The sequence below is a fragment of the Chitinophaga sp. CF118 genome, from assembly GCF_900112615.1.
Classification (GTDB): Bacteria; Bacteroidota; Bacteroidia; order Chitinophagales; family Chitinophagaceae; genus Chitinophaga.
Window position 1 is genome coordinate 865,071 of sequence record NZ_FOMK01000001.1, and the last position, 57,671, is coordinate 922,741.

The 57,671-nt window shown below is 43.3% G+C and carries 49 protein-coding genes (2 of these 49 cut by a window edge); 21 read left to right on the top strand and 28 right to left on the bottom strand.

Annotation, left to right across the window (positions count from 1 at the left end):
• Positions 1 to 543: the 3' portion of a TIGR01777 family oxidoreductase gene (locus BM176_RS03350; RefSeq protein ID WP_090099524.1), read on the top strand. It extends 384 nt beyond the left edge of the window; 543 of the gene's 927 nt are visible here — the last part of the coding sequence; its start codon lies beyond the left edge, outside the window; its stop codon occupies positions 541 to 543.
• Here BM176_RS03350 and BM176_RS03355 read toward each other — a convergent pair whose 3' ends face one another.
• The 8 genes from BM176_RS03355 to BM176_RS03390 all read right to left on the bottom strand — a co-directional run bounded on the left by BM176_RS03355 (position 544) and on the right by BM176_RS03390 (position 11,923).
• Complete coding sequence (locus tag BM176_RS03355) at positions 544 to 1,743, bottom strand: anthranilate synthase component I family protein (protein WP_255373423.1); 1,200 nt, start codon at positions 1,741 to 1,743, stop codon at positions 544 to 546.
• A 111-nt stretch (positions 1,744 to 1,854) separates the two neighbouring features.
• Positions 1,855 to 2,307 (bottom strand): hypothetical protein, encoded by a 453-nt coding sequence (locus tag BM176_RS03360; protein ID WP_090099528.1) that lies wholly within the window; start codon positions 2,305 to 2,307, stop codon positions 1,855 to 1,857.
• Positions 2,308 to 2,413: 106 nt separating this feature from the next.
• Positions 2,414 to 3,703, bottom strand: a complete 1,290-nt coding sequence (locus tag BM176_RS03365; RefSeq protein WP_090099530.1) for an adenylosuccinate synthase — start codon at positions 3,701 to 3,703, stop codon at positions 2,414 to 2,416.
• A 164-nt stretch (positions 3,704 to 3,867) separates the two neighbouring features.
• The gene (locus tag BM176_RS03370; RefSeq protein WP_090099532.1) at positions 3,868 to 6,120 is read right to left on the bottom strand and encodes a RelA/SpoT family protein; all 2,253 of its coding nucleotides are present in this window, start codon (positions 6,118 to 6,120) and stop codon (positions 3,868 to 3,870) included.
• Positions 6,121 to 6,171: 51 nt separating this feature from the next.
• Positions 6,172 to 6,837 carry a 2'-5' RNA ligase family protein gene (locus tag BM176_RS03375; protein ID WP_090099534.1) on the bottom strand — a complete coding sequence of 222 codons (666 nt, stop codon included), beginning with the start codon at positions 6,835 to 6,837 and terminating at the stop codon, positions 6,172 to 6,174.
• Positions 6,838 to 6,887: 50 nt separating this feature from the next.
• On the bottom strand, positions 6,888 to 7,622 hold the full coding sequence (locus BM176_RS03380; protein WP_090101591.1) for a response regulator transcription factor: 735 nt from the start codon (positions 7,620 to 7,622) through the stop codon (positions 6,888 to 6,890).
• Positions 7,623 to 7,907: 285 nt separating this feature from the next.
• Entirely contained in the window at positions 7,908 to 9,359 is a 1,452-nt protein-coding gene (locus tag BM176_RS03385; RefSeq protein ID WP_090099536.1) for an alpha-L-fucosidase, read from the bottom strand.
• A gap of 2 nt (positions 9,360 to 9,361) precedes the next feature.
• Positions 9,362 to 11,923, bottom strand: coding sequence for a beta-mannosidase (locus tag BM176_RS03390; RefSeq protein ID WP_255373424.1), 2,562 nt, complete (start codon positions 11,921 to 11,923; stop codon positions 9,362 to 9,364).
• Between the two features lie 30 nt (positions 11,924 to 11,953).
• On the opposite strand from BM176_RS03390, the gene BM176_RS32355 reads away from it, so the two are divergent.
• Entirely contained in the window at positions 11,954 to 12,127 is a 174-nt protein-coding gene (locus BM176_RS32355; RefSeq protein WP_177230281.1) for a DUF6728 family protein, read from the top strand.
• Here BM176_RS32355 and lpxB read toward each other — a convergent pair.
• The 8 genes from lpxB to metG all read right to left on the bottom strand — a co-directional run bounded on the left by lpxB (position 12,111) and on the right by metG (position 21,606).
• Positions 12,111 to 13,220, bottom strand: a complete 1,110-nt coding sequence (gene lpxB / locus BM176_RS03395) for a lipid-A-disaccharide synthase (protein ID WP_090099540.1) — start codon at positions 13,218 to 13,220, stop codon at positions 12,111 to 12,113. The two genes, BM176_RS32355 and lpxB, sit on opposite strands and share 17 nt — an antisense overlap.
• A 67-nt stretch (positions 13,221 to 13,287) precedes the next feature.
• Positions 13,288 to 13,623 carry a hypothetical protein gene (locus BM176_RS03400; protein ID WP_090099542.1) on the bottom strand — a complete coding sequence of 112 codons (336 nt, stop codon included), beginning with the start codon at positions 13,621 to 13,623 and terminating at the stop codon, positions 13,288 to 13,290.
• The gene (gene surE / locus BM176_RS03405; protein ID WP_090099544.1) at positions 13,611 to 14,390 is read right to left on the bottom strand and encodes a 5'/3'-nucleotidase SurE; all 780 of its coding nucleotides are present in this window, start codon (positions 14,388 to 14,390) and stop codon (positions 13,611 to 13,613) included. The genes BM176_RS03400 and surE overlap by 13 nt, the downstream gene beginning before the upstream one ends.
• Positions 14,391 to 14,443: 53 nt before the next feature.
• On the bottom strand, positions 14,444 to 15,229 hold the full coding sequence (locus BM176_RS03410) for an ABC transporter permease (protein ID WP_090099546.1): 786 nt from the start codon (positions 15,227 to 15,229) through the stop codon (positions 14,444 to 14,446).
• A 9-nt stretch (positions 15,230 to 15,238) separates the two neighbouring features.
• Positions 15,239 to 16,129 (bottom strand): ABC transporter ATP-binding protein, encoded by an 891-nt coding sequence (locus BM176_RS03415; RefSeq protein WP_090099548.1) that lies wholly within the window; start codon positions 16,127 to 16,129, stop codon positions 15,239 to 15,241.
• Positions 16,130 to 16,145: 16 nt separating this feature from the next.
• Positions 16,146 to 18,545, bottom strand: coding sequence for a 3-hydroxyacyl-CoA dehydrogenase/enoyl-CoA hydratase family protein (locus BM176_RS03420; RefSeq protein ID WP_090099550.1), 2,400 nt, complete (start codon positions 18,543 to 18,545; stop codon positions 16,146 to 16,148).
• A 119-nt stretch (positions 18,546 to 18,664) separates the two neighbouring features.
• Positions 18,665 to 18,877: a helix-turn-helix transcriptional regulator gene (locus BM176_RS03425; protein WP_090099552.1), complete on the bottom strand. Its 213-nt coding sequence runs from the start codon at positions 18,875 to 18,877 to the stop codon at positions 18,665 to 18,667.
• 638 nt (positions 18,878 to 19,515) lie between these two features.
• Positions 19,516 to 21,606: a methionine--tRNA ligase gene (metG, locus tag BM176_RS03430; RefSeq protein WP_090099554.1), complete on the bottom strand. Its 2,091-nt coding sequence runs from the start codon at positions 21,604 to 21,606 to the stop codon at positions 19,516 to 19,518.
• A 123-nt stretch (positions 21,607 to 21,729) separates the two neighbouring features.
• Between metG and BM176_RS03435 the strand changes: the two genes are divergently transcribed.
• Positions 21,730 to 22,641 (top strand): S66 peptidase family protein, encoded by a 912-nt coding sequence (locus BM176_RS03435; protein WP_090099556.1) that lies wholly within the window; start codon positions 21,730 to 21,732, stop codon positions 22,639 to 22,641.
• A gap of 13 nt (positions 22,642 to 22,654) precedes the next feature.
• Here BM176_RS03435 and BM176_RS03440 read toward each other — a convergent pair whose 3' ends face one another.
• From BM176_RS03440 to BM176_RS03450, 3 genes are all read right to left on the bottom strand, one after another.
• Entirely contained in the window at positions 22,655 to 23,455 is an 801-nt protein-coding gene (locus tag BM176_RS03440; protein ID WP_143097687.1) for an alpha/beta hydrolase, read from the bottom strand.
• Positions 23,456 to 23,569: 114 nt separating this feature from the next.
• Positions 23,570 to 24,382: a HesA/MoeB/ThiF family protein gene (locus tag BM176_RS03445; protein ID WP_090099560.1), complete on the bottom strand. Its 813-nt coding sequence runs from the start codon at positions 24,380 to 24,382 to the stop codon at positions 23,570 to 23,572.
• A gap of 27 nt (positions 24,383 to 24,409) precedes the next feature.
• Positions 24,410 to 25,765: an ATP-binding protein gene (locus BM176_RS03450; RefSeq protein ID WP_090099562.1), complete on the bottom strand. Its 1,356-nt coding sequence runs from the start codon at positions 25,763 to 25,765 to the stop codon at positions 24,410 to 24,412.
• A 476-nt stretch (positions 25,766 to 26,241) separates the two neighbouring features.
• On the opposite strand from BM176_RS03450, the gene BM176_RS03455 reads away from it, so the two are divergent.
• Entirely contained in the window at positions 26,242 to 26,796 is a 555-nt protein-coding gene (locus BM176_RS03455) for a YqgE/AlgH family protein (RefSeq protein WP_090099564.1), read from the top strand.
• 631 nt (positions 26,797 to 27,427) lie between these two features.
• On the opposite strand, the gene atpC is transcribed toward BM176_RS03455, so the two are convergent.
• Both atpC and atpD read right to left on the bottom strand, forming a co-directional pair.
• Complete coding sequence (atpC, locus tag BM176_RS03460) at positions 27,428 to 27,679, bottom strand: ATP synthase F1 subunit epsilon (RefSeq protein ID WP_090099566.1); 252 nt, start codon at positions 27,677 to 27,679, stop codon at positions 27,428 to 27,430.
• Between the two features lie 63 nt (positions 27,680 to 27,742).
• Positions 27,743 to 29,245 carry a F0F1 ATP synthase subunit beta gene (gene atpD / locus BM176_RS03465; protein ID WP_090099568.1) on the bottom strand — a complete coding sequence of 501 codons (1,503 nt, stop codon included), beginning with the start codon at positions 29,243 to 29,245 and terminating at the stop codon, positions 27,743 to 27,745.
• A 354-nt stretch (positions 29,246 to 29,599) separates the two neighbouring features.
• Between atpD and BM176_RS03470 the strand changes: the two genes are divergently transcribed.
• Both BM176_RS03470 and BM176_RS03475 read left to right on the top strand, forming a co-directional pair.
• A complete protein-coding gene (locus BM176_RS03470; protein ID WP_090099570.1) occupies positions 29,600 to 30,508 on the top strand; it encodes an Abi family protein in 909 nt (302 codons plus the stop codon).
• 342 nt (positions 30,509 to 30,850) lie between these two features.
• Complete coding sequence (locus tag BM176_RS03475; RefSeq protein WP_090099571.1) at positions 30,851 to 32,320, top strand: DUF6600 domain-containing protein; 1,470 nt, start codon at positions 30,851 to 30,853, stop codon at positions 32,318 to 32,320.
• Here the strand turns inward: BM176_RS03475 and BM176_RS03480 are convergent, their stop codons facing one another.
• From BM176_RS03480 to BM176_RS03500, 5 genes are all read right to left on the bottom strand, one after another.
• The gene (locus tag BM176_RS03480; RefSeq protein WP_090099573.1) at positions 32,321 to 32,833 is read right to left on the bottom strand and encodes a GNAT family N-acetyltransferase; all 513 of its coding nucleotides are present in this window, start codon (positions 32,831 to 32,833) and stop codon (positions 32,321 to 32,323) included.
• Between the two features lie 131 nt (positions 32,834 to 32,964).
• Positions 32,965 to 33,582 (bottom strand): hypothetical protein, encoded by a 618-nt coding sequence (locus tag BM176_RS03485; protein WP_143097688.1) that lies wholly within the window; start codon positions 33,580 to 33,582, stop codon positions 32,965 to 32,967.
• Positions 33,583 to 33,613: 31 nt separating this feature from the next.
• The gene (locus BM176_RS03490; RefSeq protein WP_090099577.1) at positions 33,614 to 35,092 is read right to left on the bottom strand and encodes a TolC family protein; all 1,479 of its coding nucleotides are present in this window, start codon (positions 35,090 to 35,092) and stop codon (positions 33,614 to 33,616) included.
• A complete protein-coding gene (locus tag BM176_RS03495; RefSeq protein ID WP_090099579.1) occupies positions 35,085 to 36,431 on the bottom strand; it encodes an ABC transporter permease in 1,347 nt (448 codons plus the stop codon). The genes BM176_RS03490 and BM176_RS03495 overlap by 8 nt, the downstream gene beginning before the upstream one ends.
• 9 nt (positions 36,432 to 36,440) lie before the next feature.
• Complete coding sequence (locus BM176_RS03500; protein ID WP_090099581.1) at positions 36,441 to 37,691, bottom strand: efflux RND transporter periplasmic adaptor subunit; 1,251 nt, start codon at positions 37,689 to 37,691, stop codon at positions 36,441 to 36,443.
• Positions 37,692 to 37,815: 124 nt separating this feature from the next.
• On the opposite strand from BM176_RS03500, the gene BM176_RS03505 reads away from it, so the two are divergent.
• Positions 37,816 to 38,979 carry a hypothetical protein gene (locus tag BM176_RS03505; protein WP_090101594.1) on the top strand — a complete coding sequence of 388 codons (1,164 nt, stop codon included), beginning with the start codon at positions 37,816 to 37,818 and terminating at the stop codon, positions 38,977 to 38,979.
• Between the two features lie 53 nt (positions 38,980 to 39,032).
• Here BM176_RS03505 and BM176_RS03510 read toward each other — a convergent pair whose 3' ends face one another.
• On the bottom strand, positions 39,033 to 40,319 hold the full coding sequence (locus tag BM176_RS03510; RefSeq protein WP_177230282.1) for an ATP-binding response regulator: 1,287 nt from the start codon (positions 40,317 to 40,319) through the stop codon (positions 39,033 to 39,035).
• A gap of 341 nt (positions 40,320 to 40,660) precedes the next feature.
• Here BM176_RS03510 and BM176_RS03515 point away from each other — a divergent pair, with 341 nt between their 5' ends.
• From BM176_RS03515 to BM176_RS03550, 8 genes are all read left to right on the top strand, one after another.
• Positions 40,661 to 42,793 (top strand): M48 family metallopeptidase, encoded by a 2,133-nt coding sequence (locus BM176_RS03515; protein ID WP_090099585.1) that lies wholly within the window; start codon positions 40,661 to 40,663, stop codon positions 42,791 to 42,793.
• A 70-nt stretch (positions 42,794 to 42,863) separates the two neighbouring features.
• Positions 42,864 to 44,732, top strand: a complete 1,869-nt coding sequence (locus BM176_RS03520; RefSeq protein ID WP_090099587.1) for a DNA polymerase III subunit gamma/tau — start codon at positions 42,864 to 42,866, stop codon at positions 44,730 to 44,732.
• 86 nt (positions 44,733 to 44,818) lie between these two features.
• Entirely contained in the window at positions 44,819 to 46,471 is a 1,653-nt protein-coding gene (locus tag BM176_RS03525; protein WP_090099589.1) for a pyruvate dehydrogenase complex dihydrolipoamide acetyltransferase, read from the top strand.
• Between the two features lie 150 nt (positions 46,472 to 46,621).
• Positions 46,622 to 47,011: a VOC family protein gene (locus tag BM176_RS03530; protein ID WP_090099591.1), complete on the top strand. Its 390-nt coding sequence runs from the start codon at positions 46,622 to 46,624 to the stop codon at positions 47,009 to 47,011.
• Between the two features lie 265 nt (positions 47,012 to 47,276).
• Positions 47,277 to 47,783: a GbsR/MarR family transcriptional regulator gene (locus BM176_RS03535; RefSeq protein ID WP_090099593.1), complete on the top strand. Its 507-nt coding sequence runs from the start codon at positions 47,277 to 47,279 to the stop codon at positions 47,781 to 47,783.
• Between the two features lie 61 nt (positions 47,784 to 47,844).
• Positions 47,845 to 48,789: a TIGR01777 family oxidoreductase gene (locus BM176_RS03540; RefSeq protein ID WP_090099595.1), complete on the top strand. Its 945-nt coding sequence runs from the start codon at positions 47,845 to 47,847 to the stop codon at positions 48,787 to 48,789.
• Positions 48,790 to 48,875: 86 nt separating this feature from the next.
• Positions 48,876 to 49,244, top strand: a complete 369-nt coding sequence (locus BM176_RS03545; protein ID WP_090101596.1) for a CoA-binding protein — start codon at positions 48,876 to 48,878, stop codon at positions 49,242 to 49,244.
• A 115-nt stretch (positions 49,245 to 49,359) separates the two neighbouring features.
• On the top strand, positions 49,360 to 49,833 hold the full coding sequence (locus tag BM176_RS03550) for a ribonuclease H-like YkuK family protein (protein WP_090101598.1): 474 nt from the start codon (positions 49,360 to 49,362) through the stop codon (positions 49,831 to 49,833).
• Positions 49,834 to 49,951: 118 nt separating this feature from the next.
• Here the strand turns inward: BM176_RS03550 and yihA are convergent, their stop codons facing one another.
• A complete protein-coding gene (gene yihA, locus BM176_RS03555) occupies positions 49,952 to 50,560 on the bottom strand; it encodes a ribosome biogenesis GTP-binding protein YihA/YsxC (RefSeq protein ID WP_090099597.1) in 609 nt (202 codons plus the stop codon).
• Positions 50,561 to 50,669: 109 nt separating this feature from the next.
• Between yihA and ubiE the strand changes: the two genes are divergently transcribed.
• The 6 genes from ubiE to BM176_RS03585 form a co-directional block, all read left to right on the top strand.
• Positions 50,670 to 51,404, top strand: a complete 735-nt coding sequence (gene ubiE, locus BM176_RS03560; RefSeq protein WP_090099599.1) for a bifunctional demethylmenaquinone methyltransferase/2-methoxy-6-polyprenyl-1,4-benzoquinol methylase UbiE — start codon at positions 50,670 to 50,672, stop codon at positions 51,402 to 51,404.
• Positions 51,405 to 51,454: 50 nt separating this feature from the next.
• Positions 51,455 to 52,078: a type IX secretion/gliding motility protein PorT/SprT gene (locus BM176_RS03565; RefSeq protein WP_090099601.1), complete on the top strand. Its 624-nt coding sequence runs from the start codon at positions 51,455 to 51,457 to the stop codon at positions 52,076 to 52,078.
• Between the two features lie 25 nt (positions 52,079 to 52,103).
• Entirely contained in the window at positions 52,104 to 53,450 is a 1,347-nt protein-coding gene (locus BM176_RS03570; protein ID WP_090099602.1) for a dihydroorotase, read from the top strand.
• Positions 53,451 to 53,503: 53 nt separating this feature from the next.
• Positions 53,504 to 54,832 (top strand): MutS-related protein, encoded by a 1,329-nt coding sequence (locus tag BM176_RS03575; RefSeq protein WP_090099604.1) that lies wholly within the window; start codon positions 53,504 to 53,506, stop codon positions 54,830 to 54,832.
• A gap of 34 nt (positions 54,833 to 54,866) precedes the next feature.
• Complete coding sequence (locus BM176_RS03580; protein WP_090099606.1) at positions 54,867 to 56,408, top strand: YifB family Mg chelatase-like AAA ATPase; 1,542 nt, start codon at positions 54,867 to 54,869, stop codon at positions 56,406 to 56,408.
• A 183-nt stretch (positions 56,409 to 56,591) separates the two neighbouring features.
• Positions 56,592 to 57,671 carry the 5' portion of a glycoside hydrolase family 31 protein gene (locus tag BM176_RS03585; protein WP_090099608.1) on the top strand. It continues 1,083 nt past the right edge of the window, so 1,080 of the gene's 2,163 nt are visible here — the first part of the coding sequence; it begins with the start codon at positions 56,592 to 56,594; its stop codon lies beyond the right edge, outside the window.

The window sequence follows — 57,671 nt, forward strand, 5'->3', positions numbered from 1 at the left end:
GCTTTTATAGAAACCGATGCCCCGGCTACCGATTTCCTGGGCACTACCTGTGTAGCATGGGAAGAAAGTATACTGAAAATGAAGCAGCTGGGAAAGAAGATCGTGATCTTGCGCACAGGCATTGTACTGAGCCGGGAAGGAGGTGCCCTTAAAGAGTTCTACAAGCCACTGAAATTTGGTTTTGCCACTATCCTGGGTAACGGTGAGCAATATATCAGCTGGATCCACCTGCACGATCTTGTAAGGCTTTATCTGAGTGCTATTGTAAACCATGATCTTGAAGGAATTTATAATGCAGTAGCACCTAATCCTGTCCAGCATAAAAAGCTGGTTATGACGATGGCACAGGTGGCTAAAGGAAAGAGCTTCCTGCCGGTATATGTACCTTCCTTTGCATTAAAACTGGCACTTGGTGAAATGAGTATTGAAGTATTAAAAAGCTGTCAGGCATCTTCGTCCAAAATACAGGGAACAGGCTTTGTATTCTCCTATCCTGAAATAAAAGGGGCTATGGAAAAGATCTTTGGCGGAAATCCACAATAATTAGCTTTCAAGAATTTTTCTCATGGATGCAGCTTTCAGCAGGCATTCTTCCCATTCCTTTTCAGGATCTGCATAAGAAGTGATGGCAGAACCTGTTGGAAATGACAAGTATCTGCTTTCTTCATTGTACAGGATACTTCTGATAACTACATTAAAGTCAAAATCTCCTTCAGGGGTAATATAACCAAGTGCGCCTGAAAACAGGCCACGGCGGCTTTTCTCATATTGCTCTATCAGTTGTAATACCCTCAGTTTAGGGGCGCCTGTCATAGACCCCATCGGAAATGCCTGTTTTATAATTTCCGTAAACGGCAGTCCCGGTTCAGGGATAGCCGTTACCGTAGAAATCATGTGGTGTACATGCGCAAAGGAATAGATGCCAAACAGTTCTGTTACTTTTACGCTTCCGGGAGAAGCGGTATGGGACAGATCATTACGTACCAGGTCTACTACCATTACATTTTCTGCCCGTTCCTTGCTGTTTTGCCGGAGTGCCTGCCGGTTCAGTTCATCTGCTGCTTCATCCTCTTCCCTTCTTATAGTGCCTTTAATAGGCTGTGAAATCACCAGCGGGCCCTTTTTCTGCATGAAACGTTCGGGACTGGAACATACTACGTATTTACTACCAGTGCGATAATAAGCCGCAAAAGGGGCAGGTGAGAGTGTATTCAGGCGTTGAAATAATGTTAGAGAGTTTGCAACAACATCTTCCATATAGTTTTCCCGGCAAAAGTTCACCTCATAACAATCCCCGCGATGAATATGTTCCTGTAAGCCCTTTACTGCCTCCAGGTATTGTTTCCGGTTTAAATATGCTGATACTTTGCCCTTTGGGCGATGAAGGGTATTTTGTACTGGTATGGCTGCACACTGATCATAGAGTTTTTGTGCACCAGCAAGGTCCAGATTCCAGCCTCCAATTCTTACTTTCTGTTGTTCCAACAACATTAGGATTCTGGGCCTGAAAAAGAACAGGTCCGGGAAGTTGATCCCATCGGGATGTAGAGACTGGAGAGAGGGGAATGTTTCGTTTTTAAGGTCGTATCCGAGGTGGCCGAAGAGCCAGTCCTGGTGTTTATCATAGTATCCCTGCAATGCAGCAAAAGCGTTGCCGGCATTACAAGACAGTGTATCCAGTGCGTCTGCGGCAAGGATGGCTTCGTTTTGGTGATATATTGAAGCGTAATTGTTATTGTCCAAAAAACAACAAATGTTGAACGTGTTACCCAAGTTCAACATTTGTTGTTTAAATAGCGTTGGATCATTAACCGGAAAATCGTGAAATATCCTGATAATGCGTGCATTTAATGCTTAAAAATCGTCGTCGTCGTCGTCAAAACCGCCTCTGTCATTGAAAAGCCCCATATCCTTGAATTCGTCGTCGATACTCAGGTCATCATCATCGTCATCAGCACTTTTCTTACCTGGACGGCCACGTTTGTTCTTTGGCTTAGGCATATCAAACTCTTCGAAATCAGGATCGTAATCCTCATCTCCTTCTCCCTTTTCCCAATTATCATCGTCTTCGTCCCCTACTTCATCATCTTCATCATCCAGATCATCGTCATCCTTCCGTTTTGATTTTGAGGCCGGCTTATCTGATTTTTTTGAAGCAGCAGACTTACGGGGAGTTTCCTCCTCATCCTCATCATCATCGTCCTCCTCTTCCTTCTTGGGCTTACTTGCTGCTTTGGGCGCGGCTTTAGTAGTCTTTGGAGAACTCGTCTTTTTGGTCTCTTTTTCGTTATCAGATTTTGATTTCATAATAGGTCACTTAAGTCTTTAGCGTATTTCTTTAGCGTAAAGTTTTAACAGTTTTTTGTATTAGCCAAATTTTTTTTACTGATTTTTTTTTGTACTTTTTTGCAATTTACTGTTGCAGTATCTGATCGCGGCCCGGTCCGTTGGATACATATTTTACCGGCACTTCCAGATATTCCTCTACAGCCTTTACAAAAGCCTTCATTTCTGCAGGTAACTCACTGAATAACTTGCTCTTTGCTGCAGTTTCATCACTCCATCCCTTATACTTTTCCCAGATTGGTTTCACTGCAGCGTCATTTAACTGAAAAGGCATCGCTTTTGTTTGCTTTCCATCAATTTCATACGCAGTACATGCATATACCTCATCGAAGGCATCCAACACATCACTTTTGGTCATCACCAGCTGCGTTACGCCGCTCAGCATACAGGTATATTGGAGTGCAACGAGATCAATCCATCCACAACGACGTGGGCGGCCTGTAGTGGCTCCAAATTCGTTTCCTTCGGCACGCAGCTTTTCGCCGGTAGCGTCATGAAGTTCTGTAGGGAAAGGTCCACTTCCCACACGGGTACAATAAGCCTTTGTTACACCGATTACATCCTTTATCCACTGCGGGGCAATACCTAAACCGGTACATACACCTGCAGAAATGGTATTGGAAGATGTAACAAACGGATAAGTACCGAAGTCTACATCCAGCATACTCCCCTGTGCGCCTTCTGCCAATACTTTTTTACCGGCTTTCAGCTTCTCGTTCAGAAAGTATTCACCGTTTACGATGTTCATTTGCTTAAGGTAAGCTACTCCATCAAAGAATTCAGCTTCCCAGTCGGCTATATCCTTACTTATTTCGCTTCTTACTTCTGCTGAGAAGTCATATCCTGCCAGCAGATGCTCATGTTTATGCTTCAGATTTTCGTAACGCTCTTTGAAGTCCTTACGCAATAAATCTCCTACTCTCAATCCGTTACGACCGGTTTTATCCATGTAAGCAGGACCAATACCTTTCAGAGTAGAGCCTATTTTCTCGCTTCCCTTGGATAGTTCGGATGCTTTGTCCAACGCGCGGTGCGTTGGCACAATAATATGCGTTCTTTCAGCAATGTAGAGATTCTTTTTCAGATCGATGCCTAATGCAGTGATCTTGTCACATTCTTTTTTGAAAGTAACAGGGTCCAGCACTACACCATTGCCGATAAGATTGGTGGTGTTGCTGTGGAACACCCCGGATGGAATGGTATGTAATACTACCTTTTCACCATTCACATATAGGGTATGCCCTGCATTGGGTCCGCCCTGGAAACGAGCGATGACATCATATTTACCTGCAAAGTAATCCACAATCTTTCCTTTGCCTTCGTCGCCCCACTGCAGGCCCAGCAAAACATCTACCATAGTGTTGATATTGATTTTTAAAAAGAAGTGGCAAAATTACGGGTAAAAAGGAAGAAACCAAGATTTTTACGGATTATAGTTCAAGGCCGGCCAAAAAGAATCCCCCCTTCCATGTAAATGATGGAGATGAGGACCCAAATAAAAAGATATGGATGTTCTACATCTTATTCGTCTTCCAGACGGCTTACAGACTGAATGCCATCCAGTTTCTTCAGGCGTTCGAACAATTCATCAAGTTCTTCCTTATCATGCACAAAGATCTTAATAAGGCCTTCAAACAACCCTTCCTTTGATTCAATGGTCAAACCGGCAATATTCACCTTCAGCTCTCCCGAAATAATATTTGTGATCTTGTGAATTACACCTACATCGTCCATTCCCACTATCCGCAGGCCCGTAAGGAAGGATATTTCCCTGTTCTTTACCCATTTGGTCTTTACCACCCTATGCCCATAGTTGGCCAGCAACTGTGCAGCATTGGGGCAATTGGTACGGTGGATCTTCAATCCTTCACTGGCTGTAATAAACCCGAATACATCATCTCCGGGAATAGGACGGCAACAATTGGCCAGTTTGTAAGCAATCTTGTCCGAACTCTCTCCAAAGATGATCAGCTCTGCATCCTTTTTAGCAGGCAGCTGATGTTTGATATGATCTTCAGAAATGTGTTCAGGTGGCTTTACCACTATGGGACGGGGAGGTTCCAGCTTATCGCCCAATACATTGAACTGTTTCAGTTCTTTCAGATCAATGTTCTTGATGGCTATCTGGTAATACAGGTCCAGCGGGGAAGGCTGTTTATAAAATTGTACCAGTTCATTAATGTTATGCTGACTGGCAGATATTTTGAGATGATCCAGCTTACGCTCCAGCACATCCTTGCCATCCATAGCTATTGTACGCTTTTCTTCTTTCAGCGCATCTTTGATTTTGGATTTGGCTTTGGCAGTCAACACAGAGTTCAGCCAGTCTTCGGAAGGTTTCTGTTTATTGGAGGTAATAATCTCTACCTGGTCGCCGCTGCGTAGCTTATGACTAAGCGGAACCAGTTTATAGTTCACTTTGGCTCCTATACATTTATTCCCTACTGCGCTATGAATAGCATAGGCAAAGTCCAGCGCAGTAGAACCTACCGGCAGGATTTTAAGGTCTCCCTTGGGAGTATAGACATAGATCTCTTCCGTGAACAGATTGCTCTTGAAATCGGCCAGGAAGTCCAGGGTATTGGAATCCGGGTTGTTCAGGATTTCCCTGATCTGGGTGAACCACTGGTCAAATTTGGATTCTGTATTGGTATTTTGATTGCTACCTTCTTTATAGCGCCAGTGAGCAGCCAGCCCTTTCTCCGCATAATCGTTCATACGCTTGGTGCGGATCTGCACTTCCACCCATTTACCCTGCGGCCCCATCACTGTTACGTGTAATGCCTCATACCCGTTGGATTTTGGGTTACTGAGCCAGTCGCGGGTCCTTTCAGGACTGGGATGATAAAAGTCTGTGATGATGGAGTAAACCTTCCAGCAGTCAGATTTTTCTTTCTCTACCGGTGTATCCAGGATGATACGGATGGCGAAAAGATCGTATACCTCTTCAAAGGTGACTCCTTTCTTCTTTATTTTATTCCAGATAGAGTGTATGGATTTGGGACGACCAAATACCTCAGAGGTCAGTCCTTCTTCCTGCAATACTTCTTTTATTGGTTTGATAAACTCATTTATGTAGCGGGTACGCTCACGTTTTGTTTCTTTCAGGCGTTTTGCAATATCCCGGTAAGTTTGCTGCTCGGTATATTTCATAGCCAGGTCTTCCAGCTCAGACTTGATATTATACAAGCCCAGGCGGTGAGCCAGCGGGGCGTAAATAAAAACGGTTTCGGAAGCTATTTTCAGTTGTTTTTCCCGGTTCATGCTATCCAGGGTGCGCATGTTATGCAACCTGTCTGCCAGCTTGATAAGGATTACACGCGGGTCATCTGCCAGTGTAAGCAGGATCTTTTTGAAATTCTCTGCCTGTGCAGTACTGGTACTGGAGTCTATTACGGTAGAAATTTTGGTCAGCCCGTCAACTATATGGGCTATTTCAGCACCAAAGGCCCTTTCCACATCTTCGAGGGTAACTTCAGTATCCTCTACTGTATCGTGCAGGAGTGCACAAATAGCAGAACGTACCCCCAGACCTATTTCATCTACGCAGATCTGCGATACGGCAAGAGGATGTAAGATGTAAGGTTCACCTGATTTACGCCGCATTTCCTTATGCGCATCAGCTGCCATTTCAAAGGCAGTACGCACCAGTTCGCGGTCTCCTTTCTTTAAGCGGGGTTTAAGCGCCCGTAGTAAGGCACGGTAATGTCGAACGATCTCTTTTTTCTCCTGTTCCTCATCCAGGCTATATTTTTGAACGGCCACTGTTTCCATTGCCTTAAAGTTACGATTTTATTGCATAGGAAATATCGCCGGTATCCTCTCTTATCCCTGTTTGGGAGAACCCAGCCGGCACTTCTGCAATACCTCCCAGGAGATACCTGAATGCCTGAAAATGTAGATATTTTTCACTTTAAAAGTAGCCTCAAACGGTTTATCCTGATATTCCTTCCAGGCCGCTTCCAGTTCCCGGCCTTTCATATCATTAAGGGCCACGGAAATATGGGGATTATACCCATAACGGGCCAGCATGCTGCTGAACCCGAATTTTTTGCGCAACAATACTATCAGCCTTTTGTGCAGCGCCGTAATAGTGGCATCTTTTTCCACATTGATAAACAGCACCCGCCGGTTTTTTAAATGAACAGCGCCAAATCCATCCAGGTGAATATCAAAGGGGGATTCTGCTGCTGCAAAATGTGCCAGCTCTGTACACAGGGCTTCTTCCATTGATGGATTGGCCGTAAAAGGTACCTGCAGCGTAATATGCGGCAGGGTACGTAATGCCTGGCGGGCATCATAATGATCTGCAAATTCCTGTTTAAGCCGGATAATCTCTTTCCCTACAGCTGCATTTGGCAGCAAAGCGATAAAATAAATTCTATGCACTTCTTCGGGAGGCTTATTCTGTGGTTTAAAACGTGGTTTGGTATTTACATTTCGGGCTGGGAATTGTGCTCTTCCAGGTTGGTTCCTACTTAAAAAGTTCATCTTGAACAGTTTGGGTTTAACATTAAATTGGGGTAGCTCAATAGCACATTTTATTGCTGGTTCTCTCCTTTGTTGCTCTCTGTTTCTTCCGGAATATTTAATCTGATACCAATGTTGTGTAACGTTTCAAGTTCGATTCCCGATTCCAGCTTAAAATGCTTTCGCAACCGGGTAATGAATACATCCATGCTTCTGCTGGAAAAGAAGCTGCTGTTACCCCATACTTTGAGGAGTATTTCATCCCGCTTGACCAGCTTATTACTGTTCTCTACCAAGTATTTCAGCACTTTTGCTTCTTTTTTGGTGAGAGATGCAAATACTTCATCACTGCTCTCCCTGCTCAGCTCTTTTTCTTCGTAATTGAACCTTACATGGCCTATTTTATAAATGCCATCGCTGGGGAGGTCTTTAGGCAGTGTTCTTCTTATAAACACCCTGATACGCATCACCAGTTCTCTCATACTGAAGGGCTTAACCATATAGTCATCCCCTCCTATCCGGAATCCCTGCAAACGATCTTCGTCAAGGCCTTTGGAGGAAATGAAGATGATGGGAATCATGCCATTTCTTTTACGGATTTCCTGCGCCAGTGTAAATCCATCTTTTTTAGGCATCATTACATCCAGTATGCAAAGATCAAAATCATCCCGCTGGAATTTCTTCCATGCAACTTCTCCGTCAAAACAATGCGTTACAGTGTAACCGGCTGTTTCCAACTGTTTTTTAATGATGTTCCCATAATAATAGTCGTCTTCTGCCAGCAGAATCTGCACATTACTTTCCATGCAATAAAGTTTATCCGGTTCAATCATGTTAACAAAACATCCATTCACAATAATGCCTCTACAATATTGCCAAATAAAGCGATGTGGTTTAGTTAATAAGAAGTTATTGATTTTAGTTTCCCGCCTTATATAACATTATTAATCAATGTAAAATTGAACCGATCATGATGATAATTGTAGGTTGTCTTCTATGTTTTATATACAACAAAAAAAATGGCTGCCTGTTCAAAGGCAACCATTTTTTTTGTTGGCAGTTTGTTCACAACTGCCGATATCGGTTAATTTTTATTCTACTGCAGGAATCTGAATAGCTACAGCATTTTTCCAGTCTTTCTGCAGTAATGCAGCCGGGATACTGATTTGTACGCCATCAGCTGTGCTCTTCCATGATAATTTATTGCTTGCACCCAGTATTGTGAGCTTTGCTCCTTTTACAGGTTTAAGACCACTGAATGAGATAGTAGCAGGTAATTTCTCACCCTTATCCAGCAAATAAATAGCATATACATTACCATTCTTTTTACGGGTAAAGCATACTTTACCATCTTTGTACGGTGCTACAGCTTTTGTTGCATAAATCGCTTCTCCATTGATCTTCATCCAGTCGCCAATAGCAGTCATGGTGGTATATGCTTCATCATGCAGCTGTCCATCAGGGCCAGGACCAACATTCAACAGGTAATTACCGCCTTTTGCAATAATATCTACCAGGTTATGGATAATTACATCAACAGGCTTGTAATGATCATCTGGAACATAAGACCATGAGTTAGCCATTGTCATGCAGGTTTCCCAGGGATAATCAAGTGGTTTGGCAGGAATTTTCTGTTCTGGTGTACGATAGTTCTCGTACGGACCATGTACTTCACGGTCTACCACGATCAAACCGGGCTGATGTTTACGCGCCATAGCTGCGATACCAGCCATATCAATATCTTCGTCCTGCTTGGTTATTATACCGTCTGTTTCTGCTGCAGTAACATCTGCAGCTGTTTTCTGTGTCTGTTTGCGCGGGCGAACCCAGCCACCATCCAGCCAGAGGATATCAATCTTACCATAACCGGTCATTAGTTCCTCAATCTGGTTATAGGTATACTGTTTGAACTGTTTCCAGCGATCAGGATATTTTGTTATGTCATAGTTCACGTGCCTGTCTTTAGGCGGGAAGTAAGACCACCAATAGTTTTCGCTGTGCCAGTCTGGTTTGGAGAAATAAGCGCCGGCATGTAATCCTTCCTTACGGAATGCTTCAAATACCTCTTTTGCAATGTTGGAACGCGGATCTTTACTAAAAGGACAATCAGGTGCTGTTACCCGGTAATCTGTCTGTTTGGTATCAAACATACAGAAGCCGTCATGGTGTTTGGTAGTGAATACCACATATTGCATTCCTGCACCTTTTGCTGCTTTCGCCCACTTATCAGGATTGAACTTTACGGGGTTGAACTTTGTTTTCAGCGCTTCATATTTTTTCACATAGTCATAATAAGGAATCCCGTAAGGATCGCGCTGTGTCCAGCCTTCATCTTCCGGACAAATGCTCCATGATTCTACAATACCCAATTCTGAGTAAGTACCCCAGTGGATCAGCATCCCGAATTTCCAGTCACTCCATTCATCCAGCTTCTGCAATACGGCCTTATCCGTTTCAGGGATGTAAGGAGGAAGTTCCTTCTGTGCATTGGCCGTGGATATTGCCATCAATGCACCACTTAATAACATCAAAAGTTTTCGCATGATTAATTTTTAAATGTATCTATTAGACTTATAACCTTAAGTTGATCTTTCACCTGTTGTAAAGTCAAGGTGGTATTTAGTATTACAGTCGTTTCTTCTCCTGGCAGCAGATCAAAATAATTGTTGCTAAAGTGTGATTCCGGATCATTATCTACCAGCAAATATACATTCCTGGCCAGTTTGCCAGCCGCAATTTTTACCTGTATCGTTCCTTCCTTATCAGCAGTAATTTCTGTACGAATACCGGGATCAGGTAAGTTCATTGTGTTCGCATTTACAAAGTAAAAGACATTATCACTCAATAACTTATTTTCCTTTACCACTTTCGTGTAGAATATTACCTTTCCTGTGTCTGCTCCTTTTAATAAATCGCTTACGTTTATTTCATGTTGCACAATACTCTTGCCGAAACGGGCTGTTATCCCTGGTAATGTTTTATGCCAGAGCACCTTTCCTTCCACATCCATCAGTTGCATGTCCAGCGTTACCTGCTCGTCCCGCGGTTCATCAGAAATAATGTAAGTACGCAGATGCCCGTCCGTTATGATATTGGATACCAGCAATGGTTCAAAAGCCTTCTTTACATAATATTGCAGGGCTTTCCAGCGGCCATAATAATCACGCCCCGACCAGGAAGGACCAGGCCAGCAGTCATTCAGCTGCCAGTATAAAGTACCCATACAGAAAGGCATATTACGGCGGTGTGCTTCAATGGCAACTTTTATACCTTCTGCCTGCAATACCTGATTTACATAAAGAAACGATTCAAAATCTTTCGGTTGCTTATAGTAGTGCAGCAGGTACGTATTGATAGCTGTATTCCCCCTGGCTGCATTTTTCTGATGAGATAACATGACTGGAGAATACAGATCCCTTTCATTCGGGGAAGTGAAACGGCGAACAGTATGTATGTCAGGAAACGACTGGAAACCATATTCACTCATAAAACGTGGTATATGAGTGTTAAAGGCATCAAACCATTCCATCCCATGCCATACGCCCCAGTAGTGATTATCTCCTGTTCTAAAATCTTCCGGTAGTCCCCAGTTACTGATAGGTGAGGAATGGAAATAGAAACGGCCCGGGTCCAATGTTTGTACCCCCCTTGGCAATAGCTCCTTAAAAAGTACGTCATATCCCTTCTGCAAGCTTTGCCATTGCTTCTCTGTGTATCCATACCCATCTTTCCAGCCCCAATGTTTTAATGCCATAGCAACTTCATTATTTCCACACCATAAAGCCAGTGACGGGTGATTACGTAACCTGGTGATATTATACGCTACTTCTGTTTTTACATTTTCCAGGAAAGCAGAATCTGAAGGATATACCGTGCAGGCAAACATAAAATCCTGCCATACCAGGATACCATTTTCATCTGCCAGATCATAAAACTGATCATCTTCATATATGCCGCCACCCCATACACGTACCATGTTGAAGTTGGATTCCTTCATATCGGCAAACAGTTTCCTGTATTTTCCGGATGTAACACGGGGCAGAAAATTATCCTGCGGAATATAATCTGCTCCTTTCATGAATACCGGACGACCATTGACTTTCACATAAAAGCTTACACCCATACTATCCGGTGCGTTCACTACTTCCACCGTCCTTAATCCTATATGTAAAGCACGGGTAGAAAGTACCTGATTTCCATCAAGCACAGTTACCTGCACATTGTATAAATGCGAAACACCTAATCCATTGGGCCACCAGCGCTGTGGTTTTGAAATAGTGAAAGGCAGGTTCACCACCTGTGGTCCGGTTGTGATACTGGTGGTTGTTGTAACAGTTGCGAATGCTTTCTCCTTACTTTCGATCCGTATGGTATAACGGCCTGCCTGCACTGTTTGCAGGGTAACAGCAGCCAGGATAGTAGCCGCTTTATCTGTCAGACTCTGTTGCTGCAGCCATGCATCCTGTATATCAGTTTTATTCCATGCCCGCAGAAATACCGGCCTCCATATGCCGGAAGTAACCAGTCGCGGGCCCCAATCCCAGCCATAGTGATAAGGTGCTTTGCGTGCATATATACTCAGCGGAATATCACTGGCGTCATTCCCTGCGGGATAAATAATACTATCGCGGAGAAACGCGGGCATATCCTGTTTTATGGGACTATGAAATAAGATACGTAACCTGTTGTTACCAGCTGTGAGCCATTGTTTCACATTCACTTTCTGTGTTATGAACATATTATGGCTTTGCAGTACCAGGTGTTCATTCACGTATACATCTGCATAGGTATCCAGTCCGCGCAGGTCCAGTTCTACTACCTGCTGCTCTAAGAAGGCGGCTGTTACATTAAAATCTGTACGGTATATCCAGTCTTTTTTATCTACCCATTGCACAGCTTTTTCATTGCTGCCAACAAATGGATCCGGGATCAGTTGATGTGCTATCAGATCTGTATGGATTGTTCCGGGTACGGTAGCCGTACGCCAGGTAGTATCATCGGTGCGTGAAAACTGCCAGCCTTTATCCAGTGGTATTTCCTGTGCCTGCATAACTTTTGCGAACACACAAAAGCATAGCAGAAGTGTATAACTTATCTTATTGTTCATAAACCAGGTTATGGTGACTATCTTTGTAATATGAAAAGTATATGGCAGCAGATTCTGCGTTACCTGTATATAGGAAAGAAAGATGCAAATGCACCTAAGAACCGTTATTTATCCATGATGAACGGCATGAACAGGATTTCTATAATCGTGTTCATTATTGCCATCATCATAATGTGTATCCGGTTATTTACGAAACGGCATTAACTGCCTCTTTATAGATAACTTCTGCTGCACGGCGACTTGCATTCTTTTCCCCCAGTTTTGTCCATAGTGCAGCATAATCTGTTTTTAACCGGTTGCGTGCTGCATCGTCCTTCAGCAGCAAGGTTAATTCTTTCAGCAAATTCTGTTCAGTTAGTTCGTCCTGGATCAATTCCTTTACCACCAGTTTATCCATGATCAGATTTACCAGGGAGATGTATTTTACTTTGATCAGTCTTTTTGCAAAAAAATAAGAGATCGTACTTCCTTTGTAGCATACCACTTCAGGTACACCGAATAAGGCCGTTTCAAGGGTAGCTGTACCTGAGGTAACCAGCGCGGCCTTTGCCTGGCGTAATAAAGGATATGTTTTCCCTTTTACGGTAGATACGTTTGTGTGTGCCCCTATAAGTCCCTGTATAAATTCATCATCAAGACTGGGAGCCTGTGCTACCATAAACTGATATTCCGGGAAATGTTTTGCCATTGTGAGCATGATAGGCAGCTTTACACTTATTTCCTGCCGGCGGCTACCTGGTAACAATGCTATTACCGGTTTATCTGACAGCGGCTCTGCCGGTTGCTCTTTTGCTTCTTTTATTACTTCTATGAGTGGATGTCCCACATATTCCACTTCGTAATTCCATTTGTTATAAAAGTCCTGTTCAAAGGGCAGGATACACAACATCTTATCTACACATTTTTTGATCTTCTTCACCCTGTTTTCTTTCCAGGCCCAAACCTGTGGAGAAATGTAGAAAACAGTTTTATAGCCCAGCGGTTTTGCCCATTCTGCGATGCGCAGGTTAAAGCCAGCATAATCTATAAATACGAGTACATCAGGCTGGTAAGCCTGGATATCATTTTTGCAGAACTCCATATTGCGCAATACTGTCCGCAGGTTCATCACTACTTCAATAAAGCCCATAAAGGCCAGTGTTTTGTAGTGTTTTACCAGGGTTCCACCAGCCTGCTGCATAAGGTCGCCTCCCCAGCAACGGATGTCTGCTTCAGGATCCTGTTGCTTTAACTGTTTGATCAGATTACTGCCGTGGAGGTCGCCGGAAGCTTCCCCCGCTATGATATAATACTTCATTTTTCTACATTAGAACCGCAGCAAATATAGTTATAAACCATTTGGAGGAAGAAATGTTCGACGTTACTTATCCGTGCAATAATTTAAGCAGGATGATAGTGATGGCATATAACATAGTAACAAGGAAGATCCCTCTGGCAGTAAGGTCCTTTCTTTGCCTTGTATAGAGATAAAATACACCTCCATTCAACAGCAGGCAGATGCTGATGACTTTGGGGAGCATTTGCCTGTTATTAAGCAGGATCTGGAAAAATTCATCTAATCCCCGGTGATATGGCATATATACCGCCAGCAGATAATAAATAAAAAACGTGATTACAGGTGTCAGCAATCCTAACACGATCCCTAATACAAGATTATCCTTCTTTAACATATTGTAGTTTTGAGCGCTCAGAACTTCCATTCTGCCTCTATTTGTTTTTTCAGCTTATAATCTGTAAGATCAAATTGCACCGGTACCAGTGATGCATAATTATTGGCCAGTGCCCACACATCTGTATCCTCTCCTGAATCCCTGTTTACAAACTCTCCCGTGAGCCAATAGTATTTCTTACCACGCGGATCACGACGTTCATCAAAAGCCTCTACCCATTTAGCATCTGCCTGCCGGGAGATTCTAATGCCTTTGAATTCATCCTCTTTTACAACCGGAATATTTACATTAAATAACGTTCCATCCGGTAGTTTAGTTTCCAGCATCTTCTTTGCAATAGTATGCGCCACCTTTTTCGATAAGATAAAATCCTGATCAAAGCTGAAATCCAATGAAGAAAACCCAACAGAAGGCACTCCTTCTATGGCTGCTTCCATTGCGGCAGACATAGTACCGGAATAAATTACATTGATAGAATGATTAGCACCATGATTAATACCACTTACGCAGAGATCAGGCAAACGGTGCAGGATCTTATCACGTGCCAGTTTCACACAATCTACCGGTGTTCCCGAACATTGCCAGGCTTCTATTCCCTCAAAGATATCCACAGGGTCTAACCGTAAAGGTACTCCTATGGTAATGGCATGTCCTTTTCCTGACTGCGGACTATCAGGGGCTACCACCACTACTCTGCCCAGCGGACTCACGGCTTCTATCAGGGCACGGATGCCCGGAGCTGTTACTCCATCATCGTTGGTAACCAGTATGATTTTTTCCTGCGCTGTTCCCTTCACGTTGCACAAATTTAATATGTATTGAATATATTATGTTGCTTCAGAATGTTAAATTATATGTCGGCACGTAACAATCTTCTGAAGATCAACCACAATGCGAGCACAATATAGGCGAATAATGCCAGCAGGTATATACTGGTATCATATTGTTCGAGACCCGGCATCATCTTTCCGATACTTCCTAAAGGGAAAGGTATCAACTCATCTCCTGCCTGTAGCGGTAATAGTCCGCCTATACTTCCCCAATAACGCTTAATGGTAAGCACCAGTAATTGTTCGATGGCCATGATATATCCCAGATATAACACAATGGCTAGTCCGGCGCGTTTTACAAAGATAGCCAGCAGCAAAGCCATACAGAGCGATAATAATACCTGGAGGAAATAATAGCCCATATAAGAAATACCTTCAGCACTGAAAGCTTTTTCTCCGTAAAAGAATCCGAAGTAAAGGGCTGTGAGCATAGAAACGACTAATGCCAGCACGGCTAAAGCCAGTACCCAGAACAGCTTGGCAAACACGAAATCCCGGCGATCCCAGCCATCAATAACATTCTGGCGGTGTGTTTTAAAGGTAAACTCGTTTGTAACAAGTGTTAGTAGTAGTAATGAGAAAATGCCAGAAGTGTATGAGCTCACATTGGCGACAGACTGCCATACCAGTGGGAAGTCGTACGCAGTACCACCCAGCAGGGTACGGGCCTCTTTGGGAATACGGCTGGTGATATCCTGTACGATGAGGTTGGAAGCAGGGATGATCGCGACAGCCATTCCCAGTAAGATCCAGAAAGTACGGTACACCTTAACTTTCAGCCATTCTATTTTTATGATTTGTAGCATAGGGAGTTATTAGTTATTGGTTAACTCCAGGAAGGCCGTTTCCAGACTTTTCCTGCGTACCTGCAAATGATTCAGCCAAATGCCCTGTTGGGCGCACCAGTTATTAAGATCTGCAGGATCTACCGGTGTACGGAAAATGACCTGTAGTAATCCTTCGGGAGTGGCTGACAGTTGCACGAATGCGGGATGTTTCCCTATCAGTGTTTTCAGAGCCGTATTGTCGTTGCAGCCCAGCTCTATAAAGTCGTCGCGGGTGATGACTGCATTTACCGGTCCGGACAACAACAGTTTCCCTTTACGCAGGATAGCCACATGGGTGCAGACTTTTTCCACCTCATCCAGCAGATGGCTGGCCATGATAATGGTTTTACCGCTTTGAGCCAGCTGTTTTACCAGTGTTCTGACTTCAGAAATCCCCACTGGGTCAAGTCCATTCGATGGTTCATCCAGGATCAGTACATCGGGATCTCCCAGCAGTGCAGCCGCAATAGCCAGCCGCTGCTTCATACCAAGTGAATAGGTTTTAAAAGCAGAATGCTGACGGGCAGTCAAACCAGCCAGCTCCAGCACACGTGCAATATCTTTTTCGCTTTTCTGTTTGATGCCGGCTACTACCTGTAGGTTCCGGTAAGCAGAGAGGTAGTGGTAAAAGTTAGGCGTTTCCAGCAGAGTGCCAATATTCCGGCGTTGTTTTGCGGTGGGGGCCTCATCGAATAAAGTAAAAGAACCTTCATCGGCCCTCAGTACATCCGTTACAATACTCAGCAAGGTAGTTTTTCCACTACCGTTGGGCCCCAGTATACCAAATACACTACCGGCGGGAACTTCGAAAGACACTTGTGAGAGTGCCTGTACAGGACCATATTTTTTCGAGATGTTATGCAGGGAAAGGATAGGCATACCTGTTGGTGGTTTATTAATTTCTTATTGGCTTTCCGGTTTTGACTACACTTTGCAGTCTTTCCAGTGTTTTGCGTTCCCCTGTCAGACTAAGGAAGGCTTCCCTTTCCAGGTCCAGCAGATATTGTTCGCTTACCAGGGATGTTTCTGACAAATCTCCTCCACACATTACATAGGCCAGTTTACCTGCAATCTTTGCATCATGATCTGAGATGTAGTTTGAGAACCGCATGCTATGAATACCGGTGAGCAGCATCCCTAAAGCGCCACGGCCCAGAACTTTCACATCCGTCCTTTCTACAGGGCGGTTATAACCTTCATCTGCCATCAGTAAGATACTACGTTTGGCATCGGCAATCTGCCGGCTCAGGTTCATGGAAATCTCATCATGACCCGGACGCAGAATACCAAGACCAAAAGCTTCCTGTGCAGAAGTGCTCACTTTAGCCATCGCTACTGTCATGAAACGATCTTTCAGTGGTTCTTCCTCAATGCGGCCTTCTTTAAATTCATCGCTGGCGCGCAGTGCCATTTCTTTGGTACCACCACCACCGGGAATCAATCCAACGCCCAGTTCTACCAGCCCTATATATGATTCTGCGGCTGCCTGTACTTTATCGGCATGCAGGCACATTTCGCAACCGCCACCCAGCGTTAATGCATGAGGTGCTACAATAGTGGGGATAGAAGAGTAACGCAGACGCATAGTGGTTTTCTGGAACAGGCGCACAGCCATATCCAGTTCATCGTATTCCTGTTCTGCCGCAAACATGAAGATCATGCCTACATTAGCACCGGCAGAGAAGTTAGCACCTTCGTTGGCCAGGATCAATCCACGGAAATCTTTTTCTGCACGATCAATAGCTTTATTCACTCCTTCCAGCACTTCACCTCCAATGATGTTCATTTTAGTTTTCCAGTCGAGCGACACCACACCATCACCCAGGTCGTACAGCGTGCAGGCACTATTTTTCCATACTACATTACCAGACAGATTTTCCAGTATGATAAAAGTATCTGCACCCGGCAGTAATTTGTATGCCTGACTGCTGATATCATAATAGAATTTCTTACCGTTATCAATTTTGTAGAACTGTTTGATCCCTTTGCCCAGCATATCTTTCACCCAGGCAGCTACGGTATGCCCCTTTTCTTCCAGCATCTTTACACCTGCTTCCACACCTAAGAGATCCCAGGTTTCAAAAGGCCCTATTTCCCAGCCAAATCCGGCTTTCATGGCATCATCTACCTTGTATATATCATCTGCTATTTCAGGAATACGGTGAGAGATATATGAAAACAGGTAAGCATGGAACTGCTGATAGAACAGACCCGCTTTATCAGTCGCTGCCGACAGCATTTTTATGCGCTGTTTCAGGTCTTCTATTGGTTTGGCGGCTTCGATACTGCCAAATTTAGATTTCTGGCGGGGACCATATTCCATTGTTTGCAGGTTCAGCGTCAGGATTTCCTTACCGCCTTCACCTTTTGTTTTTTTGTAGAATCCCTGTCCTGTTTTATCACCCAGCCACTTGTTCTCTACTATCTTTTGCAGGAAAGGAGGAATCACGAAGATATCTTTTGCTTCATCTCCCGGACAGTTTTGAGCTACACCGTTGGCCACTTTCACCAGGGTATCAATCCCTACTACATCGGCGGTGCGGAAAGTAGCAGATTTTGGCCGTCCTATTACAGGGCCGGTCAGCGTATCCACTTCATCTATACTTAACCCCATCTCCTCCATAATATGGAAGATGGCCATGATAGAAAACACCCCTACCCTATTGGCTATGAAAGCCGGGGTATCTTTACAGAGCACTGTAGTTTTACCAAGGTGCAAATCGCCATAGTGCATGAGGAAATCAATGATTTCCTTATCTGTATGTGGAGTGGGAATAATTTCAAGCAAACGCAGGTAACGCGGTGGATTGAAGAAGTGTGTACCGCAGAAGTGTTTTTTAAAGTCTTCGCTGCGGCCTTCTGTCATCAAATGAATGGGAATACCAGAAGTGTTGGAGGTGATCAGTGTACCTGGCTTGCGGTATTTTTCCACCTGTTCAAACACGACCTTCTTTACATCAAGATTTTCCACCACTACTTCTATGATCCAGTCGTAATTGGTTATTTGCGGCATATCATCCGTAAAGTTCCCGGTACGGATATTTTTGATCACGTCTTTCGTGTATACGGGGGATGGGTTAGCCTTCAGCGTGGACTGTAAGGCATCGTTTACGATGCGGTTCTTAACGGCTTTGCTGTCGAGCGACAGGCCACGTTTTGTTTCCGCATCATTTAATTCTTTAGGGGCTATATCCAGCAACAACACCTGAACGCCTATCCCTGCAAAATGGGCCGCAATGCGGGAACCCATTACTCCTGAACCTAAAACGGCCACCTTATTGATGTGTCTTTTCATAGAAAGCGTTTTATCTACAAGCAATCAGCATTGTAGTGAGTCTTGATTAATCGATGAATGAATTTAGCATTTTTTGGGAGACTTAAATCAAATGGGGAGAGTTTTTAGGGCGTAGTGGGTTAGTGTTTATTGGGCTCTAATAAATCATAAACGGGAACTCCTAAAAACTCAGCAACTTCATACAAATCAGGTATTGTCGGTTGCCCTTTGTTGGTACTCCATTTTGAAATCGTATAAATTGATTTATTTAAATGTTTGGCTAAGTCGGCACTCGTCCTTCCTTTTAAGGCAAGAATAGATTTTATCCTGTTGTATTTTGTTAGGCTTTCCATATCCTTTCCTTAAAGTAATATACCTAATATTTGCATTGTGAGTGCAATTATTTTATTCAATAATTGTATTTAAAATATCTTCATTGCCCTCATAATTGCACCTACAGTGCAATTAATATATTTAAAATGACAAATATTTTTATACTAAAATCAATAATGATATTTGGTATTAAACTCCCATTCCTGATTTCTTATTGAAAACGTATAGTAGTTATAGACCGATTAGAACCTCGTACTATTAAGTTCAGAGTACGTTCGAAGAGAGTTGCCAGAGACTAGCACTTTGATAGGTGATTGGTAGGGGTTTGGTAGGTCTTTGATAGGTCACGACCAACCAAAGACCTACCAAACCCCTACCAAACCCCTACCAATCACCTACCAAACCTGGGAGACTCCAGCAACTTGCTCCGAACTCTCTCCGAGGTCTCTCAGTCATTATCATTAATACTTCCATAGTTTTCTGGAATAATCCAAAAGAGATAAAGTCATCCTTCGTTCATCCTCCGTTTAAAAACGAAGGATGAACGAAGGATGACTTTATCTCTTTTGGATCTATACTAAAAAAATGGTGGGACAGATTTGAATAAAAAAAAGTCCTCCGAAGTATATACTCCGGAGGACTTTAGAATATCTGTAAATTATCTTACTTCACTACCAGGTTCCACTGCTGCATTCGGATTCACAAATACCAGTTTCCCGGCAGCATTTTCTGCCATTAAGATCATACCCTGGCTTTCGATACCGCGCATTTTCCGGGGAGCTAAGTTAGCCACCAGTGTTACCTGTTTGCCTATTATTTCTTCCGGTGTAAAATGCAGTGCAATACCGGAAACAACGGTACGTTTTTCTGTACCGATATCTACCAGCAGCTTTAGTAATTTGTCTGCTTTCGCTACTTTTTCTGCCTCTAAGATAGTACCTACACGAAGGTCCAGTTTAGCGAAATCATCAAACTCTATAAGTGCCTTTGGTTCTGCCTCAACCTTCTCTTCTGCAGGTGCCGCAGCAGCGGTAGTTTCAGCAGCAGACTTTTTAAGTCCGGCGTGCAGCTTTTCTACCTGTGCTTTCACCTGATCATCTTCCACTTTCTTAAACAGCAGTTCAGGTGGGCGCAGTGAATATCCCACACTTACCAGTTTCAGGCTGCCTGCATTTTCCCAGTCCAGGATACGATCAACCACTTTCAGCATATGGCAGATCTTCTTAGCTGTAAACGGCAGGAAAGGATTGGCAAAAATAGCCAGGTTGCCCGTCAGTTGCAGACACAGATGCAGACAGTTGTCGATCACCTTTTGGTTTTCGGCTTGCATTTCCGGCGTTTTAGCTAACAGCCAGGGTGCTTTTTCCTGTAAATACTTATTCCCTTCACGTGCCACATTGATCACTTCTGCCAATGCTTCACGGAAACGGAAGTTTTCTAATGACTCCTCTATTTTCTTTTTCCCTTCCTGGATAGCCGCTATTAAAGCATCATCTTTTGCGTCCTTTATGTCCATATGGAAAACTGGCACTTTACCACCACACAGTTTGTGCATCAGCACCATTGTACGGTTAATGAAGTTGCCGAAAATAGCTACCAGTTCATTGTTATTGCGATCCTGGAAATCTTTCCAGGTGAAGTCGTTATCCTTAGTTTCCGGTGCGGTACTGCACAATACGTAGCGCAATACATCCTGCTGATCAGGGAAATCTTTCACATAATCATGCACCCATACAGCCCAGTTACGGGAAGTCGATACTTTCTCACCTTCGATGTTCAGGAACTCGTTGGCAGGAACATTCTCCGGTAATACGAAATTACCATGCGCCTTTAACATGGCCGGGAAGATAATACAGTGGAACACAATGTTATCCTTACCGATAAAGTGTACCAGCTTGGTATCCTCTTTACACCAGTAATCGGCCCAGTCCGGCGTCAGTTCTTTTGTAGCGGAGATGTACCCGATAGGTGCATCAAACCATACATACAATACTTTTCCTTCAGCATCGGGCAGGGGAACTTTGATCCCCCAGTTGCTGTCGCGTGTCATGGCCCTGCTTTGCAGGCCATTATCCAACCAACTTTTACATTGGCCGTATACATTGTTTTTCCATTCTTTGTGACCTTCCAGCAACCACTCCTTCAGAAAGGGTTCGTAGTTCTGTAACGGCATGTACCAGTGTTTGGTCAGCTTTTTCACCGGGGTAGCATCACTGAGAGCAGAACGCGGATTGATCAGCTCATCGGGGCTCAGGGAAGAACCACAGCGTTCGCACTGATCTCCGTATGCATTAGGATTGCCACATTTAGGGCAGGTACCAATGATATACCGGTCTGCCAGAAATACGTTCTTTACGTTATCATAATACTGTTCGGATTCGCGTTCCTCAAACAGGCCGTCGTCGTACATCTTTTTGAAGAATGCAGCGGCTGTTTCGTGATGCACCTGATTGGTTGTACGGGAGAAGATATCAAAAGAGATACCCATATCTGTAAAACTATCGGAGATGATCTTGTGGTATTTGTCCACTATATCCTGCGGAGTCACGTTCTCATTCATTGCCTTGATGGTAATAGGCACACCATGTTCATCGGTACCGCCGATGAACTTCACGTCAGCTTTTTTAGCACGCAGGTAGCGTACATATATATCGGCAGGGATGTAGCAGCCAGCCAGGTGACCGATGTGAACCGGTCCATTGGCATAAGGCAGCGCCGCGGTTATTAGATATCTGTTAAATTTTGCCATGTTCGCTTAAAGAATGCTTAAATAATCTAAAATCTGTTTTGTGCTTTTGGAAGAGCGAAAAGTATTTATCAACTTAGCCCTGTCGGGTTAATAGTCGACAAAGGTAACTTAAAGCATAGAAGAATGAAAATTCCACCATATCTCAAAAAAGGGGATCTGATAGGCGTCACCTGCAGCAGCAGTAAAATGGACCAGCAGGCAGCTGAATATGCTGCCGGAGTGATCAATTCCTGGGGGTTCCGTGTTCACCTGGGCATTACGGTAGGCACCAGCTTCCATAATTTTTCCGCTCCGGACGAACTGCGGTTGGAAGAACTACAGGATATGCTGGATGACACTGAGATCAAAGCGATCATATTTGGCCGGGGAGGTTATGGTATGGTATGCCTTCTGGATCAACTGGATTTCACCAAATTCCGTAAAAATCCTAAATGGCTCTGCGGATACAGTGATATAACGGCTCTACACAGCCATATCCAGCAACGTTATGGCATTCCTACCATCCATTCCATGATGTGCAGCGGTATTACACCAGAGACTGCAGATAATGAATATGTGGACAGTCTGCGGCAGTCACTTAAAGGTAAAGCCACCAAATATAATTGTGCTCCTCATGAGCTGAACCGCAATGGTAAAGCTAATGGTATTTTAACAGGTGGTAACCTGTCCCTGCTGGCGAACCTGTCAGGAACTGTTTCCCAGCCAGATACCAAAGGCAAGATCTTATTCCTGGAAGATATAGGAGAATACCGCTATAATGTGGACAGGATGATGTATAATCTGAAAAGAGCCGGCTGGCTGGATAAACTGGCTGGATTGGTTGTAGGTTCATTTACTGAGGAAAAAGAAACCATCACCCCTTTTGGTCAAACAGAATACGAGATTATCCGCAATATAGTTAAGGAGTACAAGTATCCTGTTTGTTTCGGTTTCCCGGCAGGACATAGTTATGAGAATTATGCAATGAAATTCGGCCTGCAGCATGATCTGCTGGTAACAGACAAACAATGTAAATTATTACAGCGCATCGGGTAATAATACATACGAATTATTGCAGTGCATTGTCCAATGCCTGATGGAATCTTGTATAATTATCCAGGTTATTATGATCTGCCCCCTCAATAGCAATGAATTTATCACCGGGCTTAAAGAGTGCTTCCAATTTCTTTCCGGAGGATAATGGCACTGTACGATCTGCTGTACCATGAATGATGGTAACAGGTGCCGCTACCTTTTTCAGGTATTCATTTGTAGGAAATTTATATTCCAGCATCAGGCTGTAAGGAAATATAGGCGCATATCGCATGGCCATGTCCGTCATGCTGTAATAAGGTGATTCAAGCACTAACCGTCTGCAATCCCTGATGCTGGCTAGTTGTGCAGCAACAGCTGTACCTAATGACCGGCCAAAGATGATAATACTATCAGCCGGAAAACGTTGACGAGCTATCTGATACATCAGCAAGGCATCGGCATACATCCTGGATTCCAGAAGTGTTCCGGTACTCTTTCCGAATGTAGGGTAATCCATCATCAGCACATCATATCCGTTACGGATAAAATCGGGCGTTTTAGCTGCATAATTGGAGATATTCCTGGCATTACCATGAAAGTAGATTACAATCCCTTTAGGGGCCGTTGCTTTAAATAATATGGCACTCAGTAACTCATCCTTCTTCACCTGAATCTTTAACTCCTCAAAAGGAACATCAAACTGAAATTTATAGTCTGCCGCCAATACATCCGGATGAAAGATGAGTTTCTTCTGGAAAAAATATAATGAGATACCCGGTAACAGGTAGAGAGCTACTAACAGAAAGATAATAGGGCGTAATCTTTTACGAAGCATTGATTTTATTTTATTTTCTGATTGTTTTATTCCAGTGCCAGAATAAAACAATCCTTTATTTGTATGGCCCGCCAGAAGCGGGCCATACAAATAAAGGAGGTAAACAGATCTTGATTAGTCTTCAATATCAGGAACAATCTCCATTCCATACTCTTCTGCAGTCAATACACCTTTTGCAAGTGTATTTGCAATGCCATCAGCATCAGGAGAGAGAGTGTGTGACTGGTATACGTTATGCAGATAGTTCATACTGTATAACTTGTTTGCAAGGCCGTCGGGTACACCTGCAATAAATTTCAGGATTTCATTCACCATCATCAAACCGGTAGCACCATGTGTAACACCGATGATGCCCGCATCAAAGTTGCGGTATTCATCCGTCAGTTTTGTACTGCAACGGTAAGAAGCAGCGGCCTCTCCGCTGGCAGGAGCAATATTGTAGCCAGCCCACCAGGACACCCAGTTATGTACCTCTCCTATAACAAAAGGTTTACCCTGTGCCATACAGGCATCATTGATTACAAGGTGAGTAGGAACGTGCTGTGAGCAATCAATCACAAGGTCCATCCCTTCCAGTAACTGGAGTATATTCTGTGGTTTCACCTGCAACAGCAGGGGATAATGTTTTGTAAATGGATTGCTGGCCCATAAACGGCTGGCAGCCATTTTAGCTTTATGCTTGCGCAGATCCTGCACCTGGAAGATAGGTTGACGGTGCATATCTTCATCCAGTATCACACCATAATCGGCAATGCCGATTACACCCACACCACTGCTGCTAAGATATTGGATTACCGGGCATCCCAATCCGCCGGCACCTACTACGAGGATTCTTGTTTCTTTTAGTTTTTCCTGCATGGCCACTCCCATACCCGGAACGGCTATTGCATGTTTAAAATGCTGTAGTTCCTTTTCAATTAACGCCATAAGCTGATCTGATTTTCGAATGATCAATTATTCCTGAGGAAACTCCATTGTAAATTTACTTCCCTTTCCGGGGGTACTTTCTACTTTGATCTTACCCTTGTGCGCATCCACGATGGCTTTCACATAACTTAATCCAAGACCAAATCCTTTCACATTATGTACATTCCCTGTGTGGGCGCGATAGAATTTTTCAAAGATACGGGAAATCGTATCACGGCTCATACCAATACCGTTGTCTGCAATAGTGATCACCAGGCTTTTTTTGCTGTTGTAAGTAGAGATCACTACTTCTAAATCTTCTTTTGAATATTTTATTGCATTGTCCAGCAGGTTAAAGATCACGTTGGAAAAATGTACATCATCTGCCTGGATAATAGGATTGATAGCATCCAGCCGTACTTCCACACGGCCATTTCGTAAACCAAACTGCAGTTGCAGATTATCGACTGTATGCTGAATCACATCGTGTACATCTGTTACCTGCAGGTTTAGTGCAATTTCATTTTTCTCCAGCAGGGCAGATTGCAGGATGCTTTCCACCTGCTTGTTCATGCGTTTATTTTCTTCTTTGATGATACCTGAAAAATACCGGATCTTCTCTTTGTTATCCATCACCTTTTCATTGCCAATAGCATCGATAGCGAGGGAAATAGTAGCCAGTGGCGTTTTCAGTTCATGCGTCATGTTATTGATAAAATCAGATTTAATCTCGGAGATCTTCTTCTGATTTAACATCGTTCGGATGGTAAGGATAAAGGCAGTGATAATCACGGCGGTGAATAGAAGTCCTCCGGCCATCATTCTGCCCAGTGACATCAGCAGTAATAGATTATTCTTTGGTTGCACTACATACAGGGATTCCGTTTGTTCTGTCACATATTCCAGGCTGACGACCAGTGGTACGGAGTGAACAATGTAGTTCAGGCTGTCTGTACCGGATTCTTCTATCATTTTAGTAAATCCGGGAGATTGCATTTTTACACCGTTGGTATTACCAAAAACACCTCTGCCCATGATGGCAAATTCGAAGGTAGTATCCAGGTGAGCATCTCTTAATCCTTTAGCTATCAGTTTCTGTACTTCGTCTGTAGTAAAGCGGTCGCTTATATTCTCATTGAACAGCGCTTTTAACTCAAATTTGTCTATTACCAGTCCTCTTTCAGTGGCCCTGGCACCATCTACTTTAAAGCGCATGGGAGGAGCCTGCCTGAGAAGCATTTGTTCCCTTACGTTATTTATAAAGCTGATCATGCGTTGTTCCATCTGTTCCCTGCGTACAATAGAGGCATTATAGATCCAGTTTACCTGGATATAAATGATTCCCAGCAGGGATAGTGTAATTAACACCACAATAATGGGAAATACTTTCTTCAGTGGTATCATGCTAGATCAATAGTAAAACGCGCAATATACTTACAAACATTGATGGCGCCAGTGTAAAAATTGTTAAAAATTAATATTTGCTATAGCAACGTTAATACAAAATTAATACGCTGGAACCTTTTACAGTACTGACTTTAATAATAAAGCATCACTTTAACGTAATTTTAACTGGGTAATTGCACTTGGAATTGATCTTCTTTATGTACATTTGCCATATCAAACTGGTACCAAATTTGATGTACTGGTGAGATATAACAAGCGAATTTAAAATTTCTACATACATCGAAATGGATTCGACTCCATAAGCGATTTAGATTTTGGTTGATAAAATGGTAAGGAGGCTTTCTAGCCTCCTTTATTATTTTGCTACTACTACGGGGCAGAATTTAAGAATCTATATCAGAAATTCTATAAATTAATACTATTCTACTTGCGCTCAATTAGTTAAATTTGATTAGTGCTAAAATTGATTGTGTATGGTTTCCTTATTGCCCGGTACATTACTCATCGCTGACCCATTTCTGAAAGATCCGAATTTTGCACGTACTGTTGTATTGCTTTGTGAACATCAGGATACAAAAGGCAGCTTTGGCTTTGTTCTCAACAAATTATTTGATCAGCAATTAAATGAGCTGGTGCCTGAAATATTGATAAACACCATTCCTGTGTTTTATGGCGGGCCTGTGCAGATAGATACTATTCATTTTATTCATCAGCAGCCCGAATTAATAAAGGGTGGTTTTGAGATTATTAAGGGAGTTTACTGGGGAGGAGAGTTTGAAACAGTAGTATCATTAATTAACAGTGGAAAACTGGACCTTACGAAGATCAAATTCTTTATTGGTTACTCCGGCTGGAGTAACGGACAGCTTGAGAATGAACTGAATGAAAAATCCTGGATCACTTCTACCAGTGATATCCCGCTTATATTTGAAGAAGAAGAACAGCATATCTGGAAGCAGGCTTTAAAGAATTTAGGGAGTAACTTTGCTATCATGGCCAATTTCCCGATTGACCCTCTCCTGAATTAGTTACATATACATATTCCACCACGCATAAAGCAGCCTTTTAAAAGAGACTGTGGATAAAAAAGAGAAAAAATATTTTCTGCCTACACTTTGAGGTCCAATGACTAACGTCACCGGCTGTCTTTTCTTGTCCAAAACAGTCATCCGACAAGAGGATATTTAAAAAAAATCGAATATCTTGCCTATGCAAAAACAGTGAAAACGTACCTTCTGTTGTTATAACCCTGTATATCAGACAAATGAGGAACTGGCGAAACTAATTATAACCGAATATATATACCTATGAAGGGCAGATCTTATTTCAGGTTCTGCAATCCTTCCTGGACTTAGAATTTTAACAATTAAAATATAAAGCTGAAGCCCTTTCATAAAGGGCTAAGGGCTGTGCTTTGAAAGGTTTACACAAAATCATTCAATACATAGGATATTCATTTTCATAGGAACGGGCCCAAGTGCGGCTGCAGAATTTAATTATTCTGTGCAGCGTGGGTCTGGTTTGTACGATGCCCTGGCCAGTAATCTTACTGCGCTTTGAACAGGGCAATTAATAATTAGATTGGAATAGTTAGGACAAAACGAAGGCCGGGTAATCATACCCGGCCTATTATTTTATGCTAATAATGTAAGCTGAAAATTATTGTGCAACAGCTCCTTCTACAAGCACAGTTGCTTTATTTTTCAACACTTCAACAAAGCCTCCTTCGATGTTATAGAATTCGCTGTGTGTCTTATTTGTAAGCACCTTCATCTTGCCTTTACCCAAGGCAGCAATCAATGGTGCATGCCTGTCCAGCACTTCGAAAGAACCATCTACACCAGGCAATTGTACACCGTACACTTCGCCGGAGAATATTTTTCTTTCAGGTGTTAATACCTCTAATAACATATTAAAAGTTATGAGTTGTTGTGATTGAAAAACGAAATGTGATTCAGTGATAAAAACTATTAATTAGTTCTTAGCTGATTCCAGCAATTTCTTACCTTTTTCTATTGCAGCTTCGATATTACCTACAAGGTTAAACGCAGCTTCAGGATACTCATCTACTTCACCATCCATGATCATGTTAAAACCGCGGATAGTTTCTTCGATAGGCACCAGTACACCTTTCAGACCAGTAAACTGTTCTGCTACGTGGAATGGCTGTGACAGGAAACGTTGTACACGACGTGCACGTGATACTGTCAGTTTATCTTCATCACTTAATTCATCCATACCAAGGATAGCGATGATATCTTGTAATTCCTTATAACGTTGCAGAATCATTTTCACTCTCTGTGCACAATTGTAATGTGCTTCACCAACGATAGAAGGACTAAGAATACGGGAAGTAGATTCCAGCGGACTCACAGCAGGATAGATACCAAGATCGGATATTTTACGATCCAATACAGTAGTAGCATCAAGGTGAGCAAATGTTGTAGCCGGAGCAGGGTCAGTCAAGTCATCCGCAGGTACGTAAACCGCCTGTACGGAAGTGATTGAACCATTTTTAGTAGAAGTGATACGTTCCTGCATCAGACCCATTTCTGTAGCCAGAGTAGGCTGATAACCCACCGCTGAAGGCATACGGCCTAACAGTGCGGATACTTCAGAACCTGCCTGTGTAAAACGGAAAATGTTATCCACGAAGAACAGGATATCACGACCACTACCTGCAGTACCATCGCCATCACGGAAATATTCAGCCATCGTTAAACCAGATAAAGCCACACGAGCACGGGCTCCAGGAGGTTCATTCATCTGTCCGAATACGAAGGTTGCCTGAGATTTTTTCAGTTCCTCCATATTTACGGATGAGAGGTCCCAACCACCATGTTCCATGGATTCGTTGAACTTCTCACCATATTTTACGATACCTGCTTCGATCATTTCACGCATCAGATCGTTCCCTTCACGGGTACGCTCTCCCACACCAGCAAATACGGATAAACCTTCATATCCTTTTGCGATATTGTTGATCAGTTCCTGAATCAGTACGGTTTTACCCACACCAGCACCACCAAACAAACCAATTTTACCACCTTTTGCATATGGTTCGATCAGGTCAATTACTTTGATACCGGTAAACAATACTTCAGTATCTGTTGCCAGATCTTCGAATTTTGGCGGCTTACGGTGGATAGAATAACCATTAGTCGTATCGATATCTCCCAGACCGTCGATCGCCTCTCCTACCACATTGAACAAGCGTCCTTTGATATGGTCGCCTACCGGCATTTTAATTGGAGTACCTTTGTCTGTTACAGACATTCCCCTAACGAAACCGTCTGTAGAATCCATTGCTACGCAACGAACACTGTCTTCTCCGAGGTGTTGCTGCACTTCCAGTACTACTTTCTGACCATTTTCGCGGGTAATTTCCAGTGCGTTGTAGATTTCGGGCAACTGTCCGTCGAAATGGACGTCCACCACTGCACCGATAATTTGCTTGATCTTACCTGTGTTAGGCATATTTTAAAGAGGTTTATAAATGCTAAAATGAGCGATTTGTTAAATTTGCGCAAAGGTAACTGTTAATAGGGGAAATTCAAAATAAGCACAAAGAATCGCCTGCGGTATTTGTCTGAATACAAAGAACCGCCACCAGAAGGTATTTAATGCATAAAGGTGGTTGAAAGGATATTTCAAATATACAAAATAAATAATACTATAGCAATAGGAGGCTGGAGAAAGTCTTAAAATATTATGCAAAAGGATTTTTTTTGCGTTTAATTAAAATTATCCTAAATTCGCATTGACAGAACTCGCCACGCTACCCGTAAGATCAGCGTCCCACGGCGAGGCTTTTTTTTTACATTGTTTGTTATGGTTAATTTCTTCAATAAACCAGCTACCTCCTTTCAGGATCAGATAGCGCTTTTACAACAACGCGGGCTAATTATTACAAATACTGCTACTGCGGAACATCATTTAAGGCATATTGGCTATTACCGCCTGGCTGGTTATTGGCAGATATTTCAGCACGACAAAGTAAGACACACTTTTATTCCTGATACCACTATAGATCAGATTATCGAACTATATAACTTTGACCGGCAATTAAGACTATTATTAAATGATGCCATTGAAAGGATTGAGGTATCTTTTCGTGCATTGATCATACATGAAATGTGCACGAGTTATGGACCTACCTGGTTTAGTGATGAACAATATGCAGAGCAGACAAATTGGTTTAAAGAAAACCTAACCTGCATAAATAAGGAATTAGAGAGATCCAGTGAGGAGTTTGTCATTCATCACAACCGTAAATATGGTAAAGACATTCATCCCCCTGCCTGGAAGACTATGCAAGTCCTTTCCTTTGGTACACTTTCTAAAATATACCACAATATCAAAACCGGCATTCCTGAAAAAAAGGCAATTGCTGCCGCACTCGGCCTTCCTAACGAAAAATGGCTGGATAGCTGGATGCAGGTAATTTCCGTTCTACGTAACTATTGCGCTCATCATAGCAGAGTCTGTTATCGGATTTATAGTTTTCCTCCTAAAGATTTACACAGAGGCAGGCTTCCCTGGATAAAAAACATCCCAGGTGGAATATTAAAGCAACACCTTTACTACCAGCTATGTGTCGTTAAATATATTCTTAACAGCTGCTCCCCCGACAACAATTTTAATCAGAAGTTAAAAGAATTAATTGCAAAATATCCCAGCATTAATCTCAATCGTATGGGCTTTATACCCGATTGGGAAACCGAAGCCCTCTGGCAATAATTACAGACTTAGCCCTCCAAAAAATACTATTAACTACTAAGAAGCATAATCCTGTAAACCATAGGCTCCCCTCCTATTAAATGTGAAGGTTTTGCTAAAAAACACCTCCCAATTCATCTAAAATAGCCACAGCATTAGTTTTAGTTGATCAGGCACAATAATTGTTTTATTTAAGGTAAGCTAACATCTGACACCGTTCCATCACTTAGAGATGCGCCAGGCCAGCGAACAGCCTATAAACATTCACAATTAAATCTTACAGTCTTCAAACACATTAAGTACAACTGTACAAGTTCAGGGACAAGTAAATCAATTAATGCCACGACCTATAAAACAATCAAAATGAGAAACATAAAAAATTATATTATCCTCAGTATCATCACAGCATCTTTGATGCCTGGTATCTCCTCATGCGTGACCGCAAGGCCACAACAAGTACAACAGGTATACGACGATGATGGTTTCTATAACGCATTAAGTCCTTATGGCCAGTGGATAAACTATGACGGTTATGGCGAAGTATGGCAACCTAATGTGGGGCCCGATTTCCAACCCTACTCTACTGCTGGTCACTGGGTATACACCGACTATGGCTGGACATGGATGTCTGACTACGACTGGGGATGGGCTCCGTTTCACTACGGCCGCTGGACATTCGATAACAGCTATGGCTGGTTATGGATTCCAGGTACCGAATGGGGACCAGCATGGGTAAGCTGGAGAAACAGCAACGATTACTACGGATGGGCTCCGTTAGGCCCCGGTATGACCATTGGTGCCAGCTATAATATACCGGTTACCTACTGGTCATTTGTACCCTGCCGGTATATTGCCAATCCATATGTGAACCGTTATTATGTAGACCGTGGCAGCAGGGTAAATATCTACCATCAAACCACTATCATTAATAATACCACTATTATTAATAACAGGACTTACTACCGCGGTCCTTCTACCAGGGATGTGGAACGTGTTACCAATGCTCCAATACGCCCAATGCGTATTACAAACGATAATCGTCCGGGAAGGGCAAGCGTAGCCAACAACCAGGTAAGAATCTATCGTCCTCAGGAAGCAACACTGCGTTCCGGACGTAACGGTACCAACTTTACCAATGGTAATACCCGCCCGAACAATAACTTTGACAGGCCTTCTACTCCCGGAAGAGTGAATCAGCCTAACAATAATCTGCCCGGTGGCGACAGGATCAATAATCCAACACCGAACAGACCCATAAATAATAACACTCCCGGTAGAGTGAATCCTGCTTACGACAGACCAAATGCTCCCGTAAACAATAACACTCCAGGTAGAGTAAATCCTGCTGACAACAGACCGACCACTCCCGTAAATAATAACACTCCCGGCAGAGTGAATCCTTCTGACAACAGACCGACCACTCCCGTAAATAATAATACTCCCGGTAGAGTGAATCCTTCTGACAACAGACCGACCACTCCCGTAAATAATAATACTCCAGGAAGAATGAATCCTTCTGACAACAGATCGAATGCTCCTGTAAACAATAACACTCCCGGACGTAATGATAGCAGACCTATCACGCAGCCACGTGTTATGCCATCACAACCTGACAGACCTGTACAGCAGCAGATGCAACCGCGTACACAGCAAGTTCAGGAACCACGTACACAACCTGTTCAACAGCAACGTTCGCAGCCTGTTCAGCAGGAACCACGTATGCAGCCACAACAGCAGCGTACACAACCACAACAGCCAACTCGTGTGCAACCGCAGGCAGCTCCAAGACAGGCAACTCCAGCGCAGGAACGTTCAGGACGTGATAGAAATTAGTTAAATACCATAAACAGTAAGATATATTTCACTGGTAATTTTTGAAAAGGCATGTTCCTCCTGGGGCATGCCTTTTTGCATGAGCCACATCACTAATGGCTCTCCACCGGCGTGATAAGAAGGTTGCCGGTAGCTATAAGGCCAGGCAGTAAAACCCAGTCCTTCGTAAAATTTAATACGTCGTTCTGCATCCACCGAATGCGGCGGTTCCACTTCCAATACTATCTGCTGATACTGCGCAAGCAGTAAGGACATCACCTTACTGCCAATACCACCCCCACGCTGCCCTTCAACAATGGCAAAGTGTTCTATAAAAATAAAACCGGTAAGTAACCAACAGAATACAAAGCCCGCAAACTCACCGTTATATTGTACTATCTGCAATTGTAAAACACCCTCCTTCAGCAATTCCTGTTGGGCAGACAAATTACGGCGTTCCTTCACGGGAAAAGACAACTCATAGAGTTGTTCTACTTCTGCAGGTATGGCCTGTAAAAGATTGAGAGTAATCATGTAAAAGCAAAGATAAGTAACCGTTTGGTCGTATCAGGATTACCAAATGTTACTTCTTCTATTGAGATAAAGATTGCTTCTAGTGCCAGGACGTGCACAGATAAGGATCCGGATTTTATATGTTACTTCTTTTACTGCTTAGGAGTGCACTGATAAGGATCTGGATTCCCTGGTGCTGCAGCTTTATTGGCAGCCCAGCAAAAATTCATTGGCTGGCTGGTAATACTTACCAGTTTAATTTCCACTTTTTGACCTTTACGGCTGGCAGCCGCACTTACTGATTGTGTACCCTTTGCAGGTACATCATTGATTGTATATTGCTCTGTTTTGAATGCGTCGCCATTTCCGCGCAAGTACTCTACAGATACCACTACATTATCCAGCGGATACTCCGTCTGGTTACGTACAATTATCTTCAGATCTTTGATCCCGCCAAAAAATCCGGTTTTGTAATCACTGGTGCTTACGGCTATGAACTGCTTCCAGTTGCGGCGAAAATAGGTACGGCGCTCTACGAACGTACCTTCTCCTGCAGCTTCAGTGCGTTGCTGTACCTCTCTCCTGCTTTCAATCTGCTGTGTGGTATTACTGTTAATGTCCAGCGATTCCTTTAGCTGCCGGTTTTCATTTAGCAAACGCTCATTTTGAGACAGTACCTGCTTAATACGATCCTGCTGCCTGGAGTAACTCACTACCAGGAAAATGAGGAGAAAAATTATAACAATGGAGTACCCTATATGTCGCTTCATATCAATGAAAGAGAAAAAATAATGCCAGAAGCTATTTTCCCCGCTCCACAAAATCATACCTGATCTTATCTTTCCGCTCAAAGTCATAAAGGGTAAGCAATCGTACAGTATAATAAGCATTCCAGAAGGCCCGCAGGGCATCGATATAATTCTGACTGGCCTGGTCTTTTTCCTGCTGTGCGAGATTGAGGTCTGTAATAGATATTTTTCCGATAAAGTAGCGCTGTTTCGTGATTTCGTAACGTTGTGCTGCAATAGTATCTGCTTTCGACGCACTGGCCAGAAGTTTTTGCTGGATGTTAAATTGCTGCGTCTGTAAATAGATTTCCTGTTCAAAACTACGCTCCTGCTGCTGTACGTCTATCTCTATAAGTTCCTGGTTGGCCTTTGCCTGCCGGATCTTGTTACGCGCCTTGCCCCAATCTACAATAGGGATAGCAACTCCTACTGTCAGCAACTGGTTTTGTTGCAGACTATTGCCGGTATAGGCCTGTTTGAAAGTATTGCCCTGTCTTGCCTGGCCGAAGTTGGCCCCCAGGTTCAGCTCATAACCATTGTTCCCTCTTGCCTCTGCCACCTGTTGTTCGGCTTCCAGGCGCTGACGCCGGAAAGATAAAACCTTCTGACGGTTGTCCAGGGCCTCCCTTTGTGCAGAATCCACAGCGATTTGTAATGCTGGTACATTATCCGGCAGGGAAACATTTACTGCACTGCTTTTAGGCATGTTCAGAAACTGTGTTAGTTCCCGGTAAGCGATTTCTTTTGAGAGAGTGGCCTGCTCCAGGTTGTTACGTGCATTTAGCAGGTTCAGTTCTATCTGCAATAATTCATTTTCTGCAATCTTTCCCAACTCAAATCTTCCCCTGGAAAGTCTGTAGAGGGTATCTGTATTTGCCACATTCTGTAACAGGATCTTTTCCCGTTGCTGGGTAGCCAGTGCATTAAAAAAGAATCCGGCAGACTGCAACGCGATTCTTTCCAGATCTTCTACATACTGCTTTTTAGATTCTTCATATAACAACGGTTGAATTTTTCTGTCCCAGCGGTATGGATTATACAGGATCATTGGTTGTACATAGTTGATAGAAAAGGGTACAGACAAATAACTGATATCGCTGGTGGGATCAAAAACATCATTGCGCTGTAAATTGGTAGCCAGTGATAACTGTCCGCCGGTGAAGCCTATAATCTGGTCTGCCGTTAATCCGGCAGAGCTGTAAGAATAAGAGCTACGGCTGAAAGCATAGGTACCATCGGGCTGCTGGATGCTTTGTGTACTTCCCAGAAAACTGCTGTTATTGTTAGCCTGCAATTTCAGCTGTGGGCGACGGGAAGCGACATAATACCGGTAAGCATACAAGCTGTTGAGTGCACTACTGCGGGCTTTGTAATAAGAAGGTGAATTCTTCTGTGCTTGCTGCACTACATCCTGCAATGATAAGGTTTGTTGTGCAGATGAAGAGACATAGGTCAGCAGTCCGCATAGGGCAAAAGGCAATATTTTAATCATGGCGTAAGCATTCAATAGGGTTCTTTTGAGCCGCCTTACGGGCAGGGGAAATACCAAAGATTAGTCCTACGGCAGAAGCCAGCAGGAAGGACAATACGATAGAAATACCGGAGATCAGTGTATGGATCTCCGCTAATTTGTCTACCAGGTAAGCGCCAGATACACCCAGCAGTACACCAATAGTTCCACCGGAGAGGCTGATCAGCACTGCCTCAAACAGAAACTGCATCACGATATCACTTTTCTGTGCACCTAATGCCATACGGATACCGATTTCACGCGTACGTTCCAGCACAGAGGCCAGCATAATATTCATAATGCCAATACCTCCTACCAGCAATGAAATACCGGCAATAGCACTTAATACGATATTGAATACATCTTTTGTTTTCTGTTGCTGCTTTAATAATTGTTCGGGAATAGTGATCTCAAAATCTGCGACATTGTTATGACGACGGCGCAGCATACGATTGATCACAGCAGCAGATGCTGACAATGTTTCCGTTTCACTTACCTGGATCACCAATTGATCCAGCTGATGAAAGATCATATTGGAAGCAGGTGTATTCTGTTGCTGATCTCTATCGTCTGAACCAAGGTACAGTGAGGGGTTCTTATATCTGACTAAAGCTGTCTGAATCGGAATATAAATATCAAGATTATAATCACGAATGCCAAGGTTTTCCTTAGTAGCATTACTGATCATTTTTTCTTCGGTTACACCAATGATCTTCAGCCATTGATTTCCACATTTAATTGTTTTACCCAACGGATCTTCAGCGATAAAGAATTTCCGTTTTACATCACTGCCAATGATACATACTGCTTCACCTGATTGCAGTTGTTGTTTGTTAAATATTATGCCCTCACCCAGCCGCATATTATTAATTCCAAAGAAAGCAGGCTGGATGCCTACTATTTTCATTTTGCTGCTTTTGCTGCCATAGATCACATCCTGTTCCTGGATCATTTCCGGGCTGATAGCCGCTACCGTCGGTAGCATTTTCCGGATGCTCTCAGCATCTGCCAGACTCAATCCTTTAGAGAAACGGCCCTTACCACTTTCCTGTTTTTTAGGTGATTCTTCCGCAGCCGCTTCCTTCTTTTCCTGCTCTTCTTTTTTCTCCTGTGTCTTTGGTTTGATCACAATATTATTCACACCCACCAGTTTCATCTGGTTCATTATTTCTTCTTTCGCACCTTTTCCAATAGCCAGCATGGCAATCACTGCAGACACTCCGAAGATGATTCCCAGCGCAGTCAGAAAAGAACGTAGTCTATTGGCTCCAAGAGAATCCAGGGCAATGTACAGGTTGTTGAAATTACGGTCTAATTGCATGTGCGGAGATTATTTTAACATCGTTATTTTCTTCTCCTTCGCCGTTTCAGGTAAGGACAGATACACTGTTGCTCCTTCTGCCAGTCCCTTTTCAACAATCACTTCTTCATCATTTGATTTACCCAGTTTCACTTCTTGCTTCTCGATACTATTGCCTTTTTTCATGTAGACGAAACTGGTATTACCTTCGGCGAATACAGCCTCCAGCGGAATGATAAGCTTACCGGGTATTTCATTCACCAGGATATTATTAGATGTTGTCATCCCTGGTTTCAGAATGGAATCCACCTTATTCAGTTTAATGTTTACCTCAAATACTTTAGCGGTTGCACCCGGGCGAGTTTCCCCTATATTCGCCACTGTTTTCACCACGCCCTCCATCTTCACTTCAGGGAAGGCATCCAGTCCCATTGTTACCTTTTGTTCTTTGTGAATCTTACTGATATCTACTTCGTTGATAAATACTTTTGAGAGCATGCTGGACAAATCCGGCAACATGGCCACACGCGGATCCCAGGGACGTACCACGGAGCCCGCTTTTTTCTTACCCCCGCTCATCCAGTCGTTTATATATACCAGTAGTCCGTTTTTGGGAGCCTTGATTACGAAGCGGTTTTTCAGTTCTTCCAGCTTGCCGATATTGGTGTTTAATACTTCTACTTCACGGGTAGCGGCCTGCATTTTAGAAGCTGCCTGTTGTTGTTTGATCTTGTAATTCTCCTTCATTTGTACGAAGTCGCGCTGAGATTTTTCCAGGTCTATTTCTGCCTGCCGGATAGTAGCCGGGGGTTCGTATTTACTAAGGTCCAGCGCCAGTTTTTTCTGTTCCATCTGGAATTGCAGGTTTGCCATCTGGTCGCGTGCTTCTCGTAAAGTGAGGGCTGTATCCAAAGATGTCTGTAATACACCGGCCCTGGCCTTTTCCAGTGCCAGTGCCATATCACCGATCTTTTTGTTAACAATAGAAGGATCGAGTGTAGCAATGTATTCGCCTTCTTTTACGTGTACGCCTTCTGCCACCATATCCTGGATCTTGATTTCTTCATAGATCTGGTTTGTCTGCAAGTCGGCAGGGGCAGAGATATAGACAGTATTTTCCGCCTGCAGTTCTCCTGAGTTACTGATCACATCACGGAAACTTCCTTTACGCACTTTTGCAGTAATACTATTGTCGGTTGTTTTATTTGTCAGGAAAAAATACAATATCAGGATTACAGGTATAACAAGGGCCAGCCAAAGCCACCTTCTGTTTTTAAACATAGCGGTATATGGGTTTATAGAAACTTAGGTTGTGTACGGTAACAATATAAAAGTATATGTCTAATTGAAAAATAAATGTTAAAACATTGGACAAACATTATTTTTACATTTCTAAATGATCCCTATGGAACTGGTAATTGTAAATAATGAACAAACAGCGCGGCAGTTTCTGGAAGTGCATGTGGCTTTAAACAAGCATATTCCCGGATGGATCCGTCCATTAGACAAGGATATAAAAGCTGTTTTTGATACTGAGAAGAACAAGGCCTTTCGTCATGGTGAATGTATCCGCTGGCTGCTGAAAAATGAGAAAGGTGAACTCATAGGGCGTATAGCCGCTTTTGTGAATAAGAAATATAAAACCAAAGGAGATGAACAGCCTACAGGTGGTGTTGGATTCTTTGACTGCATCAATGACCAGGCAGCCGCTAACCTGCTCCTGGATACGTCCAAAGCCTGGCTGGCAGAAAGAGGGATGGGCGCAATGGATGGTCCGATCAATTTTGGTGAGCGTGACCGCTGGTGGGGATTGCTGGTAGAAGGTTTTTATGAACCCCTCTACTGCATGAACTTTAATCCTCCTTATTATCAGCAACTGTTTGAAACCTATGGCTTCCAGGTATTCTTCAACCAGATCTGCTACTCTACAAGTGTAGACCATAACTTACAACCTAAATTCATTGAGCGGCATGCCAAGCTGTCCCAGGATCCCGGATATTCAGCCAGGTACATCAACAAGAAACACCTGGCTAAATATGCAGAAGACTTCTGTACCATATATAATAAGGCCTGGTCTAAACACGGTGGAGGCAAGGATATGACCAAACAGCAGGCCTACCTGATTTTTAAAACCATGGCACCGGCGATGGATGAAAAGATCGTATGGTTTCTCTATTATAATGAAGAGCCTATTGCCTGCTGGCTGAACCTCCCTGAACTGAACCAGTTCTTTAAGCATATGAACGGGAAGTTCGGACTGTTGCAAAAACTACAGTTCCTCTGGCTGAAAAAGATAGGAGCCTGCAAGAAGTTTGTTGGGATTGTATTTGGTGTTATACCTGAATTCCAGGGAAAAGGAGCAGATACATACATGATTGTAGAAGGAGCAAAAATTATTCAGAATAAATTACCGTATACTGAGTATGAAATGCAGTGGATAGGGGATTTTAATCCGAAGATGATGAACATTGCAGAGGGGCTGGGAACTAAGCGCAGTCGTAAACTTGCTACCTATAGATATTTGTTTAACAGAACCCAGGAGTTTAAAAGACATCCTATATTGGGATAAATATATGATCCCTGGCTCCTTCAGAGCCGGGGATTTTTTTTGCTATATTGTTTTTAGCTTTTGATCCGCTCTATCTCCTGTGAAGGATTATAAGGCAAATGTTGGATAATCACATTATAGATATCCCTTTCCCTGAAAGGTTTCAGCAGGTAACCATCAAAACCGACTTCCAGGAAAGCATCATTATCCTGTAAGGTAGTATCGGCAGTTAGGGCTAATACCGGAATATTCGCTTTTATAGTGTCTTTATCTGTACGGATCTTTTTTACCACCTCTATCCCACTCATGCGGGGCATTTGCAGATCCAGGAGGACCATATCATAATTATTGGCACAGAACAGGTCATAAGCCTCTTTGCCATCAGGAGCTTTATCGAAACGGCATTTCCAGCGGGTAAGAATCTTCTCTATTAATACCAGGTTCATTTCCTGATCGTCTGCCACCAATACATACCGGCCTTCCATAAAATGGCCTGTCATCTGTTCCACTTCCCTTTGTGTGATCAGCAGGGTTTGTGGAGCAAGAGCAATATTGTAAAGGATATTACAGGAAAAAGTACTGCCTGTACCGGGGATGCTATTTACATTGATGGATCCATTATGCAATTGGAGCAAGCCTTTTGTAATGGCAAGCCCCAAACCCGCCCCATTCACAGCGGCTGTATAAGGGATTCTTCTGCGGAGAAAATGTTCAAATATAAGAGGTAATGCATCAGCTGTAATGCCACGACCGGTATCAGTCACAATTATTTTCACTTCAGCTTTACCCTCTTCCAGTTTATGTACTATAGTTTTTATGGTAACGGCACCGCTATCGGTATACCTGATGGCATTATCTGCCAGATTGATCAGGATCTGTTTCAGGCGCATTAGATCTCCTGTTACCAGTAACTGACGGTTTCCTTCGTAAAAAGCATCAAACTGCAGTTGTTTTCTGGATGCCTGTGCCCGCATCATTACTATTATTTCGGAAAAAGCCTGGTATAAGGAGAAAGGTTGTTGCTCCAGCTGCAATTCTTTCTTTTCAATTCTGCTAAGATCCTGCACATTGTTCACCACCCTTACCAGCATACCTGCTGCTCTTTCTATAGTTTTCAGTAACTCCCGCTGATCTTTTTCCATGGAAGAGTGCCCCAGTTGTTCGCTGAAACCAATTACCGCATTGAGAGGCGTACGTATTTCCTGGTTGATATTGTTAAGAATGTCGATTCTTGTTTCTGCATGTTCCGCAATTATTGCATTCTTGCGCTGTAATTGCACTTTCAGGTTGCGGATCTTTATCAGCAGTAACAGGCATACAACAGCAACTACTCCAACAGTGATACCAGCATACAATGACATACCAGCAAACATTAAGAGAAGAAATGTACATGTGATTATTTTAAAAACAATCAGCTGGAACATTGTCAACATTTGAAGTTTAAAAAGCATTAGTGTTATGCACCTGGCACAACTAACGTGCCCAAGCCAGCAGTTAATATAAAAATATCGAAAGTTGGCGGCTTTTATTCATTTGATTATCATTATGATACCAGCGACTAATTTAGAGAAAACTGCTGAGATATACAATTATTTCCCCTGCTGCTCTTGCGCAGTAGTAATACAGAATGAACTAGTTATCACGCCAAAATAGGATTATATTTATCCTCTTTTGTTTCTACTTGTGCTAACCATGTATAACTATGTCCAACGTGTATCCTGCCGGTATTAAGCCAGCAGAGGGATCCTTCATGAAAACGTCTGCATTTTTCCGGAAACAGATGATAAAAATGGTGGGGGGAGTGTTGCTTTTTTTTCTTTCCTACTGTTTATTACTATCGCTTGCGGTTATATTAGCCCTGGGATGTATTGCAGGTGGCATATTGCTCATCATTCATGCACCACCTGATTATGCCAGATTTATTACTCTTGTTTTGGGCCTGGTAATGGTTACCCTGGGTATTTTGACAGTAATGTTTCTTATTAAGTTCCTGTTCAGGAGGCAGAAACCTGCCAATCCCTACAGGATAGAGATCTTTGTGGAGGAACATCCGCAGTTATTCGCATTTATCCGTCAAATTGCCGATGAAACAAAAACCAGGTTCCCCAAACGGGTATTCCTGATCCCGGACGTAAATGCCGGTGTCTTCTATAACTCCAGTTTCTTCAGCATGTTCTGGCCTTCAGATAAAAATCTTGAGATAGGAATAGGATTGATAAACAGTTTGAATATCAGTGAGTTCAAGATGGCACTGGCTCATGAATTCGGTCATTTTGCGCAACGCAGTATGGCACCTGGCAGCTATGTATATGTGTTGAATAAGGTGGTGTATAATATGTTGTACGAAAATGACAACTGGAATATGGCTATCATAAAATGGTCTGGCGCTGGTTTTGGCTTCATTAATATTCTCCTGACGAGAGTCACTCTTTACATTGCCAGGGGCATCCAGTTCCCACTGCGTAAAATGTATAATCTCCTGAACCGCCAGTATATGCTACTGTGCAGGGAAATAGAATACCATGCTGATTCAGTGGCGCTTTCAATCTGTGGTACACAAACAGCCATTTCCACGATGCGCAGAATGGAAATGAGTATTTTCTGTTTTGAGAACTGCTTACAGGAACTGCCCGGGCTGGCAGCAGAAAATCTGAAGTTCCTGAATATCTATGAGGCTCACATTGCCATGATCCGGTATTATGCCAGCCAGAACAATCTACCATTAGATGGAGAGCAGCTCCCACTGATTACAGACGACTATTTCAGGACTTTTTTAAGGAGCCGGGTGTTATTGAGAGATCAGGCAGCCTCCCACCCTACCCGCGAAGAAAGGGAGCGCCGGTATCTGGCAGCAGATATTCCCTCACAAACGATATCTGATAGTGCCTGGACTCTGTTCAATGACCGGGAACAGCTACAGGAAGGGATGTCCGCCCTTATTTACCAGCTTGAAGTACCCCACTCCGATCTATGTGAATGGTATACTACCCCCGATTTCATTGCAGACCTGGAAGTAAAGCAGTTGTTATATGCACTGCCCGCTGAGTTCCATGAATATTATAACAACCGGCCTTTCCCTGTAATAGATACAGATAACCTGGAGCCATTATCAGCAGCCACAATGGAGCAGCTTTCTTTTACCTCATTATATATCCCGGAAAACGGACTTCGCATACGCCGTTTTTTCCGTAACAGTCAGGATGCTGAAACATTACAGGCAATTGCTGATGGCGATATCCAAACCGGGTATTTTGAATTTGCAGGAGTACAACACCAGGCCTCGCATGCCCGGATTGAACTAAAAGAATTACAAAAAGAGCTTGAGCAGGATAGAGAATGGCTGGCAGCACAGGATCACATGGCCTTCCGGTATCATTATACAGTGGCCCTTTTGCAGGGACAGGAAGCTGCACATCAACTGGTGGAGCAATACCTGTTAGTATACCGGCATGAACAAAAAGCCTCCAGGTTGAGCGATATTGTAGTAAAGATCATGCATAGCATCAGTATTATTTTTGGTAGTAATGGCATCAGCGTCAGAAAATCCCTGCCCTTTTTTGAGACGTTACAGCAGGGAAGTAATGAATTGCGGGAATTCCTGGAAGAGCTTTCGGCAGACTCTATTGTTACCAGTTTATGGCAGCCATTATTACAGGCGCAGATTGCTCACTTTTTATCTCATCATTATATTTACCTGCTGGAAAATGAACCGGTAGAGGTAGAAATAGAGAACATACACGCCATCATTTCGGTAATACAGGAACATTATAATAACAGCATCCAGCTGATAAAAAAAGCTTTACTGGAAATGATGCTACCAGTATGGGATCAGTAGCATTTCCCTGTTGAGGGCTATCGTCTATGGACAATTTTCTGTACTTTCGGCCTTTGCGAATGAGTTGCATATGGAGAATTTTATCGTTTCTGCCCGTAAATACCGTCCACAGAATTTTTCGACCGTAGTAGGACAAGCACATATTACCACCACGCTTAAAAATGCTATCCGTAATAACCAACTGGCACATGCCTTTTTGTTTTGCGGACCGAGAGGGGTGGGTAAGACAACCTGTGCGCGTATCCTGGCCAAAACCATTAACTGCGAGAACCTGCAGCCTGATGGGGAAGCCTGTAACCAGTGTCATTCCTGCACCTCATTTAATGAAGGCAGTTCTTTTAACATTCACGAGCTGGATGCCGCATCCAATAACTCTGTTGATGATATCCGCACCCTGGTAGAGCAGGTACGTTTTGCTCCCCAGGCAGGCAAGTACAAGATCTATATAATAGATGAGGTACACATGCTCAGTTCTTCCGCTTTTAACGCGTTTCTGAAAACGTTGGAAGAGCCCCCCTCCTACGCTATCTTTATCCTGGCTACTACAGAAAAGCATAAGATCTTACCAACGATCCTGAGCCGGTGCCAGATCTTTGATTTTAAGCGTATTACCATCCAGGATACTGTAGATCACCTGCAGGAGATTTGTGGGAAGGAAAGTATTGAAGCAGAATCAGACGCTCTGCACCTGGTAGCCCAGAAAACGGACGGCTGTATGCGTGACTCACTGAGTACGCTGGATAAAATTGTAAGTTTTACCGGAGGTCATCTTACTTATCAGAATACACTGGAACATCTGAACATCCTGGATTACGATTACTTTTTTAAAGTAATGGAAGCAGTGATGGTACAGGATGTAGCCACTGCTCTCCTCATCTTTGATGAAATTCTGCAAAAAGGATTTGAGGGAGATAATTTCCTGAATGGCTGGGCAGAGTTTTTGCGTAACCTGTTGATGTGCAAGGAAGAAAAGGTGATGCACCTGGTAGAAGTATCAGGGAACCTGAAAGACCGTTACCGGCAGATGTCCGGCAAGGTGAGTCCTTCTTACCTGATTACCGCCCTGCATCTGCTGAATGAAACGGAGATCAATTACCGGATGGCGCGTAATAAACGCCTGCATGTGGAAATGGCACTGATAAAGCTGTGTTTTCTGCAACAGGCGGTGAACCTTGTGAGTGATGATCAAACCGGTGAGGTAGTAAAAAAAAAACTGGTAGCTGATGGTGCTGTACCTCAACGATTGAGGGCACCATTTGCACAGCTGGCCCCTGAAGTGAAGGCTACAGCCGGACAGCCGGCCACTACAGCCAGCATTGCTAACCAGGAAGCTCGTTTAACAATTGAGACACCCGTTCCTCCTCCAGCAAAGACGGCCACAGCACAACCCGCAGAGCAGCAACCTAAAATGGCCGGGGTAACGGCTATGAAGGATGCACTGGCAACGGCAATACCTAAGCCAACGCAACCCACTGTGCCACAGCCTAAAATGACCGGGCTGGCAGCTATGAAGGAAGCGCTGGCATCAAAACAGCAAACAAATCCGGTAAAGCAGGCCATTCCAATCACATTGGGAGCCTTGCATGTTTACTGGGAAGAATTCATAGACAGATTCCGGCAGGCTAACAAAATGACAGTCGTAAGTAATCTTCAGTTAGCGGCTATTTCACTGCCCGCACCTGAAGAAATAGCGATTACCAGTCGTAATATTGTGCAGTTCCGTTTTATGGAGGAAGAAAAGCTGGCGATTTCAGCTTTTTTCAAAGACAAATTTCATAACCTGGGGATTGTGCTGACTCTTCTGCTGGATGAGAGTCAGCAAGCCGTGGATATAGGCCCTGCACCACTTTCCAGCCGGGAACAATTCCAGAAGATGACGGAAAGTTACCCACTGGTAAAAGAGCTGAAGGACAGACTTAATCTTGAACTTGATTTTTAATACGGATATAGGAAGACATCTTCCGTAATCCGACTTTCACAATTCGCATTTCTTTTGTAGGTTTGAGCAAAATTTGGAAAAATACTATGGCAGAAGTTATCAGAATGCCCCTTTTGAGTGACACAATGACTGAAGGGGTGATCGCGGAATGGCATAAAAAGGTAGGAGATACCGTAAAAGCAGACGATGTAATTGCTGAGGTGGAAACTGATAAAGCCACCATGGAAGTGATGGGATATGTGGAGGGTACACTTTTATATATCGGAGTAGAGAAAGGTAAGGCTGCTAAAGTAAACGGAATAATAGCGATTGTAGGAAAGCCGGGTGAAGATTATAAATCTTTACTTGAAGGCGATAATAATAATGCAGCTGCTGCTCCTGCAAAGGAAGAAGCAAAACCTGCTGAGAAAAAGGAAACGGCTGCACCTGTAGCTGCAAGCAGTGGTGATAGCGCCGCTGTAGCAGAAGCGCTGAAGAATGCTACCGTTATCCGGATGCCGTTGCTGAGTGATACGATGACAGAAGGAAAGATCGTTGCCTGGAACAAAAAGGTAGGCGATACAGTGAAGAGTGACGACGTACTGGCTGAAGTAGAAACCGACAAGGCGACTATGGAAGTGATTGGTTATGCTGATGGTGAGCTGTTATATGTAGGTGTAAAAGAAGGTGATGCAGCGAAAGTAAATGGTATCATTGCCATTGTAGGTAAAAAAGGCACTAATGTAGACGCAATACTCGCCGCAGAAGGTAAACCAGCAGCTCCTGCTGCCGGTAAAGCAGAAGAGAAGCAAACAGCTACCCCTGTAGCATCTGCCGCTCCTTCAGCAACTCCTGAAACATCAGATAATGGTCGTGTAAAGGCCTCTCCTCTTGCTAAGAAACTGGCAGAAGAAAAGGGTATCGATATCAAACAGGTAACCGGTTCCGGCGACAGTGGCAGGATCATTAAGAAAGACATTGATAATTATGTACCTGCAGCGGCAGCGGCTACACAGCAACCTGCGAAAGCAGCCGGAGCACCGGAAGCGAAAGCAGCAGCGTTTGTTCCTGCAGGACAGGAAGGTCATACAGATATTCCGCTCACACAGATGCGTAAGGTAATTGCCAAACGCCTGAGTGAAAGTAAATTCACTGCTCCACACTTCTATCTGAAAATAGATGTGAACATGGATAAAGCAATGGATGCCCGCAAGGCAATTAATGAAATCTCTCCTGTAAAGGTTTCCTTTAATGATATGGTGATCAAAGCAGCTGCATTGGCATTGCGCCAGCATCCTGCTGTGAACAGCAGCTGGATGGGTGATTTTATCCGTCAGAACCATCATATACACATCGGTTCCGCTGTAGCAATTGAAGAAGGGCTTATAGTGCCAGTGATACGCTTTGCAGATCAGAAAACGCTCAGTCAGATAGCCAGTGAAGCGAAAGTACTGTACGATAAAGCAAAGAACAAGAAACTGCAGCCACAGGAATTTTCTGGTAACACCTTCAGCATTTCCAACCTGGGTATGTTAGGCATTGACGAATTCACTGCTATCATTAATCCTCCGGATTCTGCAATCCTTGCAGTAGGAAATATTAAAGAAACAGTGATCTCTGAAAAAGGTCAGTTCAAAGCAGTGAACATCATGAAGTTAACTCTGAGCTGCGACCACCGTAGTGTGGATGGAGCAGTAGGTGCCCGCTTCCTGGCAACACTGAAAAGCTACCTGGAGAACCCGGTAACAATGCTTGTATAGCAATTAAATGATCTTCTTGAATATAAGAACAGGCGTTTCGTTTTAAGCGGGACGCCTGTTTTATTTTATCCGGGTTATTACCGTCGCCGGATTTGGGATTTGCCATATTATTATTTAAATTTAGGTAGCCCCCCAAATAATAAACAACCAATGGTAATTCCTAAGAATGCATTAAACTGGTTTGAAATTCCTGTAAATGATTTTGACAGGGCAAGGAAATTCTACAGCCAGATATTTGACTATGAAATGCCAGAAAGCCACACAGGGTATAAAAGAATGGGCTTTTTTCTTTATGATCATAACAATGGTGGTGCAGGCGGTGCTATTGTACAGGGAACCGAATATCTTCCCAGTCAGCGAGGAACGCTCATTTACCTGCATGCTGGTGATGACCTGACGACTGTATTGAATCGTGTGGAAGATGCCGGCGGAAAAATAGAACTAGGGAAACGCGCAGTATCTGAAGAGCAGGATCTTGGCTACTACGCAATCATATTTGATACAGATAATAACAGAGTAGCCCTTCACTCCATGTATTGACCTATCTCCATTCCACATACTTTAGATAAATTCCTTTTCAGAATATATAGTTACCCCTTCTTTAACTGCAACAACAACAACAGGCTTTCTAATTATGTACATATAGGACTTTCCATAGGTTTCAAGCCTTGGGCTTGTAAAGTTGGATTCTAAACACGGAATTTTCGTATACTCAAAAGGATATCCCTTCCTAAAGAAACACTTAATCTCCCCTCATTCTTTCAATTACTTTTGAAAGTTCAGTAACTTTATATAACTTTGAGCTATGAAGTTAGCAGAGGCAAAAGCACAATTTATCCAAACCTGGGGATCCCTGGGTGCTCAGTGGGGTATTAACCGCACGATGGCCCAGATCCATGCGCTGCTGATGATCATGCCGGACCCTTTGAGTGCAGAAGATATTATGGCGGAGCTGAACATCTCCCGTGGTAATACCAACATGAATGTTCGGGAACTGATTAACTGGGGACTGGTAGAAAGAGTGTTGATCCCTGGTGAACGGAAGGAATATTTCAGTGCGGAGAAAGATATCTGGAAAGTGGCTACAGATATTGCCCGGGAAAGAAAACGCAGAGAACTGGATCCAATTATCAAAACACTGAACCAACTGCAGGAAGTAGAAGGCGATACCAAAGATAAACATGTGAAAGCCTTCAGAGACTCCATCCTGAACATCAACAAATTTGCACATCAGACAGATAAGACCATCAGCACTTTTATTAAATCAGAAGAAAGCTGGTTTTATGGCACATTGCTGAAGTTATTTAAGTGACCTTTTTTTTGCTTACACATTTCAATATTTATTGAAAGTTCTGAATACATACTCATTAATCATGGAAAACAGGAAGATCATTTTAGCCGGCGGTACAGGATTTATTGGTAATGGGCTGATAAAATACTTTGGTAAGAATAATGACATTATTATTCTTACCCGGCATCCTCTTGCAAGCTTTGGCCGTGTTAAATATGTTCAGTGGGATGGGAAAACTTTGCAGGGTTGGGAAAAATACCTTGAAAACGCAGATCTGTTGATCAACCTTGCCGGCAAAAGTGTGAACTGCCGGTATAATGAAAAGAACAAACAAGAGATCTTTGATAGCCGTACTGCTTCCACAAAGATATTGGGAGCCGCTATTAATATGCTGGAACATCCGCCAACATGTTGGATCAATGCAGGATCTGCTACAATTTACCGTCACGCTGAAGACCGCCCGATGGATGAGTATACCGGGGAAATGCAGAATGATTTTTCCGTACAGGTATGTAAACAATGGGAAGCTGCTTTTAATGGGACAAATACACCGCATACACGTAAGGCTATACTGCGTATTGCAATTACTCTTGGGGCGGATGGCGGAGTGATGATGCCTTACCTTAACATGGTAAAATTCGGATTGGGAGGACATCAGGGAAATGGCCGCCAGCGGTACAGCTGGGTGCATATTACAGATGTGTGCAGAATGATGGAATGGCTCTATGAACATCCGGAGCAGGAAGGAACTTTTAATTGCAGCTCTCCTAACCCCGTCACTAACCGGCAATTCATGGAGACGGTCCGGCAGACGGCTGGACAATCCTTTGGATTACCTACCGCTTCATGGATGCTGAGCATCGGCGGATGGCTCATTGGCACAGAAAAAGAATTATTGCTGAAAAGCCGTTGGGTAGTGCCTACCCGGGCATTGACAGCTGGTTTTACATTTAAATATCCGCAACTGCAACAGGCGGTGGAAGAAATTATTGGTCAGCTGCCAAGAAGGCGGTACCAGCTTTTTTAGTGTTTTCTGGTTTAATGTTTGCGTTTTAAGATTGAAGGAAGTGGGGCTGACCGATGTCAGCCCTACATTAATTTAAAAACATGATCATGAGTGACAAAAAGCTAACAGTCGTATTAGGCGCTTCGCCAAACCCTGGCAGATATAGTAACCTGGCGGTATCCCGATTGGTTGCCAAAGGACACCCGGTACTGGCAATAGGCAAACGAGACGGACAGATAGGCAATACCCCCATTATCAAAGCACATCCTCTTCCTGAAAATGTCGATACTGTTACACTTTATATGAATCCTACATTGCAACGGGAGTACTATGATTATATCTTCCAACTGCATCCCAAACGGATCATTTTTAACCCTGGGACAGAGAATGATGAACTGGCTGAACTGGCTGAAAGTAAGGGGATAAAGCCCATTGAAGCCTGTACACTTGTGATGCTGAGCAGCGGACAGTACTAATGATCTGAAATATTTTGTATATTCGGAGATAACAGATTCATAAGAAGGGCATTACCACCAAAGACCGGCATTAATGTAACTGCTAAGCCTATTCACTCTAATCATATATATCATGATGAAATGGAGAAGATTCAACGGCGAACCAATTCATTTGCCCATTAAGGAAGAGGTGCGTCAGGCTATTGTCCGGGAAACCGGAAGGGGCTTTCACCTTAAAGTGTGTATTGGCACGGACTCACAGGTTAAAGGTGCTGAAACAGAATTTGCTACGGTGATCGTTTTCCTGCGTGAAGGACATGGAGGTTTCATGTTCATTCACAATGAAAAAACACGCGATGTGTATTCCATCAAAGAGCGTATGCTCATAGAGGTGGCTAAAAGCATCGAAATTGCCTACGAACTCTGCGACATGTTCACCGACTACAATGTAGACATGGAAGTACATGCAGACATCAACACCAATCCCCAGTTTAAAAGTAACCTGGCTTTACGCGAAGCGATGGGTTATATACTGGGTATGGGCTTTGCCTTTAAAGCCAAACCAGATGCATTTGCCAGTAGTTGCTGTGCAGATAAAATGGTGAACTAGGGCAGAACACCTTACTACTCCCCCCAATTTTGGATGTGCTTCGCACCTCTGGTGGATTCTTTCCCCCCTAACTTTCCCCTTTTTTGCAGTATTGTAACCTTTAGACTATCTGCCACAACTAAGCTATTGCCCGGAACTGCATATTCATTTCATCAATAAATGTGAGGATTTTATCCCTTCCCATTTTCTTCTCTGTGCTGGTAACATAGTTGGCAGGCAGGAATTCCCATGTTTCCTTCAGTTTGTTCAGGAAAGCTTTGACATTACGGCTCACTTCCAGCTGTGTGGTTTTATCTGCTTTGGTAAATACCAGGCTAAAAGGAACGCGCCATTCTCCCAGCTGGTTTACGAAGTCCAGGTCTAATTTCTGAGGAGCATGACGACTATCTATTAATACAAATACGTTTACGAGGTTTTCACGTTTACGCAGGTAATCTTCTATCATCCGTTCCCACTTTTTCCGTTGTGCCTGGCTTACTTTGGCAAAGCCATAACCGGGAAGATCGACAATGTACCAGTCCTTATTGATGATAAAGTGATTGATTAACTGCGTTTTACCCGGCGTACCGGACGTTTTTGCCAACTTCTCATGGTTGGTCAGCATATTTATCAGTGAAGATTTACCCACATTAGAACGGCCTATAAAGGCATATTCCGGTAAAGTGGCTGGTGGACACTTATCATATTCCACATTACTGATAATATATTCTGCTGATTTAATAATCATAATCTAAGAGTATAATCCGGAAAGCCGAAAGCCTGCGGAAAGTTTTAAAATACAAAAGTACTCCTTATCCCCCTCACATTATCACATTTACACCCTAACTTTGCGGGCTATGTCAGATAAGAAGATAGTGCCATTTGCTACGTCAAATTTAAGCAAGAAGGAACAAATAGCGGAAATGTTCAATGACATTGCCTACCGCTACGATTTTTTAAACCATTTTATGTCCATGGGGATCGATATCCAGTGGCGTAAAAAAGCCTTAAAGAAATTAAAGGATCTGCATCCAAAAAAGATGCTGGATGTGGCCACCGGTACCGGAGATTTTGCCATTATGGCGCATAAGATGCTGCAACCCAATAGTATTGTAGGAATAGACATCTCTGAAGGTATGCTGAACCACGGACGTGAGAAGATCAGCAAACTCGGACTGGGGGATAAAATAACCCTTGAATTGGGCGACAGTGAAACAATAAGTTTTCCTGATAATACGTTTGATGCCATAACAGTGGCGTTTGGCGTGAGGAACTTTGAAAACCTGGAAAAAGGGCTTTCAGAAATGTTAAGAGTGCTGAAACCGGGAGGCAAACTGGTGATCCTGGAGTTCTCCAATCCTACTGTTTTTCCCATTAAACAATTATATAATTTATATTTTCGTTATATTACACCGCTGATTGGGAAATGGATTGCACGAAGCCAGGCCGCTTATAGCTACCTGCCAGAATCGGTAAAAGCATTCCCACAGGGTAAAGAAATGTGTAATATTTTAACTAATACCGGTTTCCAAGCAGTAACATGCAAAAAACTTACATTCGGCATCAGCTCTATTTATTGCGCATCCCGCTAGTACTACTGGTTATCTTATCGATTACCCATGGTGCGAAAGCGCAGACTGTCATGAACATGGAGGAACACGATGCCAAGCCCTATTACTTTGGGATCACTCTGGCAGGGAATAACTCCAATTTCAAGTTGTTTCATGATGAAATTTTTCTGAAACAGGACTCCATTATGGTGGCTGAACCGTTAAAGACCTTTGGCTTTAACCTGGGGCTGCTGGCAAATGTACGCCTGAGCGAATTTTTTGACCTCCGTCTGAATCCTCAGTTATTATTTGCCTCCAAAAATCTGTACTACAAGGAAAACTATCCCAGCCGTGAAACGGTGAAGAATATTGAGTCTATCCTCGTCAGCTTTCCTATACAGGTAAAATTCAAGTCGGACCGTATTGGTAACATGCGTGTATACACTATTGCCGGTTTGAAATATGACTATGACCTTGCTTCCAATGCACGGGCCCGCCGCGCAGAAGACCTTGTAAAGATCAGGGCAGGCGATTATGGTTATGAATTGGGCGCAGGATTTGAATTCTACTTCGAGAGCTTCATATTTTCTCCCGAATTCAAGATCAGCAATGGTATCGGCAATGTACATGTGAAAGATAAAAACCTCCGCTACTCCAATGTAATTGATAAACTGCAATCCCGGATGATTGTGTTTTCTATACATCTGGAAGGATAGAAGACAGTTTATTATCTTTGCGGTTATGCAGAACTACTTAATCCGCAATATATCCGTGGTGAATGAAGGCAAGACCACGGTACAGGACGTATACATCAAGAATGATCGTATCGAAAAGATAGCTCCCCAGCTACAGATCACTGAACAATACACTGAAATAAACGGGGAAGGTAAACACTTACTACCAGGCGTTATTGACGATCAGGTACATTTCCGCGAACCCGGCCTTACACATAAAGCCTCTATCTATACGGAAGCACGTGCAGCCGTAGCCGGTGGTACTACCAGCTTTATGGAAATGCCAAATACACAGCCCGCTGCCCTTACACAGCAATTACTGGAAGATAAGTACGCCATTGCGGCACAGCATTCTCTGGCGAACTATTCCTTCTTCATGGGCGTGGCCAATGATAATACAGAAGAAGTACTCCGGACAAATGAAAAGAAAGACCGCATCTGCGGTGTAAAAATATTTATGGGATCTTCTACCGGGAATATGCTGGTAGATAATTTCATTACGCTGGAACGGATCTTCTCTGGTAGTGAGCTGCTGATAGCAACACACTGCGAGGAAGAGAAGATCATCAAAGCCAACATGGAAAAATACAAACAGGAAGTGGGGGCAGATCACCTTACCGTAGCTTACCACCCGCTGATCCGCAATGAGGAGGCCTGTTTCGAGTCATCCCTGGTGGCTATCCAGTTTGCAAAAAAACATAACTCCCGCCTGCACATTCTGCACATTTCTACAGAGAAAGAATTACAACTGTTCAGTAATATGCTGCCACTGGCAGAAAAACGTATCACCGCAGAAGTATGTGTACATCATCTGTATTTTACCGCTGATGACTATACCCGCTACGGTAACCTGATAAAATGTAATCCGGCTATCAAAGCAGAGCATAACAAACACGGCTTGTGGAAGGGACTGCTGGACGACCGTCTGGATATCATTGCAACAGATCATGCGCCGCATACCTGGGAAGAAAAACAACAACCTTATTTACAAGCGCCATCCGGTGTACCACTGGTACAGCATAGCTTGCTGATGATGCTACAACATGTATCACTGGGTAATATTTCCCTGGAAAAAACAGTTGAGAAAATGAGTCATGCGCCTGCTATCTGTTTCCAGATAAAAGACAGAGGATATCTTCGGGAAGGCTATTTTGCTGACTGTGTAATCGTAGATCTGCAACAGGCGACTATGGTAGATAAAAGTAACGTACACTACAAATGCGGCTGGTCTCCTTTTGAGGAACATACCTTCCCTGCTGCTATTACACATACTTTTGTAAATGGCCACCTGGCATATGAAAACGGTACATTCCATGAATCAGTGAAAGGACAGCGTCTGCTCTTTTCCCGCTAACATTTGTGGAAATTGCGGCTTTCTACATCTATATTCACATAAAATACCTGTGCATGGAATTGGATAAAACAACCTACTATGATCTCTCCATTTTTAACCGTGAAGAAGAATATTCCCTTTTTCATAAACTGGACTTTACGACGACTACTGGTGGGAGGGATTATTTAAGGCAATTGTTTAGTACGCCGTTGAAAGATATTCCATCTATCGAACAAAGACAGCAAACCTTACAATATATCCTCCAGCAGGAAGACAGCTGGCCAACAGAGATCACCAACGGTACCATCGTGGTGATGGAAAACTACCTGGAAGCACAGATCGCCCCTATCAGTAATCCGGAAGGACTTTCCCTGCTGGTAAGTGCAGTACTTACCCGCACTATGTATGCTCCTGATTACGGCTTTATCCAGTTTTCCTTTACACAATTGCTGCATCTACTGAAAGGCTTCCGCGGACTGGTGCGCGGGTTTAATACAGATGCGACACCGAAGGTGTTAAAGCAATTATTAGACAGGGCGCATCACCTGCTCTATCAGAAAGAATTTAATGATATTATTGCGGCAGATGAACAGGGTGCGATCTCTTTTGTGCAGATTCTGCGCTATGATCATTACATCCGTAAAAAACACCGTAAAACCATTTCTGAACTGCTTGAGATTTATCTTAAGCTGGATGCATATTATGCGATGGCGAAAGCGGTGCGTCACTTCAATTTACAGTTTCCTGTTTTTGACGACCAGCCCAAACCTTTTGTGGAACTGGAAAAACTCTACCACCTCATCCTGCCCAAACCAGTATCGTATGATATTGCCTTAAAACCGCAATCTCATTTCCTGTTCCTGACAGGTGCGAATATGGCGGGCAAAACTACCTTTATCAAAGCTGTAGGAGTAGCCGTATTCCTGGCTCATATAGGCATGGGCGTACCAGCACAGCAAATGCGGCTGAGTTTTTTTAATGGTATCTTCAGTAATATCTCCGTAACCGATAACATCTTTAAAGGAGAAAGTTATTTCTTTAACGAAGTACAACGCATCAAGAATACAATCATAAAAATTAATGATAACAGGAAATGGCTGGTACTGATAGATGAAATGTTCAAAGGTACCAATGTGGAAGATGCCCGTAACTGCTCCCTGGCCGTGATCAACGGTTTGCTGCAAAGTACCAGCTGCCTCTTTATACTATCTACCCACCTGTATGAAATTGCGGATGATCTGGAAAAAGCACCTAATATCCGTTTCAAATATTTCGAATCTGAAGTGATAGATGATAATCTTTATTTCACCTACCAGCTGAAAGACGGTATTGCAAAAGAAAAGATCGGTTATCTGATATTAAAAAGAGAAAAAGTATTAGACCTCTTGAAAGAGATTAAATAAACTATGCTATCTTAGTAAGCATAATTTTTCATCCATGATTGTTAAAACCTTTGGCAGCGCCTTACAGGGCGTAGAAGCCATATCCATTGTTATTGAGATCAATGTAGCCACCAAAGGCACAAAATTTTATATTGTCGGGCTACCTGATAATGCCGTAAAGGAAAGTGAACGGCGCATAGAATCTGCTATTACCAATATAGGCTATCGTTTTCCCAGATTCAGAACTGTTGTGAATATGGCACCGGCAGATATCCGGAAAGCCGGTTCTGCTTACGACCTTCCCATCGCACTATGCCTCATTGCCGCTTCCGGACAAATAAACGGCGAACAATTACAACATTATACTATCATGGGCGAACTGTCTCTGGATGGTACCATACTGCCTGTAAGAGGCGCACTGCCGATGGCTATACAAGCAAAGCAGGAAGGTTTCAAAGGACTGATACTTCCGGCACAAAATGCCAGGGAAGCTGCTATGGTGGATAACCTGAACGTATATGGCGTAACTCACCTGAGCGAAGTGATTTCCTTTTTACTGGACCCAGCTTCCCTGCAACCCGTTGTGGTAAATACAAAAGATGAATTCTTCTCCGCCCAACACCATTTTGATATAGATTTTAATGATGTGAAGGGACAATATACCATCAAACGTGCAATGGAAATATCAGCTTCCGGCGGGCATAATGCGTTGCTGATCGGTCCTCCTGGTGCGGGTAAAACCATGCTCGCCAGAAGGCTGAGCACAATACTTCCGCCGTTAAGTCTTCAGGAGGCATTGGAAACGACCAAGATCCATTCTGTGGCAGGGAAGTTGCCGGCTCATGCCTCACTGATCACACAACGTCCTTTCCGATCGCCACACCATACTATCAGTGACACTGCATTGGTAGGTGGTGGTGTCATTCCCCAACCGGGCGAGATTTCCCTCGCGCATAACGGAGTCTTGTTTCTCGATGAACTGCCGGAGTTTCGTCGTAAGGCGCTGGAAGTAATGCGGCAGCCCATAGAAGAACGCAGGGTAACTATTTCAAGGGCGAAAATGTCAGTAGATTTCCCGGCGGGTTTTATGTTGATAGCGTCCATGAATCCATGCCCCTGCGGGTATTTTAATCATCCGGAAAAAGAGTGTACCTGTGCGGGAGGAGTGGTACAACGATACCTCAACAGAGTATCCGGTCCGCTGATGGATAGAATAGATCTTCATATAGAAGTTGCTCCGGTACCTGTTAATTCCCTGCTTGAACATACTACCGGAGAATCCAGTGAGGTCATCCGTCAACGGGTGATAGCAACAAGGGAAATACAGATTCAAAGGTTTGCTGCACACTCCGGGATTTACTGCAATGCACAAATGAGCAGTAAACTCTTACGGCTTTTTTGCACACTGGATAAGCCATCAGAAGATTTATTGCGGAATGCAATGAGCAAACTGAAGTTATCAGCAAGGGCGTATGACAGGATTCTTAAGGTAAGCCGGACGATAGCGGATATGAGTGGGTGTGAGCATATACAGCCCGTACACATTGGAGAAGCGATACAGTTCAGGAGTCTCGATAGAGAGAATTGGTGGGGGTAAATCTCCTGATTTAATTAATTACCATTTAAAACTTCAACAACTATTAGTGCGGATTCCGTAAATTTATTTGCGCTAGCCAAGGCGTTTTCCATGTTGTCCTTATTGGTGCCATTACGACCCGTTTACCCGATAAATTTTAAACCAGAGAAAGAGAAATCATATACAATAATATAACACGTTATCATGCCAAATCTTAAGACAGGCTTATCATTATTATGCTATTTATTACTTTCCTCAGCCTTATCTGCACAGCAGACTCCGTGGAAGGAGGTTGCTCCGGGTGTATGGAAAACCGTTGTAGGTAGTCCCGAATCCTACGATCTGCTAAAAGCATCAGGCGCTGTTCCCGATACGGCTGCCTTAGGCAGAATGCAGCGGGTTGCTTTCCCTTTGTCTCAGAATGAGATCAGTACCACAACTGCAAATAATAAAACATCTCTGCGTTTCCCACTTACCCGGGAAGAGCAGTTGTTTGGATTTGGTCTTAATTTCCAGACTATTTATCAGCGCGGAAAGATACTTCAGTTACATGTAGACCACTATGGCGGCAGAGATAACGGGCGTACACACGCACCCGTGCCGTTTTATGTTTCGTCTAAAGGTTATGGTGTGTTTATAAACTCTGCACGTTATATTAATGTTTATGCCGGCTCAGGAGTGCGGAAAGACAGTAAGAACCCACCTCTGGAAAAAGACAGGAATAAAGACAAAAGCTGGAGTTCCAGACCCTATTCCGATGCTGTGGAAATCCAGGTACCTGCAAACGGGGTAGAAGTATATCTGTTTGCGGGACCTACTGCACTGGATGCAGTAAGGCGTTATAACCTTTTTAATGGCGGTGGTGCTCTCCCTCCTCGCTGGGGACTGGGTTTTACGCAGCGGGTGAAAACATTATATAACGCACAGGATGTAAAAGATGAGGCAGACAGTTTTCTTCTAAAAGGATATCCGCTTGATTATATAGGACTCGAGCCAGGATGGCAAAGCAAATCTTATCCCGGTACGTTTGAATGGGATACAACACGTTACCCGGAACCTGCAAAGTTTGTAAAGGAAATGCTTGATAAAAATATACGACTTAACTTATGGATTAATCCATATGTATCTAAGTCCGCTCCATTTTATAAAAGCATTACTCCCTACACGGGTTCTCATACAGTATGGGTAGGCGAAGTACCAGATTTCACGATGCCGGAAGCAAGAAAAATCTTCTTCGGACAGTTGCAGAAAGATCAGGTAGACATTGGTGTAAGCGGTTATAAA

What these genes read in the sequence shown, in the direction of transcription:
- BM176_RS32355 (WP_177230281.1), top strand. Translation starts at nt 11,954, where the DNA reads ATGAAAAGTATATGGCAGCAGATTCTGCGTTACCTGTATATAGGAAAG.
- BM176_RS03390 (WP_255373424.1), bottom strand. Translation starts at nt 11,923, where the DNA reads ATGAACAATAAGATAAGTTATACACTTCTGCTATGCTTTTGTGTGTTC.
- BM176_RS03530 (WP_090099591.1), top strand. Translation starts at nt 46,622, where the DNA reads ATGGTAATTCCTAAGAATGCATTAAACTGGTTTGAAATTCCTGTAAAT.
- lpxB (WP_090099540.1), bottom strand. Translation starts at nt 13,220, where the DNA reads ATGAAGTATTATATCATAGCGGGGGAAGCTTCCGGCGACCTCCACGGC.
- BM176_RS03385 (WP_090099536.1), bottom strand. Translation starts at nt 9,359, where the DNA reads ATGCGAAAACTTTTGATGTTATTAAGTGGTGCATTGATGGCAATATCC.
- BM176_RS03540 (WP_090099595.1), top strand. Translation starts at nt 47,845, where the DNA reads ATGGAAAACAGGAAGATCATTTTAGCCGGCGGTACAGGATTTATTGGT.
- BM176_RS03545 (WP_090101596.1), top strand. Translation starts at nt 48,876, where the DNA reads ATGAGTGACAAAAAGCTAACAGTCGTATTAGGCGCTTCGCCAAACCCT.
- BM176_RS03435 (WP_090099556.1), top strand. Translation starts at nt 21,730, where the DNA reads ATGAAAATTCCACCATATCTCAAAAAAGGGGATCTGATAGGCGTCACC.
- BM176_RS03525 (WP_090099589.1), top strand. Translation starts at nt 44,819, where the DNA reads ATGGCAGAAGTTATCAGAATGCCCCTTTTGAGTGACACAATGACTGAA.
- BM176_RS03445 (WP_090099560.1), bottom strand. Translation starts at nt 24,382, where the DNA reads ATGGCGTTAATTGAAAAGGAACTACAGCATTTTAAACATGCAATAGCC.
- BM176_RS03360 (WP_090099528.1), bottom strand. Translation starts at nt 2,307, where the DNA reads ATGAAATCAAAATCTGATAACGAAAAAGAGACCAAAAAGACGAGTTCT.
- BM176_RS03500 (WP_090099581.1), bottom strand. Translation starts at nt 37,691, where the DNA reads ATGTTTAAAAACAGAAGGTGGCTTTGGCTGGCCCTTGTTATACCTGTA.
- BM176_RS03380 (WP_090101591.1), bottom strand. Translation starts at nt 7,622, where the DNA reads ATGGAAAGTAATGTGCAGATTCTGCTGGCAGAAGACGACTATTATTAT.
- BM176_RS03520 (WP_090099587.1), top strand. Translation starts at nt 42,864, where the DNA reads ATGGAGAATTTTATCGTTTCTGCCCGTAAATACCGTCCACAGAATTTT.
- BM176_RS03485 (WP_143097688.1), bottom strand. Translation starts at nt 33,582, where the DNA reads ATGAAGCGACATATAGGGTACTCCATTGTTATAATTTTTCTCCTCATT.
- BM176_RS03365 (WP_090099530.1), bottom strand. Translation starts at nt 3,703, where the DNA reads ATGGTAGATGTTTTGCTGGGCCTGCAGTGGGGCGACGAAGGCAAAGGA.
- BM176_RS03515 (WP_090099585.1), top strand. Translation starts at nt 40,661, where the DNA reads ATGTCCAACGTGTATCCTGCCGGTATTAAGCCAGCAGAGGGATCCTTC.
- BM176_RS03480 (WP_090099573.1), bottom strand. Translation starts at nt 32,833, where the DNA reads ATGATTACTCTCAATCTTTTACAGGCCATACCTGCAGAAGTAGAACAA.
- BM176_RS03495 (WP_090099579.1), bottom strand. Translation starts at nt 36,431, where the DNA reads ATGCAATTAGACCGTAATTTCAACAACCTGTACATTGCCCTGGATTCT.
- BM176_RS03490 (WP_090099577.1), bottom strand. Translation starts at nt 35,092, where the DNA reads ATGATTAAAATATTGCCTTTTGCCCTATGCGGACTGCTGACCTATGTC.
- BM176_RS03580 (WP_090099606.1), top strand. Translation starts at nt 54,867, where the DNA reads ATGATTGTTAAAACCTTTGGCAGCGCCTTACAGGGCGTAGAAGCCATA.
- metG (WP_090099554.1), bottom strand. Translation starts at nt 21,606, where the DNA reads ATGGCAAAATTTAACAGATATCTAATAACCGCGGCGCTGCCTTATGCC.
- atpD (WP_090099568.1), bottom strand. Translation starts at nt 29,245, where the DNA reads ATGCCTAACACAGGTAAGATCAAGCAAATTATCGGTGCAGTGGTGGAC.
- yihA (WP_090099597.1), bottom strand. Translation starts at nt 50,560, where the DNA reads ATGATTATTAAATCAGCAGAATATATTATCAGTAATGTGGAATATGAT.
- BM176_RS03510 (WP_177230282.1), bottom strand. Translation starts at nt 40,319, where the DNA reads ATGTCATTGTATGCTGGTATCACTGTTGGAGTAGTTGCTGTTGTATGC.
- BM176_RS03450 (WP_090099562.1), bottom strand. Translation starts at nt 25,765, where the DNA reads ATGATACCACTGAAGAAAGTATTTCCCATTATTGTGGTGTTAATTACA.
- BM176_RS03420 (WP_090099550.1), bottom strand. Translation starts at nt 18,545, where the DNA reads ATGAAAAGACACATCAATAAGGTGGCCGTTTTAGGTTCAGGAGTAATG.
- BM176_RS03565 (WP_090099601.1), top strand. Translation starts at nt 51,455, where the DNA reads ATGAACATGGAGGAACACGATGCCAAGCCCTATTACTTTGGGATCACT.
- BM176_RS03400 (WP_090099542.1), bottom strand. Translation starts at nt 13,623, where the DNA reads ATGGAAGTTCTGAGCGCTCAAAACTACAATATGTTAAAGAAGGATAAT.
- BM176_RS03425 (WP_090099552.1), bottom strand. Translation starts at nt 18,877, where the DNA reads ATGGAAAGCCTAACAAAATACAACAGGATAAAATCTATTCTTGCCTTA.
- BM176_RS03475 (WP_090099571.1), top strand. Translation starts at nt 30,851, where the DNA reads ATGAGAAACATAAAAAATTATATTATCCTCAGTATCATCACAGCATCT.
- BM176_RS03535 (WP_090099593.1), top strand. Translation starts at nt 47,277, where the DNA reads ATGAAGTTAGCAGAGGCAAAAGCACAATTTATCCAAACCTGGGGATCC.
- BM176_RS03455 (WP_090099564.1), top strand. Translation starts at nt 26,242, where the DNA reads ATGGTTTCCTTATTGCCCGGTACATTACTCATCGCTGACCCATTTCTG.
- BM176_RS03410 (WP_090099546.1), bottom strand. Translation starts at nt 15,229, where the DNA reads ATGCTACAAATCATAAAAATAGAATGGCTGAAAGTTAAGGTGTACCGT.
- BM176_RS03550 (WP_090101598.1), top strand. Translation starts at nt 49,360, where the DNA reads ATGAAATGGAGAAGATTCAACGGCGAACCAATTCATTTGCCCATTAAG.
- atpC (WP_090099566.1), bottom strand. Translation starts at nt 27,679, where the DNA reads ATGTTATTAGAGGTATTAACACCTGAAAGAAAAATATTCTCCGGCGAA.
- BM176_RS03375 (WP_090099534.1), bottom strand. Translation starts at nt 6,837, where the DNA reads ATGAACTTTTTAAGTAGGAACCAACCTGGAAGAGCACAATTCCCAGCC.
- BM176_RS03415 (WP_090099548.1), bottom strand. Translation starts at nt 16,129, where the DNA reads ATGCCTATCCTTTCCCTGCATAACATCTCGAAAAAATATGGTCCTGTA.
- ubiE (WP_090099599.1), top strand. Translation starts at nt 50,670, where the DNA reads ATGTCAGATAAGAAGATAGTGCCATTTGCTACGTCAAATTTAAGCAAG.
- BM176_RS03570 (WP_090099602.1), top strand. Translation starts at nt 52,104, where the DNA reads ATGCAGAACTACTTAATCCGCAATATATCCGTGGTGAATGAAGGCAAG.
- BM176_RS03470 (WP_090099570.1), top strand. Translation starts at nt 29,600, where the DNA reads ATGGTTAATTTCTTCAATAAACCAGCTACCTCCTTTCAGGATCAGATA.
- BM176_RS03440 (WP_143097687.1), bottom strand. Translation starts at nt 23,455, where the DNA reads ATGCTTCGTAAAAGATTACGCCCTATTATCTTTCTGTTAGTAGCTCTC.
- BM176_RS03370 (WP_090099532.1), bottom strand. Translation starts at nt 6,120, where the DNA reads ATGGAAACAGTGGCCGTTCAAAAATATAGCCTGGATGAGGAACAGGAG.
- BM176_RS03505 (WP_090101594.1), top strand. Translation starts at nt 37,816, where the DNA reads ATGGAACTGGTAATTGTAAATAATGAACAAACAGCGCGGCAGTTTCTG.
- BM176_RS03575 (WP_090099604.1), top strand. Translation starts at nt 53,504, where the DNA reads ATGGAATTGGATAAAACAACCTACTATGATCTCTCCATTTTTAACCGT.